General features: G+C 72.2%; 42 protein-coding genes and 1 rRNA gene (1 of these 43 running past the window's edge). 30 read left to right on the top strand and 13 right to left on the bottom strand.

Features of this window, described 5'->3' with window-relative positions:
- The first annotated feature begins 189 nt into the window (after nucleotides 1-189).
- The 8 genes from rrf to RM572_RS18440 all read left to right on the top strand — a co-directional run bounded on the left by rrf (nucleotide 190) and on the right by RM572_RS18440 (nucleotide 6,125).
- Nucleotides 190-306, top strand: a 5S ribosomal RNA gene (gene rrf / locus RM572_RS18475).
- Nucleotides 307-449: 143 nt separating this feature from the next.
- The gene (locus tag RM572_RS18470; RefSeq protein WP_311674453.1) at nucleotides 450-1,097 is read left to right on the top strand and encodes an HAD family hydrolase; all 648 of its coding nucleotides are present in this window, start codon (nucleotides 450-452) and stop codon (nucleotides 1,095-1,097) included.
- A gap of 23 nt (nucleotides 1,098-1,120) precedes the next feature.
- Nucleotides 1,121-2,302, top strand: a complete 1,182-nt coding sequence (locus RM572_RS18465) for an acetoin utilization protein AcuC (RefSeq protein WP_311674452.1) — start codon at nucleotides 1,121-1,123, stop codon at nucleotides 2,300-2,302.
- Between the two features lie 84 nt (nucleotides 2,303-2,386).
- Complete coding sequence (locus RM572_RS18460) at nucleotides 2,387-3,211, top strand: phosphatase (protein ID WP_311674451.1); 825 nt, start codon at nucleotides 2,387-2,389, stop codon at nucleotides 3,209-3,211.
- A 121-nt stretch (nucleotides 3,212-3,332) separates the two neighbouring features.
- Complete coding sequence (locus RM572_RS18455; RefSeq protein ID WP_027764613.1) at nucleotides 3,333-3,542, top strand: helix-turn-helix domain-containing protein; 210 nt, start codon at nucleotides 3,333-3,335, stop codon at nucleotides 3,540-3,542.
- A 152-nt stretch (nucleotides 3,543-3,694) separates the two neighbouring features.
- The gene (locus RM572_RS18450; protein ID WP_003948845.1) at nucleotides 3,695-3,793 is read left to right on the top strand and encodes a 30S ribosomal protein bS22; all 99 of its coding nucleotides are present in this window, start codon (nucleotides 3,695-3,697) and stop codon (nucleotides 3,791-3,793) included.
- A gap of 177 nt (nucleotides 3,794-3,970) precedes the next feature.
- A complete protein-coding gene (locus RM572_RS18445) occupies nucleotides 3,971-5,047 on the top strand; it encodes an NAD-dependent epimerase/dehydratase family protein (RefSeq protein WP_311674450.1) in 1,077 nt (358 codons plus the stop codon).
- Nucleotides 5,040-6,125 (top strand): lysophospholipid acyltransferase family protein, encoded by a 1,086-nt coding sequence (locus tag RM572_RS18440; protein WP_311674449.1) that lies wholly within the window; start codon nucleotides 5,040-5,042, stop codon nucleotides 6,123-6,125. The genes RM572_RS18445 and RM572_RS18440 overlap by 8 nt, the downstream gene beginning before the upstream one ends.
- Before the next feature lie 194 nt (nucleotides 6,126-6,319).
- Here RM572_RS18440 and RM572_RS18435 read toward each other — a convergent pair whose 3' ends face one another.
- The 3 genes from RM572_RS18435 to RM572_RS18425 all read right to left on the bottom strand — a co-directional run bounded on the left by RM572_RS18435 (nucleotide 6,320) and on the right by RM572_RS18425 (nucleotide 9,947).
- Nucleotides 6,320-7,525, bottom strand: coding sequence for a DUF5667 domain-containing protein (locus RM572_RS18435; RefSeq protein WP_311674448.1), 1,206 nt, complete (start codon nucleotides 7,523-7,525; stop codon nucleotides 6,320-6,322).
- A gap of 204 nt (nucleotides 7,526-7,729) precedes the next feature.
- On the bottom strand, nucleotides 7,730-8,587 hold the full coding sequence (locus tag RM572_RS18430; RefSeq protein ID WP_136182947.1) for an ECF subfamily RNA polymerase sigma factor, BldN family: 858 nt from the start codon (nucleotides 8,585-8,587) through the stop codon (nucleotides 7,730-7,732).
- 442 nt (nucleotides 8,588-9,029) lie between these two features.
- Entirely contained in the window at nucleotides 9,030-9,947 is a 918-nt protein-coding gene (locus tag RM572_RS18425; protein WP_027764608.1) for an HAD family hydrolase, read from the bottom strand.
- A 130-nt stretch (nucleotides 9,948-10,077) separates the two neighbouring features.
- On the opposite strand from RM572_RS18425, the gene RM572_RS18420 reads away from it, so the two are divergent.
- The 6 genes from RM572_RS18420 to hemB all read left to right on the top strand — a co-directional run bounded on the left by RM572_RS18420 (nucleotide 10,078) and on the right by hemB (nucleotide 16,785).
- The gene (locus tag RM572_RS18420) at nucleotides 10,078-10,314 is read left to right on the top strand and encodes a glutaredoxin family protein (RefSeq protein ID WP_037790714.1); all 237 of its coding nucleotides are present in this window, start codon (nucleotides 10,078-10,080) and stop codon (nucleotides 10,312-10,314) included.
- Between the two features lie 346 nt (nucleotides 10,315-10,660).
- The gene (locus tag RM572_RS18415) at nucleotides 10,661-11,437 is read left to right on the top strand and encodes a redox-sensing transcriptional repressor Rex (RefSeq protein ID WP_311674447.1); all 777 of its coding nucleotides are present in this window, start codon (nucleotides 10,661-10,663) and stop codon (nucleotides 11,435-11,437) included.
- Nucleotides 11,434-12,981, top strand: coding sequence for a glutamyl-tRNA reductase (gene hemA / locus RM572_RS18410; RefSeq protein WP_311674446.1), 1,548 nt, complete (start codon nucleotides 11,434-11,436; stop codon nucleotides 12,979-12,981). The genes RM572_RS18415 and hemA overlap by 4 nt, the downstream gene beginning before the upstream one ends.
- Nucleotides 12,982-13,076: 95 nt before the next feature.
- A complete protein-coding gene (gene hemC / locus RM572_RS18405; RefSeq protein ID WP_051308521.1) occupies nucleotides 13,077-14,018 on the top strand; it encodes a hydroxymethylbilane synthase in 942 nt (313 codons plus the stop codon).
- Between the two features lie 110 nt (nucleotides 14,019-14,128).
- Complete coding sequence (locus tag RM572_RS18400) at nucleotides 14,129-15,769, top strand: bifunctional uroporphyrinogen-III C-methyltransferase/uroporphyrinogen-III synthase (RefSeq protein WP_311674465.1); 1,641 nt, start codon at nucleotides 14,129-14,131, stop codon at nucleotides 15,767-15,769.
- Entirely contained in the window at nucleotides 15,766-16,785 is a 1,020-nt protein-coding gene (gene hemB / locus RM572_RS18395) for a porphobilinogen synthase (protein WP_311674444.1), read from the top strand. Before RM572_RS18400 ends, hemB begins: the two co-directional genes overlap by 4 nt.
- Before the next feature lie 72 nt (nucleotides 16,786-16,857).
- Here the strand turns inward: hemB and RM572_RS18390 are convergent, their stop codons facing one another.
- Nucleotides 16,858-17,280, bottom strand: a complete 423-nt coding sequence (locus tag RM572_RS18390) for a hypothetical protein (protein WP_311674443.1) — start codon at nucleotides 17,278-17,280, stop codon at nucleotides 16,858-16,860.
- Nucleotides 17,281-17,393: 113 nt separating this feature from the next.
- On the opposite strand from RM572_RS18390, the gene RM572_RS18385 reads away from it, so the two are divergent.
- Genes RM572_RS18385 through RM572_RS18370 form a run of 4 tightly spaced genes read left to right on the top strand, consistent with a single transcriptional unit; the run spans nucleotide 17,394 to nucleotide 20,629 of the window.
- A complete protein-coding gene (locus RM572_RS18385; RefSeq protein WP_311674442.1) occupies nucleotides 17,394-17,780 on the top strand; it encodes a GntR family transcriptional regulator in 387 nt (128 codons plus the stop codon).
- Nucleotides 17,777-18,679: an ABC transporter ATP-binding protein gene (locus RM572_RS18380; RefSeq protein WP_311674441.1), complete on the top strand. Its 903-nt coding sequence runs from the start codon at nucleotides 17,777-17,779 to the stop codon at nucleotides 18,677-18,679. The genes RM572_RS18385 and RM572_RS18380 overlap by 4 nt, the downstream gene beginning before the upstream one ends.
- The gene (locus tag RM572_RS18375; RefSeq protein WP_311674440.1) at nucleotides 18,676-19,626 is read left to right on the top strand and encodes a DUF2339 domain-containing protein; all 951 of its coding nucleotides are present in this window, start codon (nucleotides 18,676-18,678) and stop codon (nucleotides 19,624-19,626) included. Before RM572_RS18380 ends, RM572_RS18375 begins: the two co-directional genes overlap by 4 nt.
- 34 nt (nucleotides 19,627-19,660) lie before the next feature.
- Nucleotides 19,661-20,629: a hypothetical protein gene (locus RM572_RS18370; RefSeq protein WP_311674439.1), complete on the top strand. Its 969-nt coding sequence runs from the start codon at nucleotides 19,661-19,663 to the stop codon at nucleotides 20,627-20,629.
- Between the two features lie 85 nt (nucleotides 20,630-20,714).
- Here RM572_RS18370 and RM572_RS18365 read toward each other — a convergent pair whose 3' ends face one another.
- Together RM572_RS18365 and argS are read right to left on the bottom strand one after the other, a co-directional pair.
- The gene (locus RM572_RS18365) at nucleotides 20,715-22,175 is read right to left on the bottom strand and encodes an FAD-binding protein (protein ID WP_311674438.1); all 1,461 of its coding nucleotides are present in this window, start codon (nucleotides 22,173-22,175) and stop codon (nucleotides 20,715-20,717) included.
- 195 nt (nucleotides 22,176-22,370) lie between these two features.
- Nucleotides 22,371-24,161, bottom strand: a complete 1,791-nt coding sequence (gene argS / locus RM572_RS18360) for an arginine--tRNA ligase (protein WP_311674437.1) — start codon at nucleotides 24,159-24,161, stop codon at nucleotides 22,371-22,373.
- A gap of 143 nt (nucleotides 24,162-24,304) precedes the next feature.
- Here argS and lysS point away from each other — a divergent pair, with 143 nt between their 5' ends.
- A complete protein-coding gene (gene lysS / locus RM572_RS18355) occupies nucleotides 24,305-26,059 on the top strand; it encodes a lysine--tRNA ligase (protein WP_311674436.1) in 1,755 nt (584 codons plus the stop codon).
- 73 nt (nucleotides 26,060-26,132) lie between these two features.
- Here lysS and RM572_RS18350 read toward each other — a convergent pair whose 3' ends face one another.
- The 3 genes from RM572_RS18350 to RM572_RS18340 all read right to left on the bottom strand — a co-directional run bounded on the left by RM572_RS18350 (nucleotide 26,133) and on the right by RM572_RS18340 (nucleotide 29,570).
- A complete protein-coding gene (locus RM572_RS18350; RefSeq protein ID WP_311674435.1) occupies nucleotides 26,133-27,770 on the bottom strand; it encodes a DUF2637 domain-containing protein in 1,638 nt (545 codons plus the stop codon).
- Between the two features lie 49 nt (nucleotides 27,771-27,819).
- Entirely contained in the window at nucleotides 27,820-28,512 is a 693-nt protein-coding gene (locus RM572_RS18345) for a DUF3558 family protein (protein ID WP_311674434.1), read from the bottom strand.
- A gap of 74 nt (nucleotides 28,513-28,586) precedes the next feature.
- A complete protein-coding gene (locus tag RM572_RS18340; protein ID WP_311674433.1) occupies nucleotides 28,587-29,570 on the bottom strand; it encodes a hypothetical protein in 984 nt (327 codons plus the stop codon).
- A 195-nt stretch (nucleotides 29,571-29,765) separates the two neighbouring features.
- Between RM572_RS18340 and RM572_RS18335 the strand changes: the two genes are divergently transcribed.
- The 3 genes from RM572_RS18335 to RM572_RS18325 all read left to right on the top strand — a co-directional run bounded on the left by RM572_RS18335 (nucleotide 29,766) and on the right by RM572_RS18325 (nucleotide 34,846).
- Nucleotides 29,766-30,959: an RtcB family protein gene (locus RM572_RS18335; RefSeq protein ID WP_311674432.1), complete on the top strand. Its 1,194-nt coding sequence runs from the start codon at nucleotides 29,766-29,768 to the stop codon at nucleotides 30,957-30,959.
- 258 nt (nucleotides 30,960-31,217) lie between these two features.
- Nucleotides 31,218-32,972, top strand: coding sequence for a BCCT family transporter (locus RM572_RS18330; RefSeq protein WP_311674431.1), 1,755 nt, complete (start codon nucleotides 31,218-31,220; stop codon nucleotides 32,970-32,972).
- 158 nt (nucleotides 32,973-33,130) lie between these two features.
- Nucleotides 33,131-34,846, top strand: coding sequence for a BCCT family transporter (locus tag RM572_RS18325; protein ID WP_394813637.1), 1,716 nt, complete (start codon nucleotides 33,131-33,133; stop codon nucleotides 34,844-34,846).
- A 142-nt stretch (nucleotides 34,847-34,988) separates the two neighbouring features.
- Here RM572_RS18325 and RM572_RS18320 read toward each other — a convergent pair whose 3' ends face one another.
- The gene (locus RM572_RS18320) at nucleotides 34,989-35,537 is read right to left on the bottom strand and encodes a hypothetical protein (RefSeq protein ID WP_078529203.1); all 549 of its coding nucleotides are present in this window, start codon (nucleotides 35,535-35,537) and stop codon (nucleotides 34,989-34,991) included.
- Nucleotides 35,538-35,664: 127 nt separating this feature from the next.
- Between RM572_RS18320 and hemL the strand changes: the two genes are divergently transcribed.
- The 6 genes from hemL (at nucleotide 35,665) to ccsB (ending at nucleotide 42,079) form a co-directional block, all read left to right on the top strand.
- Nucleotides 35,665-36,984 carry a glutamate-1-semialdehyde 2,1-aminomutase gene (hemL, locus tag RM572_RS18315; RefSeq protein WP_311674430.1) on the top strand — a complete coding sequence of 440 codons (1,320 nt, stop codon included), beginning with the start codon at nucleotides 35,665-35,667 and terminating at the stop codon, nucleotides 36,982-36,984.
- Entirely contained in the window at nucleotides 36,981-37,652 is a 672-nt protein-coding gene (locus RM572_RS18310) for a histidine phosphatase family protein (RefSeq protein WP_311674429.1), read from the top strand. Before hemL ends, RM572_RS18310 begins: the two co-directional genes overlap by 4 nt.
- 103 nt (nucleotides 37,653-37,755) lie before the next feature.
- Nucleotides 37,756-38,364, top strand: coding sequence for a TlpA family protein disulfide reductase (locus RM572_RS18305; protein WP_311674428.1), 609 nt, complete (start codon nucleotides 37,756-37,758; stop codon nucleotides 38,362-38,364).
- Nucleotides 38,365-38,371: 7 nt separating this feature from the next.
- A complete protein-coding gene (locus RM572_RS18300; RefSeq protein ID WP_027764587.1) occupies nucleotides 38,372-39,169 on the top strand; it encodes a cytochrome c biogenesis CcdA family protein in 798 nt (265 codons plus the stop codon).
- A gap of 4 nt (nucleotides 39,170-39,173) precedes the next feature.
- Nucleotides 39,174-40,967, top strand: coding sequence for a cytochrome c biogenesis protein ResB (gene resB / locus RM572_RS18295; RefSeq protein ID WP_311674427.1), 1,794 nt, complete (start codon nucleotides 39,174-39,176; stop codon nucleotides 40,965-40,967).
- Nucleotides 40,968-40,972: 5 nt separating this feature from the next.
- Complete coding sequence (gene ccsB, locus RM572_RS18290) at nucleotides 40,973-42,079, top strand: c-type cytochrome biogenesis protein CcsB (RefSeq protein ID WP_311674464.1); 1,107 nt, start codon at nucleotides 40,973-40,975, stop codon at nucleotides 42,077-42,079.
- A gap of 109 nt (nucleotides 42,080-42,188) precedes the next feature.
- Here ccsB and RM572_RS18285 read toward each other — a convergent pair whose 3' ends face one another.
- Nucleotides 42,189-42,530: a PLD nuclease N-terminal domain-containing protein gene (locus RM572_RS18285; RefSeq protein ID WP_311674426.1), complete on the bottom strand. Its 342-nt coding sequence runs from the start codon at nucleotides 42,528-42,530 to the stop codon at nucleotides 42,189-42,191.
- 79 nt (nucleotides 42,531-42,609) lie between these two features.
- Between RM572_RS18285 and RM572_RS18280 the strand changes: the two genes are divergently transcribed.
- Together RM572_RS18280 and mqnP are read left to right on the top strand one after the other, a co-directional pair.
- Nucleotides 42,610-44,061: a menaquinone biosynthesis decarboxylase gene (locus RM572_RS18280; RefSeq protein WP_311674425.1), complete on the top strand. Its 1,452-nt coding sequence runs from the start codon at nucleotides 42,610-42,612 to the stop codon at nucleotides 44,059-44,061.
- Nucleotides 44,058-44,957 (top strand): menaquinone biosynthesis prenyltransferase MqnP, encoded by a 900-nt coding sequence (mqnP, locus tag RM572_RS18275; protein ID WP_311674424.1) that lies wholly within the window; start codon nucleotides 44,058-44,060, stop codon nucleotides 44,955-44,957. Before RM572_RS18280 ends, mqnP begins: the two co-directional genes overlap by 4 nt.
- A 67-nt stretch (nucleotides 44,958-45,024) precedes the next feature.
- Here the strand turns inward: mqnP and RM572_RS18270 are convergent, their stop codons facing one another.
- Entirely contained in the window at nucleotides 45,025-45,618 is a 594-nt protein-coding gene (locus tag RM572_RS18270; RefSeq protein WP_311674423.1) for a rhomboid family intramembrane serine protease, read from the bottom strand.
- Nucleotides 45,619-45,738: 120 nt separating this feature from the next.
- Nucleotides 45,739-46,687 carry the 3' portion of a hypothetical protein gene (locus RM572_RS18265; protein WP_311674422.1) on the bottom strand. The gene runs 128 nt beyond the window's last position, so only the last 949 of its 1,077 coding nucleotides appear in the window; its start codon lies beyond the right edge, outside the window — the gene reads right to left on this strand; the stop codon is at nucleotides 45,739-45,741.

Raw genomic sequence — 46,687 nt, 5'->3', positions numbered from 1 at the left:
CCGGATCTGGAAGCCCAGTAATGGGTGGAGGTGACCGGTACTAATAGGCCGAGGGCTTGTCCATAGAGGCTCGCGTCCACTGTGTGGGTTCTGAGACCACAACCAGGTCGAGAACCCCGCAACCCCCGCCCGTGAGGGTGGTGCAGGGGTTGCGGCTGGTTCTCCCGGTTTTTGTGTGTTTCATAGTGTTTCGGTGGTCATAGCGTGAGGGAAACGCCCGGTTACTTTCCGAACCCGGAAGCTAAGCCTTATTGCGCCGATGGTACTGCGAGGGGGACCTCGTGGGAGAGTAGGACGCCGCCGAACAATCATTGACGGGAGCCCCGTCGGCCTTCGGGCCGACGGGGCTTTCGCCGTTTCCAGACCCTGACCGGCTCCCCACCGCCCAAGGACCGTCGCTAGTGCTGTGGCCGGTGAACCCTCCCGGCCACAGCACTAGGCTGACGCGCATGCGCTACGACCTGGTGATCTTCGACAACGACGGTGTCCTGGTGGACAGCGAACGGATCGCCAACCGGGTGCTGGCCGGCTTTCTCACGGAGCTCGGCCACCCCACCACCCTCGAGGAGTCCGTACGCGACTTCATGGGTTCTTCCGTCACACGGGTGCGCGAGGTGGTCCGCGCACGTACCGGTGACAGCCTGCCCCTCACGTTCGAGGAGGTCCTCCACGAGCGGACCTTCGCCGCCTTCCGGCGGGAGCTGCTGCCCGTCGACGGCATCGACGGCGTCCTGGACAAGCTGGAGGCCGAAGGGGTGCCGTATTGCGTGGCCTCCTCGGGCACCCACGAGCGGATCCGCGTCTCACTGACGAAGGCCGGCCTGTACGAACGGTTCGGTGAGGGCCTGATCTTCAGTGCGCAGGACGTGGCCCGCGGAAAGCCCGACCCCGACCTCTTTCTGCACGCCGCGGGGACGATGGGCGTCCCGCCCGGGCGGTGCGCGGTCGTGGAGGACAGCCCCCTCGGCCTGCGGGCCGGTGTCGCGGCCGGTATGGACGTGTACGGCTACGCGGCGATGACTCCGCCGGACCGGCTGGCCGCCGCACGCGAGCGGTTCACCGACATGAACGCCCTGGTGGGTCTCCTCTCCTCCTGAACCGCACCGGTACGGTGGCGGGCATGAGCGGCGGCGCGGTGTTGATGTGGGACGAGGCGGTCACCGGCTACGACTTCGGTGACGAACACCCCATGGACCCCGTGCGGCTGGCGCTCACGATGCGTCTCGTCGAGGCGTTCGGTCTGCCCGGGACGCCGGGGCTGGACGTGAGGGCGGCCAAGTCCGCCGGGGACTCGACGCTGCGGCTGGTGCACCGGCAGGACTACATCGACACCGTGCGCCGCATCTCCGCCGACCCGCTGACCGCTGACGGATCCTACGGTCTGGGCACCATGGACGATCCGGCGTTCGCCGGGGTGCACGAAGCCTCCGCGCTCATCGCCGGCCAGTCCGTCGGCGCCGCCGAGGCGGTGTGGCGGGGCGAGGCGCGGCACGCCGTCAACTTCTCCGGCGGCCTGCACCACGCGATGCCCGGCTCCGCGGCCGGCTTCTGCGTCTACAACGACGCGGCCCTCGCCGTCGCGCGGCTCCTCGAACTCGGCGCGCGCAGGGTCGCCTACGTGGACGTGGACGTGCATCACGGAGACGGCGTCGAAGCCGCGTTCTGGGACGATCCCCGGGTTCTCACGATCTCCCTGCACGAGCACCCGCGCCTGCTCTTCCCCGGCACCGGATGGCCCGAGGAGACCGGCGGCCCTGCGGCGGCCGGCTCGTCCGCCAACGTCGCACTGCCCCCCGGTACCGGCGACGACGGCTGGCTACGGGCGCTGCACGCGGTGGTGCCCGAACTGCTCGCCGAGTTCCGCCCGGACGCGCTGGTGACGCAGCACGGGGCCGACACCCACGCGGAGGACCCCCTCGCGCACCTCGCGGTCAGCGTCGACGCGCAGCGTGCCGCGGCCGAGGCGTGCCATGCGTGGGCCCACGAGTACGCAGACGGCCGCTGGGTGGCTCTGGGGGGCGGTGGATACGCCGTCGTGGACGTCGTCCCGCGCAGCTGGACGCACCTGGTGGGGATCGCCGCGGGGGCCCCGGTGGCGCCGGACGCGGAGGTGCCGGAGGAGTGGCGCCGCGAGGTGTACGCGCGCACCGGCGTCTCCACGGCTCCGCGGCGGATGACCGACGGCCGGGCGGCGGCGTGGCGCCCGTGGGAGCAGACCGGTTACGACCCCGCGGATGCGCTGGACCAGGCCGTCCTCGCGACCCGTCGCGCGGCGTTCCCCGCCCACGGTTTGCTGCCGTAGGCCCTCCGGTGAGCACGAAGTCGCGTCGCACGCACGGGTGACGGTGCGCGGAGGTGAACGTTCCGCAGGCGCGGACCGTTCACCATGGGCGGCGTGCGGAGTGTTGCCGGGCTGCGGGCGCATCTGCTCGCCGCGGGTCTGGCCGGGACCGTGGCGACGACCCGCGAGCAGAGTCTGACCAGGTACCGGCTGTTCGCCGCGCGCGACCCGCGGGCGCTGCTCGGGCTGGTGCCCGAGCGGGACTGGACCGTCCCGGAGCTGCTGGCTCTCATGGCGCAGCGGTGCGGGGTGTCTCCGGATCCGGCGCGGGTCTCCGGCCGGGACCGGATCGACCCCGACCTCACCCTCGCCGCCCTCGACGTGTTCACCGAGCGGTTGGGCGCCGCCGTCCGCCGCCGTGAGCCGGTGCTCCTCGGCACCGGCCACCCGGACCGTCTGCTGGGCTTCTACACCGCGCTGGCGGCCGCGCTCGCCGCCGCGGGATGCCCGGTGCTGACGCCGGGGCGTGGCCGGCGCGTCGAGGTGGCGACGCGTTTCGGCGTCGTGCCGCACCGCCTGGCGTACGTGCGCGGGGTGGCTGTCCTGCACAGGGTGGGAGCGTGCACGGATCCGGATGCGCCGGGCGCGCACACCCACTCGCCGCTTCCGCTGCGCAGTGCGCTGGCGGCGGCCGCGGCCGAGGGCGGGCGGCTGCCGCAACTGGTCGTCGGGGACCACGGATGGGTCTGCGCGGCGGGCGCGCTCGGCGTCGAGGCGATGGGGCCCGCGGACACGGACGATCCGGCGCCGTTCGTCGGGGAGGCGGAGGGGCGGGTGGCCGTGGCGGTGCCGTTGAATGACGGGGCGTCAGCGGTGCACTACGGCCCGCTGACGCGCTATGTACTCAATCGCGCCCGTCTGTCACAGTAGGAGCCTGATCGCTCTCCTCTTCCCCACTTGCATCACCCGTCCCGTATCTGGGTAGCGCATGGGGTGGGAGCCGCCGGAGGGGAAGCCGGTGTCCGACGTGTGCGGAAGGTTCAGGTGAGACATGGCTGCCGACCAGAGGCCTCTGAACGAGGTCGTGTTCCTGACCGTGGCGGAAGTCGCCGCCGTGATGCGTGTGTCCAAGATGACCGTGTACCGCCTGGTGCACAGCGGTCATCTGCCCGCGATCCGTGTGGGCCGGTCGTTCCGGGTGCCGGAACAGGCCGTCCATGAGTACCTGCGGGAGAGTTACGTCGGGATGGAGAGCGCGTAGTTCCGTACGGGCGTGCGTGCCGCGTCCCCGGCCGGAGCCCCGGAGTGAACCTCGGATTACGTCCCTTCACCGGCGGCGGGTAGGCTGAGCCCATGTAGGTCGTGTGGGCTCGGACGCCCCGCACCGAGTCGGAGAAGTGAGCGAGGGTAGTCGTGGGCTCTGTTATCAAGAAGCGGCGCAAGCGGATGGCGAAGAAGAAGCACCGCAAGCTGCTCAAGCGCACGCGCGTGCAGCGCCGCAACAAGAAGTGAGCGGGCACGCAGCTCGTTGATCCGTCGCCTTCCGCCGCACACCGATGCGTGTGCGGCGGAAGGCGACGGCTTTTTTGTGGTCTGCTGTCCCCAGCGCGGGCCCGGGGCGTGTGCGCCCCCGCGCGTGCATGGTGGACGGTGTGTGCGGGTCGCGACGGTCGACGACAGGGAGATCACGTGGGCAGGGTGGTACTCGTCACCGGAGTCGCCCGGCAACTGGCGGGCCGGTTCGTGCGGCGCGTGCAGCGCGAGGCCGACGTCGACCGGGTGGTCGGTGTGGACGCGGTCCGGCCCGCCCACCACCTGGGCGGCGCCACCTTCGTGCAGGCCGACCTGCGCCAGCCGGTGATCGGTACGGTGCTGGCCGAGCACGGCGTGGACACCGTCGTGCACCTGGACGTCAACGCGACGCCGCTGCATCCGCGCGGGAGCGTGGGGGCGCTCAAGGAGACCAACGTCATCGGCACCATGCAGCTGCTCGGCGCGTGCCAGAAGGCTCCGTCGGTGCGACGGCTGGTGCTGAAGTCCAGTACCGGCGTGTACGGGTCGGCGCCGCGCGACCCCGCGGTGTTCGACGAGGCGACGCCGCCGAAGGCGCTGCCCAGCGGCGGCTTCGCCAAGGACGTGGTGGAGGTCGAGGGGTACGCGCGGGGCTTCGCCCGCCGCCGTCCGGACGTGTCCGTGACGGTGCTGCGCTTCGCGCACGTGCTCGGGCCGACCGTCGACTCGCCGATGAGCGGCTACTTCTCGCTGCCGGTGCTGCCGACGGTGCTCGGCTACGATCCGCGGCTGCAGTTCGTGCACGAGGACGACGCCGTCGAGGTGCTACGCAGGGCTGCGGGAGAGCCGGCCCGGGGCACGTACAACGCGGGCACGTTCAACATCGCCGGCGACGGGGTGCTGCTGCTGTCCCAGTGCGCCCGGCGGCTGGGTCGCCCCACGGTGCCGATACCGCTGCCCGCGCTCCGCTGGGGCGGCTCGCTGCTGAGGTCGGTGGGGGCCTCCGACCTCTCGCCGGAACAGGTCCGCATGCTCACCCACGGACGGGTGGTCCGTACGGCGCAGATGCGGGAACTGCTGGGCTTCGAGCCGCGGTACAGCACGGCGGACGCGCTGCACGCGTTCGCCCGCAGCCGCCCGCAGGGGCTGCTGCCGCCGGAGGGCGTCGGCCGCGCCGTCGACCGTGTCGCCGCACAGCTCGCCCCCGACCAGGCGCGGGCCCGGAACGAGGAGGAGCCGCACCACCATGGGTGACGCGAAAGTGATCCCGTTCGACGACGACCGCGACCGCGACCGTGAGCGTCGGCGCGGCAGCGGCGCGGGCCGGCAGAGCGGCCGCACCCGGTCCCGGCCGGCCCGGTCGGGCGGCGGCCGGGCGGAGTCCGACGGGGCGCCTCTGGTGCCGCTGCCCCACCAGGCCGAGGGGCACGACGGCGGCGCCGGGCACGACGGACCGGACCCGGCGGCGGAAACCCCGGGGCCGTCCGCCGACGGCGCGTGGGAGCAGCGGGCCGCCCGCGGGCTGGCGTTCCTGCGCCGCCGGCTGACCGGCGCGTACGAGGTCGACGAGTTCGGCTACGACGCGGAGCTCACCGACCAGGTGCTGATGTCGCTGCTCCGGCCGGTCTTCGAGAAGTACTTCCGGGTGGACGTCCGGGGCGTCGAGAACATCCCATCGGAGGGCGGGGCACTGGTCGTCGCCAATCACTCCGGGACGCTGCCGCTGGACGGCCTGATGCTCCAGGTCGCGGTCCACGACCACCATCCGGCCGACCGTGCCCTGCGGCTGCTCGCGGCCGATCTGGTGTTCCTGCTGCCGGTGGTCAGCCAGCTCGCGCGAAAGGCCGGGCACACGCTCGCGTGCGCGGAGGACGCGGCGACGCTGCTCGGGCGCGGGGAGGTGGTCGGCGTCATGCCGGAGGGCTTCAAGGGCATCGGCAAGCCGTTCGCCGAGCGGTACAAGCTGCAGCGGTTCGGACGGGGCGGGTTCGTGTCCACGGCGCTCAGGGCGGGCGCGCCGATCGTGCCGTGCTCGATCGTGGGGGCGGAGGAGATCTACCCGATGATCGGCAACTCCCGGACGCTCGCGCGCCTGTTCGGCTTCCCGTACTTTCCCCTCACACCGACGTTCCCGTGGCTGGGCCCGCTGGGGGCGGTGCCGCTGCCGACGAAGTGGACGATCCAGTTCGGCGAACCCATCCCGACCGACGGGTATGCGCCGGAGGCGGCGGACGACCCCATGCTCATGTTCAACCTGACCGATCAGGTCCGGGAGACCATCCAGCACACGTTGTACAAGCTGCTGGTGGGGCGGCGGTCGGTGTTCTTCTGACGGGGCCGGGGTGCCGCGGCGGCCGGTGTCATGTCGGGCCGGCGGGTCGTCGGGAGCGGGTCTTCCCCCGATCGTGACCGTCTTGCGTCGTCGGACGGTGTTCAGCTGACGGGGGTGTCGGTGATACCAAGGAGGCGGGGCGGCGGCCGGTGTGGGGATCGGCCGTCGCCCCGCCTCTTCTGCGGTGACGGGATTCAGTCGTCGCGGGCGTCCACGCCGAGGCCGGGCAGCACGTCCGGGACCAGCGGCGGGAGGGTGAAGTCCGGCCCGGGACGCTCTGCGCCGTCGCGGCCGGAGCCGGGACGGGAGCTGTCCTTGCTCGGACCGGACGACGGCTCGTCGAGCAGGCCGTCGTCGAGCAGGCCGTCGTCCTGCTGCGAGGACGATCCGGACGGCCGGGGGCGGTCGCCCCCGGAGTCGCGGTCCCGCCGCTCGCCCTGCGAGGACTCCGCGGAGGGACTCCCTGACCGGTCGGCTCCCTGCCGTTCCCCGCCGGGCGCGCTCCTCTGCGCCGGTCCGGACTCCGCCGGCGGGTCGGGGAAGAGCGCGCGCAGCGGCTCGACCTCGTGCTCTATGGCGGTGAAGACCTCGGTGACCTCTTCCTCGACGTCCGACAGCTGCACGGGAAGCCGCCCGCGCAGCTCCGCCCACCGGACGCGGTGGTCCTGGGTGAAGGTGGAGAGGGACTGCATGACGCCGATGCCGCCGTCTCGCTCGTACGCGGCGCTGAGCAGGCGGTGGCCCTCTCCCGCGTCGTGGCTCACGCCGGAGAGCGCGCGGCGGATGTCGGCGAGCGCCTCGTGGTCGAGGTTCCCGGTGCGGTCCTGTTCGACCAGGCGGCGTGCCTCGCGCATCCGGGTGGAGGCGTGGTCGAGGTAGAGGAGGCCACGGTCGGCGTCGTCGTCGGCGAGGTCGAGTCGCAGGTCCTCCATGCCGCGCTTGAGGCCGTACAGCGTGTCGCCGGGGAGGGCGTCGGTGCTGGCCGCGGCGACTCCGCCGAGGGCGGAGGCTGCGACGCCGACGCTGAGCCCGCCGGCGGCGAGGCCCTTGCCGAGTCGCGAGGTGGGCCGGAACAGGCCGAACGGTCCGGAGCCGGTGGCGCGGTGGGCTCCCTTGCCGCGCTGGGCGCCGCGCTGCCGGGGGACGAGGCCGTCGCCGGCGCCGAGGGTGCCCTCCGCGACGGCTGCCTCCATGGCCGCGACGAGCTGGGCCCTTTGGACGGTTTTCACCTCCGGGTCCATCTCGGGTCTCGGCAGCGAGCCGAGCCCGTCCGCCAGGGCGAGCAGCTGCGCCTGCTCGTGGTCGCCGTCAGCCGCTACCTCGCCGATCCCGCGGTCGTGCTCGTCCACGGCTTCGGCGAAGGCGTGTGCCCGCCGGCTCGCCGATACGGATCCGATCACGGGCGGCACCTCCTCTCATCAGCACGGTGGACTCCCCACGGCAGGGGGTGGGTTGCGCCGCCGGTGCGCGTACACCCGATCGAGTGAACGCGGGTCGGCGTGTCGCCGCTGCGGGGAGTCTGCATTCCCCCCAACGATCCGAGCGCCGGACGGGTTACGGAGTCACGATGATGTGACCGCGAGCGCATGGCGTGTCACCTGTGGTCATCGAACGTCTTCGGGCATCAGGCGGGCCAGGGTCCGGACCGCCCGGTACTGGAGGGTCTTGATGGCCCCCTCGTTCTTGCCCATGATGCGCGCGGTCTCGGCGACGGTGAGGCCGTGCAGGAACCGGAGCGTGACGCACTCCTGCTGCTGCGGGTTGAGCCGGCGCACCGCGTCGATCAGGGCGTCGTTGGACAGCCGCTCCAGCACGGAGTCCTCCGGGCTGCGCTCGACCTCGTTGGCGTCGAGCATCTCCCCGGTGGTCACCTCCAGCCGGAACCGGCTGGACTTGAAGTGGTCGGCGACCAGGTTCCGGGCGATGGTCACCAGCCAGGCGCCGAAGTCGCGCCCCTGCCAGGTGAAGGTGCCGATCCGGCGCAGCGCCCGCAGGAACGTCTCGCTGGTCAGGTCCTCGGCCGTGGCCCGGCCGCCGACGCGGTAGTAGATGTACCGGTAGACGGTGTCGCTGTACTGGTCGTAGAGCCGGCCGAAGGCGTCGGCCTCGCCGTTCTGGGCGCGCTCGACCAGGTCCATCATCCGGCGGGCCTCGGTGTCGCCGACGGCGGGCCGGCGGCGGGTCGCGGTGCCGGAGGCGCCGCGGGTCGCGGCGCCGGACGAACCCCGGGTGGCCGTTCCGGTGCCGGAGGCGCCGCGCCGTCTGCCGGCGACCCGGGGGCCGGCCGCAGCGCCGGTGGCGGTGCTGTCGGCCAGTGCGTAGCAGGGGCGTGCGGGGACAGGTGCGGCTGCGGCGAGGGCGGGCACGGCGTACGCGGTGGGGACGATCGTGCGCAGTCGGTCGACGACCGAGGTGCGCAGCGTAGCCAGGCCCGAGGCGTCAACCCCGACGTGTGGGTACACGGGACTCCCAGAGGCAGAGCTTCCATCACGTGCACTGCGGGACCGATTCGCCCGGCCAGGGGCGGAGAGGTTCCGCAGGCGTCTGAGGAGAATAACGCTTCGTACAGGCAGTGCTACGCCCAGTTGTTGAAATCGTCGATTCGGTCTGCTCTGTTACGGGTTGGGAGTCGAGAAGTATTCGAACGCGAGTGACATGGTGATCACTTGATAGGTGAAATCTGATGGCTCTATGACCGTTTCTGACCGAGTGTCAGAGTCATGTCTAGGGGAGCGCAGGTGGGGGTAAGACGGCGGGATGCGCCTGCGACGCGCGTCACGGTCTGCCGTTTTCGCGCGGTTGATCGGTGGCTGACCGTTCGGTCCGGTGTACGAGGGTCCGAACCGTCCGAGGGGCCCCTCGCCGGGACGGCCCGTGCCCGTGGCACGGCTCAGGGGGTCCGGTTCAGCGGCGCCGGCGGTGGATGGCCAGCGCGGCGGCGGTGCCGCCGGCCACGGCGCCCACGCCCGCGGCGGCCGGGATGCCGATCTTCGCGGCCTTCCGTCCGGTGCGGTAGTCGCGCAACCGCCAGCCCTCCCGGGCGGCGTGGGCGCGCAGCGAGCTGTCCGGGTTGATCGCGTACGGGTGGCCGACGAGCGACAGCATCGGGATGTCGTTCGCCGAGTCGCTGTACGCCGCACAGCGCTCCAGCTCCAGGTCCTCGGCGACGGCCAGCGCACGGACCGCCTCCGCCTTGGCCGGGCCGTGCAGCGGCTCGCCGACCAGACGGCCGGTGTAGACGCCGTCCACCGATTCGGCGACCGTGCCCAGCGCGCCGGTCAGGCCGAGGCGTCGGGCGATGATGGTCGCGGTCTCCACCGGGGCGGCGGTTACCAGCCACACCCGCTGGCCGGCGTCCAGGTGGGCCTGTGCCAGCGCGCGGGTGCCGGGCCAGATGCGGCCGGCCATGTACTCGTCGTAGATCTCCTCGCCGATCTCCATCAGTTCGCTGACCCGGTGGCCCTTGACGATGGAGAGTGCGCTGTCGCGGGCGTCCTGCATGTGTCCGGCGTTCTCCGCGCCGGCCAGCCGGAAATAGGCCTGCTGCCAGGCGAAGCGGGCGAGTTCGCGCTTCTCGAAGAAGCGCCGCTTGTACAGTCCGCGGCCGAAGTGGAAGAGGGCGGCGCCCTGCATGACCGTGTTGTCCAGGTCGAAGAACGCGGCGGCGCGGGTGTCCCCGGCGACCGGGAACTCCGGTGCTGCGGGCGGCTCGGGCGCTGCCGCCTCCTGCTTCCGTGCGGCCTCCGCGGCTGCCTCGCCCGCGAGGACGCTGCGCGCGGTCGCGGCCCGCTTGGGCCGGGTGAGCCAGGAGGGAAGAGGCATACGGCGAGCATAGCCAGTCCGGGGCAGCGGTCCGTTACGGACGGATGTCGGCTCGCCGTACGGCATCAGGACGGCCGTACGTCCCGCACGCGCGTGCGGGACGCGGGCCGGGTGGCTGGACAATGGGGGCATGAAGACCGTGACGCTGATCGGAAAGCCCGGCTGCCACCTGTGCGACGTCGCGCGGGACACGATCGACCGGGTCTGCGCCGAGACGGGTGCCGTCTGGGAGGAGAAGGACATCAACCAGGACCAGGAGCTGTACCGCGCGTACTGGGAGCAGATCCCGGTGGTGCTGGTCGACGGCGCGCAGCACGACTTCTGGCGCGTCGACCCGGAGCGCCTGCGGCGGGCGCTGGCGGGCTGATGTGCGGCCCGGCCGCCTCCGGAGGGGGTGGCCTCGCGCACGTGGTCGGCGGAGGTTCTACCGGCCGGTAGGCTGGTGGCTCGGGCGCCCGGAATCGGCTGGAATTCGACTATCATCGACGTCGTTTTGCCGTCGGGGGGCGTATACGTGAGGAGTGTGACGCGTGCCCCCCTTGATGCGTGTGGCACCGGTCACGTTGCCAGGGCAAAACGGACACCATCTTTGTGCACGCGTTCACAAAGGCATAGCCTGGGCGCGACGGAGCGGTCCGGGAACGTGCGCAGCGACGTACGCGACGCACCCGGCGTACGGCCGCTCACCGCTTCGCGCAACCGGCAGGAGCACCGTGGCAACCAGCCGAAACCACCGACCGGCGACGAGAGCGAGCCGAGGGATTCCCGAGGCCACCGTCGCCCGTCTGCCGCTGTATCTGCGCGCACTGACCGCGCTCTCGGAGCGTTCGGTGCCCACGGTCTCCTCCGAGGAGCTGGCCGCGGCGGCGGGGGTCAACTCGGCGAAGCTGCGCAAGGACTTCTCCTACCTCGGCTCCTACGGCACCCGTGGTGTCGGCTACGACGTCGAATACCTCGTCTACCAGATCTCCCGCGAACTGGGCCTCACGCAGGACTGGCCGGTCGTCATCGTCGGTATCGGCAACCTCGGCGCCGCGCTCGCGAACTACGGCGGCTTCGCCTCCAGGGGATTCCGCGTCGCCTCGCTCATCGACGCCGACTCCGCCCTGACCGGTCGTACGGTCGCCGGCATCCCGGTCGAGCACAGCGACGAACTCGAGAAGATCATCGCGGAGAACGGCGTCTCCATCGGCGTCATCGCCACCCCCGCGGGCGCGGCGCAGCAGGTGTGCGACCGGCTCGTCGCGGCCGGGGTGACCTCCATCCTCAACTTCGCGCCCACCGTGCTCTCGGTTCCCGAGGGCGTGGACGTGCGCAAGGTGGACCTGTCGATAGAGCTGCAGATCCTCGCCTTCCACGAGCAGCGCAAGGCCGGCGAGGAGGCTCCGCTGGAGGAGACGGCGCCGCCCGCGGCGCCGCCGGCCGCCGCGGTGACGAAGCGGCCCGACTCGGGACCTGACGGGGACGTGCCCGCCGTGATGCCGGCATGAGTCTCCTCGTCGTCGGGCTGAGTCACCGCAGCGCCCCGGTCAGCGTCCTCGAGCGTGTCGCGCTCGAGGCGTCTACGCGCGGCAAGTTGCTGCACGACACGGTCGGCACCGAGCCCGCCGCCGAGGCGGCGGTGCTCGCCACGTGCAACCGGCTGGAGCTGTACGCGGACGTCGACAAGTTCCACGCCGGTGTCGCCGAACTGTCCACCATGCTGGCGCGGCACAGCGGCGTCGCGCTGGACGAGCTGACGCCCTATCTGTACGTGCACTACGAGGACCGTGCCGTGCACCACCTGTTCTCGGTGGCGTGCGGGCTGGACTCGATGGTCGTCGGCGAGGGCCAGGTCCTCGGCCAGATCAAGGACGCCCTCGCCGTCGCGCAGGACGAGCACACCGCCGGGCGGCTGCTCAACGACCTCTTCCAGCAGGCGCTGCGGGTCGGCAAGCGCGCCCACACCGAGACCGGCATCGACCGGGCGGGACAGTCCCTGGTCACCTTCGGACTGGAGACGCTCGTCTCGCTGGCGGCACCCGGGGCGGAGGGCGACGTGGCCCGCTGGGTCGCCGGCCGGCGCGCGCTGGTGATCGGCGCGGGTTCGATGTCCTCGCTGGCCGCGACCACGCTCGCGCGCTGCGGTGTCACCGAACTGGTGATCGCCAACCGCACCGTGTCCCGCGCGGAGCGCCTCGCGGCGAGCCTCGCCGACGAGTACGGCTTCGCCGGGATCGCCGACGTGCAGCCCGGGTCCCTCGGCGCGGGCCCGTCGGTGGGAGCGGAGGCTTCCGGCTGCGGGCTGTGTCCCGACGCGGAGGCCGGTGGCACCGGAGACCACGCTGGCCCCGCCCCGCCCCGCCGCTTCGCCGCGCGGGCCGCGGCCGTGGAGGAGATCCACGCGGAGCTGCCGTACGCCGACATCGTGGTGTCCTGCACCGGTGCGACCGGGATCGTGCTGACGGCCGACGACGTCCGCGCCGCGCTCGCCGCGCGCGACGGGGCACGGGACGCCGCGCACGGTGCGGCGGCCGGAGACGCCGGCCCGGCCCCCGGCGGGCGGCGGATCGTCGGCGTGCTGGACCTCGCCATGCCGCGGGACGTGGACGCCGCCGTGCACCGGCTCGACGAGGTGCGGCTGGTCGACATCGAGTCGCTGGCCGAGGCCGCCGCCGACGCCCCCATGGCCTCCGACGTCGACGCCGCGCGCGGCATCGTCGCCGAGGAGGTCGCCGCCTTCGGCGCCGCCCAGCGGGCCGCCGTCATCACCCCCACGGTCGTCGCGCTGCGCGCCATGGCCTCCGACGTGGTCGCCGCCGAGATGGCGCGCCTCGACGGCAGGCTCCAGGGCCTCGACGACAAGCAGCGCGCAGAGATCACCCAGACCGTCCGGCGCGTCGTGGACAAGCTCCTGCACGCGCCGACCGTACGGGTCAAGCAGCTCGCCGGCGAGCCCGGCGGCGCCGGGTACGCCGACGCCCTTCGCGAGCTCTTCGACCTCGACCCGCAGGCCGTCGCCGCGGTCAGCAACCCGGAACAGGAGCGGCAATGAGCACCGGCCCCACCCACGGCGGCCCCGGCACCGGCCCGGACGCCGGCCTCGACGCCGGCGCCCTCCGGCTGGGCACCCGTCGCAGCAAGCTGGCGATGGCCCAGTCCGAGCAGGTCGCCGAGGCCGTGCGCCGGCTCACCGGCCGCCCGGTCGAACTGGTGCAGATCACCACCTACGGCGACACCAGCCGTGAACACCTGGCGCAGATCGGCGGCACCGGCGTCTTCGTCACCGCGCTGCGCGACGCACTGCTGCGCGGCGAGATCGACTTCGCCGTGCACTCGCTGAAGGACCTGCCCACCAGCCAGCCCGAGGAGCTGCACCTGGCGGCCATCCCGGTCCGCGAGGACCCGCGCGACGCGCTCATCGCCCGCGACGGCCTCGGCTTCGAGCAGCTCGCCCGCAGCGGCGAGCGCGCGGGCCGCCCGGCGCGCATCGGCACCGGATCGCCGCGCCGCATGGCGCAGCTGGAGGCCTGGGCGCGGGCGCTGGGCGTCGTGATCGAAACGGTGCCGATCCGGGGGAATATCGACACGCGGATCGGGTACGTGCGCTCGGGCGAGCTCGACGCGGTCGTGCTCGCCGCCGCGGGGCTGAACCGGGTCGGCCGGGCCGACGAGGTCACCGAACTGCTCTCCCCGGACACCGTACTTCCCGCCCCCGGCCAGGGGGCACTGGCCGTCGAGTGCGTCGCGACCGACGTACTCCTCGCCGCCCAGCTCGTCGAGCTCGACGACCCGCACACGCGGGCCGCCGTGACCGCCGAGCGCACCCTGCTCGCCGCCCTGGAGGCCGGCTGCAGCGCACCCGTCGGGGCGCTCGCGGACCTTCCGGGCGACGGGCGGACCGTCACCGAAATGCGCCTGCGTGGCGTCGTCGGCACCACCGACGGCAAGACGCTGGTGCAGCTGTCCACCACCGGTCCCGCACCGGCGTCCGCCGACGACAGGGCGACCCCGCAGAGGATGGGGCGCCGACTCGCCGACGAGATGCTGGCCAAGGGCGCGGCCGGTCTGATGGGGGAGCGAGCACTTTGAGCCCCACCACCGCCAAGACGCCGGCCGACCGCAGCACGGCGTCGCCGACCACCGCGGCGGCCGCCGCACCGGCGCCCGCCCAGGCCGTCGCTCCCGCAGCGGCCCCGCACCTGTACGGAGCCCACGGGCACGTCACCTTCCTCGGTGCCGGTCCCGGGGACCCGGGACTGCTCACGCTGCGCGCCGTCGAGGCGCTGTCGCACGCCGACGTGCTCGTCGCCGACCCGCAGGTGCACGACATCGTGCGCACCCATGCGCGGGCAGGCGTGGACACCCCGCTGCGCGCGGTGGACGACGGTTCCGGGACGCACGAGGGCCCCAACTCCCCCGACGCCGCAGGCGATTGGGCACATGTTGTCATGGCGGCCGCACGCAGCGGCAAGCGGGTCGTACGTGCCGTCGCGGGCGACCCGGGGCTGGACGCCGACGCCGCCCGGGAGATGCTCGCCTGCGCCGACGAGGGCATCACCTTCGAGGTGGTGCCGGGCATCGCCAACGCGGTCGGCGTGCCCGCCTACGCCGGTGTGCCGCTGCGCGACGAGCACGGCGCCGACGTGCGGTTCGTCGACGCGGCGACCGCCGACGCGAGATGCTGGACCGAGCTCGGCTCCAGCGATTCCACCGTGGTCGTCTCCAGCACTCTGGAGACGGTGACCGGCACCGCCGGCGAACTCGTCGCCGCCGGGCGCAAGCCGGACACCCCGGTCTCGGTGACCATCGCCGGCACCACCACCCGTCAGCGCACCTGGAGCGCCACCCTCGGCACCCTCCAGCAGACCCTGAAGTCCGCGAAGGTGCTGCCCGCGGCGGACGGCACCCAGCCGGTGATAGCCGTGGTCGGCGAGCGCAGCGCGCCCGCGCAGCGGGACCGGCTGGCCTGGTTCGAGTCCAAGCCGCTGTTCGGCTGGCAGGTCCTGGTGCCGCGCACCAAGGAGCAGGCCGCCTCGCTCTCCGACCAGCTCCGTTCGTACGGCGCGGTGCCCGCCGAGGTGCCGACCATCGCCGTGGAGCCGCCGCGGACCCCGCAGCAGATGGAGCGGGCCGTGAAGGGCCTGGTCACCGGCCGGTACGAGTGGATCGCGTTCACCTCCTTCAACGCCGTGAAGGCGGTGCGGGAGAAGTTCGAGGAGTACGGGCTGGACGCGCGGGCCTTCGCCGGGATCAAGGTCGCCGCCGTCGGCGAGCAGACCGCCAAGGCGCTGGTCGACTTCGGCGTGAAGCCGGACCTGGTGCCCAGCGGTGAGCAGTCCGCGGCCGGGCTGCTGGAGGACTGGCCGCCGTACGACCCGGTGTTCGACCCGATCGACCGTGTCTTCCTGCCGCGTGCCGACATCGCCACCGAGACGCTCGTCGCCGGGCTGATCGAACTCGGCTGGGAGGTCGACGACGTGACCGCGTACCGCACGGTGCGCGCCTCGCCGCCGCCGGCCACCACCCGTGAGGCGATCAAGGGCGGCGGGTTCGACGCGGTGCTCTTCACCTCGTCCTCCACCGTCCGGAACCTGGTCGGCATCGCGGGCAAGCCGCACAACGTCACCGTGATCGCCTGCATCGGCCCCGCCACGGCGAAGACCGCCGAGGAGCACGGGCTGCGCGTGGACGTCCTGTCGCCGGAGCCGTCCGTCCACAAGCTCGCCGAGGCGCTGGCGGACTTCGGCGCGCAGCGCCGGGCCGCGCAGATCGAGGCGGGCGACCCCGTGAAGCGGCCCAGCGAGAAGCGGCCGCAGCGAAGGAGGGCCCGCACCTCGTGAACGCACCGCACCGCGCGCCGTCCGGCCACGGCGCCTTCCCCGCCGCCCGGCCGCGGCGGCTCCGCACCACACCGGCCCTGCGCCGCATGGTCGCGGAGCACCGCACCCGGCCGTCCGACCTGGTCCTGCCCGCCTTCGTGCGGGAGGGGATCAGCGATCCGGTACCGGTCTCCTCGATGCCGGGCGTCGTCCAGCACACGCGGGACACGCTGCGGAAGGCCGCCGTGGAGGCCGTCGAGGCCGGCGTCGGCGGGCTGATGCTGTTCGGCGTCCCGCTGGTCAAGGACGCGGTCGGCTCGCAGGGCACCGACCCGGACGGCATCCTCCAGCAGGCGCTGCGGGACGTCCGGTCCGAGGTCGGCGACGACCTGGTCCTGATGTCCGACCTGTGCCTGGACGAGTTCACCGACCACGGGCACTGCGGCGTCCTCGACGCGCAGGGCCGGGTGGACAACGACGCGACGCTGGAGCGGTACGCCGAGATGGCCCGCGTGCAGGCCGACGCGGGCGCCCACATGCTCGGGCCGAGCGGCATGATGGACGGCCAGGTCGGCCACGCCCGGGCTGCGCTGGACGCGGCCGGGCACACCGACGTGGCGCTCTTCGCCTACACGGCGAAGTACTCCTCCGCGTTCTACGGGCCCTTCCGGGAGGCCGTCGCCTCCTCGCTGAAGGGCGACCGGAAGACCTACCAGCAGGATCCGGCGGGCAACGCCCGCGAGGCGCGGCGCGAGTTGTCCCTGGACCTCGCCGAGGGCGCCGACATGGTGATGGTCAAGCCGGGCCTGCCCTACCTGGACATCCTCCGCGACTTCGCCGGGAGCACGGACGTGCCGGTGGGCGTGTACCAGATCTCCGGTGAGTACGCGATGGTCGAGGCCGCCGCGGAGAAGGGCTGGATCGACCGCGACGCGGCGATCCTGGAGACGCTGACGTCCTTCACCCGCGCCGGCGCGAGCGTGATCCTCACCTACTGGGCCGTCGAGGCCGCGAAGCTGCTGCGCGCCCAGCGCTGAGCGCCGCCGCGCGCGCCGGGCCCCGCCCACGGCCCCGCCCGGCCCCGTGCGTGCGCCGCGGCGTGCGCACGTTCAGGCCGGCAGCCAGGCGGGCCACCAGTCCGGGACGTTGTCCGGCCCGCACCGGCCGCTGTTGCTCGGCGCTCCCGGGAACGGCACCGTCCCCCACCAGGCGAAATGGGCCCACGTCAGCAGGGCCAGGGCGACCGTGACCGCCAGGGCCGTGACCGTGACGGCCCGCCGTGCGCCGACGTCGCGCCCCCGCAGTGCCAGGAGAACGAGGACCTGCGCCGCGGCGGCCACCAGCGCCCCGGCGACCAGGGACGCGGGCAGCGCCGGCCCTCCGGGGTGCAGTCCCCACCAGCCGTGCTCCGGGTAGGAGCCGCAGTACCGGCGCGCGGCGTCGGACAGCTGCCACGCCGCCGCACCCGCAGCCGTACCGGCGAGCGTGCCGAGGCATCCGAGCACCGCCTGCCCCGAGCTGTGTCCTCTCACGGTGTCCGGGACGCGGGGCCCCGGTCGTGGGTTCCCTTCCACAACGGGAGTTGACAGCGGTGCGCCCGTGCACCACCCTTTCACTACTTGATTAGTGAAAGGGTGGTGCTGGCGTGGTCGAATTCCGGATCGACCGGCGCAGCGGCGTCGCCACGTACGTGCAGATCGTGCGGCAGGTGCAGCAGGCGCTACGGCTGGGCCTCCTGGAACCCGGCGACAAGCTGCCGACCGCGCGGGAGGTCGTCGAGGCGACGGCGGTGAACCCGAACACGGTGCTCAAGGCGTACCGCGAGCTGGAGCGCGAAGGGCTGGTCGAGGCCCGGCGCGGACTCGGCACGTTCGTACGGAGGTCGCTGGGCGGCGTCCCCGCCGACTCCCCGTACGCCGTGGAGCTGGCCGACTGGACGCGACGAGCCCGGCGCGCCGGGCTCGAACGAGAGGACGTGGCCGCGCTCTTCGCGGCCGCACTGGACCGGGAGTTTCCCGAGGGGGACGGATGAGTCAGGACGGGGCCGCCCTGGAGGCGGCCGGGCTGGGGATGCGGTACGGCCGCCGGAAGGGGACGGTGCTGGACGGGTGCGCGTTCCGGCTGCCGGCCGGGCGGATCTGCGCGCTGGTGGGGCCGAACGGCACCGGCAAGTCGACGTTGCTGAAGCTCGCCGCCGGGCTGCTGCGCCCGGCCGAGGGCACCGTACGGGTCCTCGGCGGCGCTCCGGCGGCCATGCGGGAGCGCGTGGCCTACGTCGCGCAGAACAAGCCGCTGCACCCGCAGTTGACGGTCGCTGAGACGCTGCGCTTCGGTGCGGAGCTGAACCCGCGCCGCTGGGACGCCGGGGCCGCCGAGCGGATCGCGTACGCGAGCGGACTCGAACCCGGCGCGAAGATCCGCCGCCTCTCCGGCGGACAACGCACCCGGGTCGCCCTCGCCCTGGCCGTGGGCAAACGCGCCGACCTGATGCTGCTGGACGAGCCGATGGCCGACCTCGACCCGCTCGCCCGCCACGAACTCGCCGGCGCCCTGCTCGCGGAGGCCACCGAACACGGCACGACGGTCGTCATGTCCTCCCACGTGGTCGCGGAACTGGAGAACTCCTGCGACCACCTGCTGCTGCTCGGCGGCGGCCGTGTCCGCCTCGCCGGCCGGGTCGACGACCTCCTCGCCGCCCACGTGCTGCTGACGGGTCGGGGGCCCGACTTCGGCCCGCATCTCGTCGTGGAGCAGCGGCCCACCGGCCGCGGCAGCACGGCCCTCGTACGGTCGCGCGGTGCCCTGGACGGCGACTGGCAGGTGGAGCAACCCACCCTGGAGGAGCTGATCCTCGCCCACCTGCGCAACCCGGCGGCGGAGCCGCTGCTCACCGACGGCACCGCCCCCGCGCAGCAGGGGGCCACCGCATGAGTCTGCTGCCTGCGGCTCTTCGCCCCGGTGGTCTGACCTGGACGGTCCTCACGACCCACCGTGCGGTCCTCCGGATCTGGCTGGGCTGCCTGGTGCTGGGCGCCGCCGCGCTGGTGGCCCTCCACTTCTACGGTGCCCATGTCGTCGAGGCCTCCGACGCGTGCTCCGCGGGCGACCTGGGGTGCGACTACGACGTGGGCAAGCAGATCGAGACCTACCGATTCACCCTGGCCCTCGTGCAGGGCTTGCTCGCCTTCCTGCCGCTCGCCGTCGCCGGGTTCGCCGGCGCCGCGCTGGTGGGGCGTGAGATGGACAACGGCACCGCGGCCCTGGCCTGGACACAGTCGGTGACGCCGGTCCGCTGGCTGGTCGGGAAACTGACGCTGCCGGCGCTGCTCCTGGTCGCCGGCACGATTCCGCTGACGCTGTTGGTGCGCTGGGCCGATGACCGGGACTTCGCCCCTGAGTGGCACGGCGTCAACCCTTACCTCGCCACGGGGCCGACCGGGACCGCCTACCTGCTCCTCGCCCTCGTGGTCGGCGCGGTGGCCGGGCTGCTCCTCCGCCGTACGCTGCCCGCGCTGGCTGCGGGCGTGGGCTTCACCGGCGCGGCGATGATCCTCGGCGCGGTCTTCCGCTTCGACCTCTGGCCGAAGGTCTTCGTGTCCGGAAACCACACCGGCCTCGCGAACAACGCCTACATCGCCGAGACGGGCGGAGTCACCGCCTCGGGCGAACGCTTCTCGTTCGACCGGTGCTTCCGGGTGCCGCAGCCGGAGTTCGACGTCCGCAGCTGCCTGGAGAAGTACGACGCCGACCACTACGTACTGTTCCACCCCTCCTCGCACTACTGGCCGCTGCAGCTCGTGGAGACCGGCATCGTGCTGGCACTCGCCGCCGCGCTGGTGACGGCCGCATTCTGGCTGCTGCGGCGGCGGTTGCCGTGACCCGCCACGACTGGCACCACTGGAAGGAAACCCCGTGACCGCCCTGCCCCTCGGGCTCCGCCCTCGTGGTCTGACCTGGTCCGTCCTGACCACGAACCGCACGGTCCTGCGGATCTACCTCGCCTGCCTCGCGCTCGGGGGCGTCACCCTGCTCGCGGCGTACACGTTCGGCGGGCGACTCGGCGACGCTCTCGCCGCGTGCGGGGTACCGGACCCGCCGTGCACCGTCGACGTGATCCGTGCCCGTGGCGCGTACGAGTTCCTGACGGTCTTCGCCGGCGGGGCCATCGCCTACTTCCCCGTCGCCGTGGCCGCGTTCGCCGGTGCAGCGCTGGTGGGGCGCGAGCTGGAGAACGGGACCGCCTCGCTGGCGTGGACACAATCGCTTTCGCCGGCCCGTTGGCTGGCCACCAGACTGGCGGTCCCCGCCGTCCTGCTCGTCGCCGGCATGGCGGTGCTGACGCCGCTGTACCGGTGGGTCTTCCTCTCGGGCCACTCGCCCAACCCGCCGAGCTGGTTCAAGGGGGAGGGGTTCCTCGTGGGGGGCCCCACCGGCACCGCCTATGTGCTGTTCGGTCTGGTGCTCGGGGCAACCGTGGGTCTGCTGGTGCGGCGCACGCTCGTAGCGCTGACCGTCGCGGCCGTCGTCACGGGGCTGACGCAGGCCCTGGGGCACGTGTACCGGCCCGACCTGTGGCCGGTGGTGACGCGGACGGGTCCGTGGAGGGAGACGCATCCTCCGATCGATGCCCAGATCGTCGAGCGAGGCGGGATCACGCCGTCCGGCGAGCGCTTCGACCTCGCCACGTGCTTCGAAGGGCCGGTGCCGCCCACCAACGGCATCTCGGAGTGCTTCGCCCAGCGTGATGCTCAGTCCTACGTGGACTTTCACCCCTCCTCCCACTACTGGCCGCTGCAACTCGTGGAGACCGGCATCGTGCTGGGGCTGGCGGCCGGGCTGACGGCGGCCGCGTTCTGGCTGCTGCGGAGGAGGTTGCCGTGAGGCGCCTGCCGTGAGGCGGCCGTGACCCGGTGCGGGGTGCCGTCCGGAGGGGGGACGGCACCCCGCACCGTCGTGTGGACCGGGGTCAGAAGATGCCCTGGCCGGGGACGAGGATGCCGTCCGGGTCGTAGCGGCGGCGGGCGGCGGCCAGGAACGGCCAGGCGCGGCCGAAGTGGTCGTGCCAGTCGTCGCGGCCGAAGGGGACGGAGCCGACGGGGTACTGCTTGCCGCCCCGGTCGCGCACCGTCTCGTACGCGTCGCGGTTGGCGGCGAGCAGCCGGTCGACCGTCGCGGTGTCCTCCGGCGGGCAGGTGCGGAGCACGGCGAGGAGGTACGGCACGCGGTCGCGCGGCATCTTCAGCAGCGGGGTGCGCAGCTCCTCGCGCTGCAGCGGGTAGAGCAGGACGACGCCCGCCGGGCCGACGTCCGCCGGGGTGAGGCCGGCGAGGATGCCCCCGGCGAGGCGTTCCGCCTCGTCGCCGGGGAGCAGCAGGTTGAGCCACGGGTGGGCGTCGTCCCAGAGCCCGGCTTCCTTGAGCTGTTCCACGACCGGGCCCAGCCGGTCGATGAAGGCGTAGTAGTCGAGCGTCTCCGCCGTGGCCCCGGCGGGGTCGTGGCGGAGGCCGCGCAGCAGCAGTTCGTCGTCCGGCTCGGGGCCGGCCGGCGGGCCGTACGCCGTGGCCTCCAGGACGTAGGTGCGGAAGGCGCCGGTGTCGTCGGCGGCGACCTGTCCCTCGACGTAGGCGAAGCGGCGTTCCTCGACCAGCCGGCGCTGGTCCGCCAGGAAGGTGTGCAGGTCGTCGTACGGCAGCAGGAAGTGCCGTACCGTCTCCGGCGCGGTGACCAGTTGCAGCGTCGCGCCGACGACGATCGCGCACTGGCCGAGGCCGGCGCGTACCGCGTCGAACAGGTCGCGCCGCCGGTCGGGGGAGCAGCGCACGTACTCCCCGGCGCCGGTGACGACCTCCAGTTCGGTGACGGTGTCGACCTGGGCGCCGTGTGCGTGCGTCTGGCCGCCGATGCCGCCGACGGAAAGTGTGCCGCCGACGGAGAGTTCGAGGTAGTCGGTGAAGACGGGCGGGGTGAGGCCGTGTTCGAGGGTGGCCTTGGCGAGCGTCGACCAGCGCACTCCGGCGCCGACGGTCACCCGGCCGTCCCGTACCGGGCCGATGCCGGCGAGCGGCGTGGTCTCGATGACGAGGCCGTTCTTCACCTGGGCCTGGCCGAAGGTGGTGTGGCCCTGGCCGCGGGGGGCGACGTCGATGCCGTGGCGGCGGCAGTAGCGGACCATGGCCACGATGTCGTCCACCGAGCCGGGGCGGAGGACGGCGGCGGGTGTGCGGTGCACGATGTGGCCGTAGTCGTCGGCCGCGGCGGCGCGGGACGCGTCGTCGGTGAGCAGCGTGCCGTCCAGCGGCGGCACTTCGTCGAAGGGGCCGCCGTCCCCCTCGACGGCCCAGGCGCGTCCGGCCGGGTCGAACCCGACGACGACGGCCGCGGCGGCCGCTCCTCTCAGCGCGGTACGGCGGGTCGGCTTCGACAGCATGCGCGATCCTCTCGGCGGCGGTGACGTGACGTCAGCGCGGAGGATGCTACCGGCGAGGGGCGCGGCGCGCGCCGGTTCGAAGCATCAGCGTCGCAGGAGTGTGTCTGTTTCCAGTTCGATCTTCGCGCCGACCATCCGTGGGGTGGTCGGTCTGAAGAGACGGACCACCCCATCGGAGGAGCGCGAAGGCGCGTACTACAGGCGCTCGGGTGTGCGGATGCCGAGCAGGGCCATGCCCTGGTGCAGCGTCCGCGCCGTGAGGTCGCAGAGGAACAGGCGGTTGGCGACCTGGTCCGGGCCGCCCTCGGCCTTCAGGACCGGGCACTGGTCGTAGAAGGTCGTGTAGAGCGACGCGAGCTGGTACAGGTACGCCGCCAGCTTGTGCGGCTCGTACAGGTCCGCCGCGCCCGCGACCGTGTCGGCGAAGTCGTCCAGATGCAGGGCGAGCGCCCGCTCCGCCGGCTCCAGGGACAGCTCCGCCTTCGCCACGGGCTCGGCGCCCTCCGGCGCCTTCCGCAGGATGGACCGGATCCGTGCGTAGGCGTACTGGAGGTACACGCTGGTGTCGCCGTTGAGCGAGACCATCCGGTCCAGGTCGAAGACGTAGTCGCGGGTCATGGAGTTGGACAGGTCGGCGTACTTGATGGCGCCGACGCCCACCTGGGAGGCCCGCTCGGTGATCTCGGCCTCCGACAGCCCCAGGTTCTCGCTCTTCTCCCGGACCACCTCGGCCGCCCGGCCGACCGCCTCGCCCAGCAGGTCGACCAGCCGTACGGTCTCGCCCTCCCGGGTCTTGAACGGCTTGCCGTCCTTGCCCAGCACGGTGCCGAACGGCAGCTGCCGGGCCGCGCCCTCCGGCAGCCAGCCGGCCCGCTGCGCGGTCTCGAACACCATCCGGAAGTGCAGCGCCTGCCGCGCGTCCACGACGTACAGCAGGGTGTCGGCCTTGAGGTCGCCGATCCGGTTCCGGATCGCGGCCAGGTCGGTCGCGGCGTAGCCGAAGCCGCCGTTGGACTTCTGCACGATCAGCGGCGTCGGGGTGCCGTCCGGGCCCTTCACGTCGTCGAAGAACACGCACAGCGCGCCCTCCGACCGCACCGCGACCCCCGATTCCTCGAGGTCCTTCACCACGGCGTGCAGGTCGTCGTTGTAGGCGCTCTCGCCGACGACGTCCTCGTCGGCGATCTCGACGTCGAGCCGTGCGTAGACGCCCTGGAAGTAGATCTTCGACTCGTCGACGATCTTGTGCCACAGGCCGAGGGTCTGCGCGTCGCCGCCCTGGAGCTTCACCAGCCGGTCCCGGGCCCGCTCCTTGAACTCCGGGTCGGTGTCGAACAGCACCCGGGAGGCCTTGTAGAGCCGGTTCAGCCGGGCCATCGCGGCGTTGCCCTCGACGTCTGCCCCACCGTCGCCGGCCGCGGTGTCCGACGCGTGGTCCAGCTCGTGCGGGTGCTCGATGAGGTACTGCGTGAGCATGCCGAACTGGGTGCCCCAGTCGCCGATGTGGTGCCGCCGGACCACCTTCTCGCCCCGGTGCTCCAGCAGGTTGACCACCGCGTCGCCGATCACCGTCGACCGCAGGTGGCCGACGTGCATCTCCTTGGCGACGTTCGGCTGCGCGTAGTCCACAACCGAGGTGCCGGGGTCGGTCTTGTACGGCACGCCGAGCCGGCCGTCCGCCGCCCGGGCCGCCAGGGTCCGCACCAGCGCCGCGTCGGAAACGGTGATGTTGAGGAAGCCGGGGCCGGAGACCTCGATCTGCTTGATCTCGTCGTTCGCCGGGATCGCCGCGACGACCTTGGACGCCAGCTCCCGCGGGTTGCCCTTGAGCTTCTTCGCGAGCGCCAGCATGCCGTTGGCCTGGAAGTCCGCCCGGTCGCTTCGGCGCAGCAGCGGGTCGGCGTCCGCCGACTCGGGCACCGCCGCCGAGAGGGCTTCCGCGAGGCGCTGGTGGACCGCAGCGGAGAGGGACTGGACCGAGGCCATGGAGTGGGTCACCGTTCTGTCGGCGTGGAAAGGGATTGCCGACCAGTATCCCACGGCGCCCACCGTGGCCCGCGACCCGATTTCCGGATGGGACAATGGGTGCGCACCCCTGTCGACGCACACACGAGAAGGAAGTACCGGACGTGGCACAGACCACCCCCGAGGCCGACTGGGTCTCCCGTATCGCCGATGACGTCATCGCCGAAGCGGAGCGCCGCGCCCCCGGGAAACCGGTGGTGTGCGCCTCCGGTCTCAGCCCCTCCGGGCCGATCCATCTGGGCAACCTGCGCGAGGTGATGGTCCCGCACCTGGTCGCGGACGAGATCAAGCGGCGCGGCGTGCCGTGCGAGCACATCATCTCGTGGGACGACTACGACCGGTTCCGCAAGGTGCCGGCCGGTGTCGAGGGCGTCGACACGTCGTGGAGCGAGCACATCGGCAAGCCGCTGACCTCGGTCCCCGCGCCGCAGGGCAGCCCGTACGGAAACTGGGCCGAGCACTTCCGCACGGCCATGTCCGACGCGCTGGGCGAGCTGGGCGTGGAGTTCCGCGGCATCAGCCAGACGGAGAGGTACACCTCCGGCGCCTACCGCGAGCAGATCCTCTTCGCCATGCGCGAGCGCGCCCGCATCGACGCCGTGCTCGACCGCTACCGCACGCTCGACAAGAACGCGCAGGGCGGCCAGGGCGGCGGCAAGAAGGGCAAGCAGCAGCAGAAGCCGAAGGACGCGGCCGAGATCGAGGCGGCCGAGGGCTCCGGCGCGGCCGCCGAGGACGACGGCTCCGGCTCCGGCTCCGGCTCCTACTACCCGTACAAGCCCTATTGCGGCGTCTGCGCGCGCGACCTGACCCGGGTCACCGCGTACGACGACGAGAGCACCGAGCTGACCTACGTCTGCGAGTGCGGCCACACCGAGACGGTGCTGCTGCGCGAGTACGACCGCGGCAAGCTGGTCTGGAAGGTCGACTGGCCGATGCGCTGGGCCTACGAGGGCGTGACCTTCGAGCCCAGCGGCGTCGACCACCAGTCGCCCGGCTCGTCCTTCGTGGTCGGCGGGCAGCTGGTGCGGGAGATCTTCGGCGGCGAGCAGCCGATCGGCCCGATGTACGCCTTCGTGGGCATCAGCGGCATGGCCAAGATGTCCAGCTCGCGCGGCGGGGTGCCGACCCCGTCCGAGGCGCTGGAGATCATGGAGGCGCCGCTGCTGCGCTGGCTCTACGCGCGGCGCAAGCCGAACCAGGCGTTCAAGATCGCGCTCGACCAGGAGATCCAGCGCACCTACGACGAGTGGGACGCGCTCGGCCGCAAGATCGCCGACGGCTCCGCGCAGCCCGCGGACCTCGCCGCGCACCTGCGCGCCTCGACCACGGCCGCGGGCCCGTTGCCCGCGACGCCGCGGCCGCTGCCGTTCCGCACGCTCGCCTCGGTGGCCGACGTCACCGCCGGGAATGCGGAGCAGACCCTCCGCATCCTGAGCGAGCTGGACCCGGAGCAGCCCGTACGCGACCTGGACGAGACCCGGCCGCGGCTGGACCGCGCCGAGCGCTGGATCACCACGCAGGTGCCGGCCGACCAGCGCACGCGGGTGCGGGACGAGCCCGACGGCGCCCTGCTCGGCTCGCTGGACGAGGAGCAGCGGGAGTCGCTGCGCCTGCTGCTCGACGGGCTGGACGAGCACTGGTCACTGGACGGGCTCACGTCGCTGGTCTACGGCGTGCCGAAGGTACGGGCCGGGCTGGCGCCCGACGCCAAGCCGACGCCCGAACTGAAGGTGGCCCAGCGGGCGTTCTTCGCCCTGCTGTACCGGCTGCTGGTGAGCCGTGAGACGGGGCCGAGGCTCCCGACGCTGCTTCTGGCGGTGGGCGCCGACCGCGTCCGCAAGCTGCTGGGGGCGTGAGCCCCTCCCGTTGACCGCCCTCGCGTGGGCGGTCAACGGGAGATGCGGGGCTGGGAAGCGAATGCTCCCGCCGTCAGATGGAGATGCCCATCTCGGAGCTGTAGCGCTCGCGGAACTCGCGCAGGTAGGCGCGCAGGTACGGCTCGCTCAGCAGGTTGCCGTCCACGTTCGTGACGCCGAAGCCGTCGTGCAGCGCCCGCGAGAGGTCGCGCGCCGAGGGCCGGCTGCCGTGCGCGGCGATGTACTGCCGGTACGCCTCGAAGTACATCTCTTCGCGCGGGACGCCGTCCGGGACACCGATCGGCTCGTCGCCCCCGTACGCGTCCGGCTCGGGTTCCGGAACGGGCGGCGCGGGGGCCGGCGCGGGCTCCGGCTCGGGGGCCGGGGGCGCCGGTTCCGGTTCGACGAACAGCTCCTGCTGGCTCGGTGCGTACGCGCCGCGGCCGCCGTCCGGGGCGCCGCTGCGGCCCAGCGGGCGCTGCCGCCCGCCCTGGACGACGGGCACGGTCACCTGCGGATGCCGGCGGCCGGTGTCCTCCGCGTAGGCGTACCCGGAGGCGGCCGGGGCGGCGGGTTCGTCGGGGATCTCGGGGAGCGGGTATTCGCCGGTGGGGGAGACGGCGACGGGCTCCTCCCACCGAGGATCGAGGTCCGGGTGACCGCCGGGGTGGGTGCCCTGGGGCGGCGGGGCGGGTATGTACTCGGGCGCGGGGCGGTACTCGGTGGCGTACTCCGCGGCCATGTCGTCGTCGTACGCGGAGCGTTCCCGCAGCGGCGGTCGTTCCTCCGGTGCGGTGGCGGCGTCCTCCTTGGTGAGGGAGGGAGCCGCCGCGCGTTCGTGCGCCCCCCGAGCCTCGGCCGCCGTGCCGCCGTGTGCCGCGTCGGCTCCGCCGCCCGCGTGCACCGCGCCGGGCGCGTCCGAGACGCCCGGCAGCAGGGCCCGTCCGGCCTGTCCGGGGGTGTCCGCGCCGGAGGCGCTCTCCGTGCCGGAGGTGAGCCGTGCGGGCACCGTGATGCCCGCCGCCGCCAGACCGGCCGGGCCCGTCTCCGTCAACGGCACGCCGTAGCGGGCGAGTCGGAGGGGCATCATCGCCTCGACGGGTGCCTTGCGGCGCCAGCCACGGCCGTAACGGGCGCGCAGCCGCGCCTCGTACACCAGCCGGTCCTGTTCCATTGCGATGACCTGCTCGTACGACCGCAGCTCCCACAGCTTCATCCGCCGCCACAGCCGGAACGTCGACGGGAACGCCAGCAGCCAGCGGGAGAGCCGTACGCCCTCCATGTGCTTGTCGGCGGTGATGTCGGCGATCCGGCCGATCGCGTGCCGGGCCGCCTCCACCGCGACCACGAACAGCACCGGGATGACGGCGTGCATGCCGACGCCCAGCGGATCGGGCCAGGCGGCGGCGCCGTTGAACGCGATGGTCGCCGCGGTCAGCAGCCACGCGGTCTGCCGCAGCAGCGGGAACGGGATGCGGATCCACGTCAGCAGCAGGTCGAGCGCGAGCAGCACCACGATGCCCGCGTCGATGCCGATGGGGAAGAAGGGCGCGAAGGCGCCGAACCCCTTCTTCTCGGCCAGGTCGCGCACGGCCGCGTACGACCCGGCGAAGCCGATGGCCGCGATGACGACCGCGCCGGTCACGACGACGCCGACGAGTATCCGGTGTGTGCGGTTGAGTTCGACGGACTGCACTGGTGTGGACCCCACCCTCGGGAAGCTGGCGGCGCTCAGCCTTGCACACCTGTGCGGTTTCGCGTCACCCGATGGCGCCGGAGGCCTCCTTCGCCACCTTTTCTGCGTTCTTGCGCACCTCGTCGCGGCTGGGCGGATCCGCGTCCTCGAATCCGGTGCCCTCGTAATCGACCGTCACGACGACGTTCTGGTCCCGGACCACGACGCGGGTGGCGCGGTAGGTGTTGTCCTTCTTCTCGGTCTCGTAGGTGACGGCCAGCGCTTCGTCGCCCACGCCGGAGACCTTGCTCTGCTCGGGCTTCTTGTGCGCCTCGTCGCCCTCGACCGCCTGGACCTCCTGCTGGACGAAGCGCTGCGCCTGCTCGTCGCCCGAGCCGAGCGAGGCGTCGGTGTCGTACCGCTTCAGGGACACCGTCAGGGCGCGGTAGTCGGCGTCGATGTCGCCGCTGCCGCCGCTCCACAGGCAGGCGCCGTAGCTGTCGGTGTCCGAAGAGGCCAGGTTCTTCCCGGACTTGTCCTCCGTGCCGGGCACCACGTCCTCGACGGTCTTCTCGGACACGGCCTTGCACGGGTCCGGCAGGCTCTTGTACGCGGCCGGGTCGGGCTTCTTCCCGCCGGTGCTCGCCGACGCCGAGGAGGAGGGGCCGGTCGGCTCCGGGTCGCCGGAGTCCGAGGAGCATCCGGCCACCAGCAGCACGGGAACGGCCACGGCTGCGCAGGCGGCCCGGCGGGCCAGTCGCGGGGTGATTCGGTGCATGGTTCCTTCGCTTCCGGTTTCTCTTCGGGGTCCGGCCGTCCGGGGTTCCGGCGAACCGGGGTTCGGGGCCGGCGTCAGCCGTCGGTGAACTGCTCGGCGAGCTGCTGGGCCAGGTCGCGCGCGTACTCCTGGAGTTCGGCACTCTCCGGCGTGCGGCGCCCGTCGGCGATGGACTGGCTGTACTCGACGGTGACCAGCACGTTGGAGGTGCGGAAGAGCAGGACGACGTCCCGGTGCGCGCTGCGGCCGTCGGCCGACGTCCTGAGCCGGTCGTCGAGGAAGGCGGCGTCGCCGATGTCGCCGAGCCTGCGGGGCGGCAGCGAGGGCTCCGGCGAGGGGGAGCCGAGCTCGGGCTCGCCGGCCTTGTCGTCGCCGGTGCCGCCGCCGTCCTCCGGGGTGTCCTCCCCGTCGGGTGACTCCGACCGTTCGCCGGGAGACGCCGCGTCGGGTCCGCCGTCCCGGGCAGCCCCTGCCATCGCGTCGGGTCCGCCGTCCGGGGCGTCGCCCTCGCCGTGGGCGTCGGTCTCGGTGCCCGCGTCCGGCTCCGGCGTCTGCGAGGCTTCCTCGCCGGGCCCCACCCCGGCCTTCTCGGCCCGTCGCTCGAACAGCAGCTCGGCCTGCTCGTCGTCGCTGACCTCGGAGTCGTAGGACACGATGCGCTCGAAGTCGACGTTGAGCCGTCGGCTGCCGAGGCTGGTCGTGCTCTGCCACGTGCAGCCCACGCGCCGGTCGGTGTCGTAGGTGAGGGCGGCCTCGCCCTCCAGCGGCGACGGGGTGGCGGAGGCGCCTCCCTCGTCGCCCTCCCCGCCGGTCTCCTGCTCGGCCTTCGCGGCCGCACCCGGCAGCATCTGCTCCAGCGTGTCGCGGCTCACCGCCCCGCACGGTTCGGGGAGGGTCCGGTAGCGGCCCGGCGGCGCGGGTTCCGCGGCGGCGGTGGCGTCGCCGGGCGTGCCGCCCGTCTCGTCGCCCCCGGAGCCGCCGGTGCAGGCCGTGAGGCCGCCGGCCACGGCGAACGCCAGCGCGGCGCCCGCCAGACGCGTCCTTGCCGTCCGCTGCACCGGTGCCTCCCGCGCTCGAAAACGTGTTGCCGCCCGTATGGGCCGACGCCACACAATGTCTACCGCACGCACCGCACGGCCGTCCGGTCGCGTGGCGCCTATGTGGCGCGAAGTCCGACTTGTTCTTTTTCTGCCTTCGGTGCCGTCCACGCTCGTGCGCTGCACCGCAGGGTCTTTCCGGGGGAGTTGAGTGAGATGTCGTACACCGAGCTGCCCGGTGCACGGGTGCCGATCCGCATGTGGGCCGATCCGGCCACGGTCGAGGACGGCGCGCTGCGCCAGCTGGAGAACGTGGCCACCCTGCCGTGGGTCCGTGGCCTCGCCGTGATGCCCGACGTGCATTACGGCAAGGGTGCGACGGTCGGCTCCGTCATCGCCATGGAGGGCGCCGTGTGCCCGGCGGCCGTCGGCGTCGACATCGGCTGCGGCATGTCCGCCGTCCGCACCTCGCTCACGCAGAACGACCTGCCCGGCGACCTGTCGCGGCTGCGGTCGCGGATCGAGCGGGCCATCCCGGTGGGCCGCGGCATGCACGACGATCCGGTGCGGCCGGAGCGTCTGCACGGCCTTCCGACCGCCGGCTGGAGCGACTTCTGGGGCCGGTTCGACGGCGTGGCGAGCGCGGTCCGCTTCCGCCGGGGGCGCGCGGAGAAGCAGATGGGCACCCTCGGTGGGGGCAACCACTTCGTCGAAGTGTGCCTCGACACCGAGGGCGCGGTGTGGCTGATGCTGCACTCCGGCTCGCGGAACATCGGCAAGGAGCTGGCCGACTTCCACATCGGCGAGGCCCAGAAGCTTCCGCACAACCAGGGCCTGGTCGACCGCGACCTGGCGGTCTTCGTCGCGGACACCCCGCAGATGGCCGCCTACCGGAACGACCTGTTCTGGGCGCAGGAGTACGCGCGCTTCAACCGCGCGCTGATGATGGGCCTGCTCCAGGACGTGGTGCGCCGTGAGTTCCGCAAGGCGAAGCCCACCTTCGAGCAGGTCATCTCCTGCCACCACAACTACGTGGCCGAGGAGCGGTACGAGGGCACGGACATGCTGGTCACCCGCAAGGGGGCCATCCGCGCGGGCAGCGGCGAGTACGGCATCATTCCCGGCTCGATGGGTACCGGGTCGTACATCGTGAAGGGCCTGGGCAACCGCGACTCGTTCCAGTCCGCCTCGCACGGCGCCGGGCGCCGGATGAGCCGCGGCGCGGCGAAGCGGCGGTTCTCCGAGCGCGACCTGGTGGAGCAGACCCGTGGCGTGGAGTGCCGCAAGGACTCCGGCGTGGTGGACGAGATCCCGGGGGCCTACAAGCCGATCGAGCAGGTGATCGAGCGGCAGCGGGACCTGGTGGAGGTCGTCGCGAAGCTCAAGCAGGTCGTCTGCGTGAAGGGCTGACCCTCCGGGGCTGCGCCACACCGGATCGTTGCCCAGGGCACCACTCCCGGTCGACAAGCTGCGATAATCAGGGCATACCGAGAGGATGGCGGAGGACTGCGACGCGTCTCGCGTTCCGGACTCCGCGTGTGGTGCGGTCGCATGTGTCACCGGGCAGCCGGGTACCGGCCCTGCCGACCCTGAGCACCGCAGAGGCTCGAGTGAAAGGCCGAGATCTTGCTGAATGATCGCAAGGACGAAGAGCCGAGGGGCGAGGTGATGGGCACCACACCTGCCGGTCATTCTCTGCACAGGCCGCGCACCGACAGAGTGGTGTTCGGCGTCAGCGCGGGGCTGACTCTGGCGTTCGTGCTGTGGGGCGGTCTCTCCACCGACTCGCTCGCGGACGTGTCGAGCAAGCTGCTCGAGGTGGTCATCCACAACGGCGGGTGGGCGTTCGTGCTCGCCGCCTCCGGGTTCGTCGTCTTCGCGTTGTGGCTGGCCTTCAGTCGCTACGGGAGGATCACCCTCGGTAAGGAGGGTGAGCGCCCGGAGTTCCGTACGGTGTCGTGGATCGCGATGATGTTCAGCGCCGGCATGGGCATCGGGCTGATGTTCTACGGTGTGAACGAGCCGCTGACGCACTTCGTGGACCCGCCTCCGGGCAACGAGCCGGTGGACGCGGGTGCCCGTATGGCCGACGCCATGGCCACCACGCTCTTCCACTGGACCCTGCACCCCTGGGCCATCTACGCCGTGGTGGGCCTGGCGATCGCCTACAGCGCGTTCCGCCGCAACCGCCGCCAGACCATCAGCGCCACCTTCACCCCGCTGATCGGGGAGAAGGCGGCCAACGGAGCCCCCGGGCGGGTCATCGACATCCTGGCGATCATCGCCACCCTGTTCGGTTCCGCCGCCTCGCTGGGCCTGGGCGCCCTCCAGATCGGCAGCGGCGTGCAGGAGCTGGACTGGATGTCCACCGTGGGGACGGGTCTCCTGGTCGCGATCATCGCGTTCCTCACCCTGTGCTTCGTCGTGTCGGCGGTCTCGGGCGTGGAGAAGGGCATCCAGTGGCTGTCCAACATCAACATGGTGCTGGCCGCGCTGCTGGTCGTGTTCCTCTTCGTCGCCGGACCGACCGTGCTCCAGCTGGACCTGATCCCGACCTCGATCGGTGCCTACTTCGCCGACCTGCCGGAGATGGCGGCGCGCACGGAGGCCAGCGCCGGCGACGACGTCGCCACCTGGCTCTCGGGGTGGACGGTCTTCTACTGGGCCTGGTGGATCTCCTGGACGCCGTTCGTCGGCATGTTCATCGCCCGCATCAGCCGTGGCCGGACGATCAGGCAGTTCATCGGCGGCGTGATCCTCGTGCCCAGCGTGGTCAGCCTGATCTGGTTCTCCGTCCTCGGCGGCACCGGCATGCGGCTGCAGGAGAACGGCGCCGGCATCGCCGGCGAGGCGACGCCGGAGGGACAGCTCTTCGCAGTGCTGAACGAGTTCCCGATCGCCGGCGTCACCAGCCTGGTCGTGATGATCCTCGTCGGCATCTTCTTCGTCTCCGGCGCGGACGCGGCGTCCATCGTGATGGGCACGCTCTCCCAGAAGGGCACCCTTGAGCCGCACCGGTTCGTGGTCATCTTCTGGGGTGCTCTCACGGGCGCGGTCGCCGCCATCATGCTGCTGATCGGTGAGGGCGGCACGACCGCACTGGACGGTCTGCAGAACCTGACCATCCTCGCCGCGGTGCCGTTCACCGTGGTGATGATCGGACTGTGCGTGGCGCTGATGAAGGACCTCCGCCAGGACGCCAGGATCCAGCGCAGCGAGCGGGGCGAGGAGGCCGTGGAGCTCGCGGTCATCACGGGCTCCGAGAAGTACGACGGCGACTTCGAACTGCGTATCGGCCCCGCCGAGGACGTCGACATGAACGAGGTGCGGCGTCGTGCGGACACTAGTGAGTTGACCAGGATCGAGGCGGAGCACCGGAGCGAGGAGGAGGAGCGGGAACACCTCCAGCCACGCAAGCAGTGAGGCAGTCTCGCTTTCCGTCGACCGGCGGCCCGGAACGGCCGCCGGTCGATACTTTTTCGTGACGTGTGTTTTCGGCCGTCGTGGGGAGGTGAACGGCTCGCGGGTCGACGTCGTCCCGGCCTGCGGCTTTTCTGCCCCGACAACCGAAGGATGAGTGCGTGTCTGCGCAGACGACGGCGAAAGTGCCGCCCCAGGGAGATCGACCAGGACCAAGAGAAGGCGAACGGACCTCCTCCATCGCGCCGAGGGTCTTCTGGCCTTCGGCGGTGGTGATTCTCGGGTTCGTGCTGTTCGCCGTCATCGGTCAGAAGACGGCCGCCGACGCGGTCGCCACCGTGCAGAGCGAGGTCATCGGCAACCTGAGCTGGTTCTACATGGCTCTGGTGTCGCTGTTCGTGATCTTCTGCCTGTGGGTGGGCATAGGCCGCTACGGCGACATCAGGCTCGGCAAGGACGGGGAACGGCCGGAGTTCTCCGTCGTGTCCTGGCTGGCGATGCTGTTCGCCGCCGGCATGGGCATCGGCCTGGTCTTCTGGGGTGTCGCCGAGCCGCTGAACTTCTTCGACGCCCCGCGTCCCGGCATCGGCTCCTCCGACGCCGCCAAGTCCGAGTTCGCCATGGTGCAGACGTTCCTGCACTGGGGCATCCACCCGTGGGCGATCTACGTGGTCGTCGGCCTCGCCGTCGCCTACTCCGTGCACCGCAAGGGCCGCCCGGTGTCCATCCGCTGGGCGCTGGAGCCGGTCTTCGGTGACCGGATCAAGGGCGTGTGGGGCGACGTGATCGACTCGGTGGCCGTCATCGGCACCCTGTTCGGCGTCGCGACCTCGCTCGGCTTCGGAGTGATGCAGGTCGCCAGCGGCATGGACTTCCTGGGCTGGGTCGACGACGGGGGCAGCAAGACCCTGCTGGTCGTGCTGATCGTGTGCATCACCGGTGTCGCGACGCTGTCCGTGGTGACGGGCATCGGCAAGGGCATCAAGTGGCTCTCGAACGCCAACATGGGCATCGCCGCCCTGATCATGCTCTTCGTGCTGATCGCCGGCCCGACGCTGTACATCGCCAACACCCTCGTCCAGGACACCGGCGGCTACCTCCAGAACCTCCTGTCGCTGAGCTTCGACACCGGGGCGGCGCACGGCGAGGACGGCACCAGCTGGGTCAACGCCTGGACCGTCTTCTACTGGGGCTGGTGGATCTCCTGGGCGCCGTTCGTCGGCATCTTCATCGCCCGGATCTCCCGGGGCCGCACCGTCCGCGAGTTCGTCTGCGGCGTGCTGCTGGTCCCGACCCTGCTGACGTTCGTCTGGTTCTCCATCTTCGGCGGCACCGCCGTCTTCCAGCAGGCGACCGGAAAGCACGACTACGTCGGCGAAGCGGGCGTCAGCACCAACAACGCCCTCTTCGAGATGCTGGACACGCTGCCGGGCGGCACCTTCGTCGCCGGTGTGGCGATCCTGCTGATCGTGCTCTTCTTCGTCACCTCGTCCGACTCCGGTTCGTACGTGGTGGACATGCTGGCGTCCGGCGGCGACCCGAACCCGCCGACCTGGAGCCGTGTCTTCTGGGCGCTGACCGAGGGCGCCGTGGCCATCGCGCTGCTGCTGGCCTCCGGCAGCGGCGGAACGGCCTCGCTGGACACGTTGAAGACGGTGGCGATCCTCGTCGCCCTCCCGTTCAGCTTCGTCATGATCGGCATGTGCGTCGCGACGCTGCGGTCGTTCCGTCAGGAGCGGGAGGCCTACCTGGCCGCCAAGGCCAAGCGGGAGCAGGACAGGATGGTCGACGAGGCGGTGGCCGCGCTCGAGGAGGGCCTCGAGAACGGCACGCTCGGTGCGGAGGGGACGTCGAAGACGTCCACCACGAAGCGCTGACGGCCGCCTGACCGCACGTCATCACGCGGGCTCCGCACCGGTTCTGGACGATGACCGGAGTGGGGCCCGCGTGCCGTGCGTGCGGGTGCGTGCCGTGCGTGCGGGGGCGCGCAGGTGGGCGCGTGCGTCGCGCCGGTGAGGCTCAGGGCCAGACGAGGCAGTACGGCTGGTGGCCGGCCATGTGGAGGCGTTCGGAGAAGTCCTGCCACTCGTGGAGCAGCCGGTAGACGTTGAAGGCGTCCTGCGGGCCGCTGCGGTCGGGGACCGTCGACCAGATGAACGCGGCCGCGCCGACCGACTCCTCGCCGATGCCGCGCAGCGGGTCGACGACCGTCATCGGGAGCTTCACCACGGCGTAGTCCGGGTGCAGGACGACGAGTTCGAGCGGCGGGACGCGGTGCAGGGGTATGCCCTCGATGCCCGTGAGCACCATCGCCGCCATGGTCTCCGGCTTGATCTTGGTGAACATGCCGTGGCCCAGCTCGTCGCCGCCGAGCTCTTCCGGGCGCATGGAGATCGGCACGCGAGCGGCGGTCGCACCGTCCGGCGCGCCGAAGTACTTGTAGGTCACCCCCACTCCGCCGCCACCCCTGCTGCTCTCTGTTCTCGCCGCTTCACGCCGGTGACGTCCCCGTGCCTGCTCAGGCTCGAGTCCCCCGGTACCCTCGCCCAGTCCGCCACCGCGCTGCATGTCACCACCCGACCACTCGCGGCCCCCGCCGCGCAACCAGATCATCGTGTCAAAGACCTCCCCGCGCAGGCGGGCGCGAAACGCCCCGAGGGCGTACCCGCTGGGGAAGGTCTGCCACCATGGCCCCGTGACTCACTCGTACGACACCCCAGTATCGCAGTCGCTCTTCGATCGTGCCGCAGCCGTGACTCCCGGAGGCGTGAACTCGCCGGTCCGCGCCTTCGGCGCGGTGGGCGGTACGCCCCGCTTCATGGTGTCCGGCACCGGTCCGTACCTCACGGACGCCGACGGCCGCGAGTACGTCGACCTGGTCTGCTCGTGGGGGCCGATGATCCTCGGCCACTCCCACCCCGAGGTGCTCTCCGCGGTGCAGGCGGCCGTCGCGCGCGGCACGTCGTTCGGCACGCCGGGCGAGGCGGAGGTCGAACTGGCCGAGGAGATCGTGGAGCGGGTGGCGCCGGTGGAGCGGGTGCGGCTGGTCTCCAGCGGCACCGAGGCGACCATGTCGGCGATCCGGCTCGCCCGCGGGTTCACCGGACGGCCCAAGGTGGTGAAGTTCGCCGGCTGCTACCACGGCCACGTGGACGCGCTGCTGGCCGCCGCCGGCTCGGGCGTCGCCACCTTCGCGCTGCCGGACACCCCGGGGGTCACCGGTGCGCAGGCCGGCGACACCATCGTGCTGCCCTACAACGACCTCGCCGCCGTGACCGAGGCGTTCGCCGCGCACCCCGGCCAGATCGCGTGTGTGATCACCGAGGCGTCGCCGGGCAACATGGGCGTCGTTCCGCCCCGGGACGGCTTCAACCAGGCGCTGCGCGACCTGTGCCGCACGCACGGCGCGCTGTACGTCTCCGACGAGGTCATGACCGGTTTCCGGGTGAGCCGGGCCGGCTGGTACGGCCTGGACGGCGTCGAACCGGACCTGATGACGTTCGGCAAGGTGATGGGCGGCGGCTTCCCCGCGGCGGCGTTCGGCGGCCGCAGGGACGTCATGGACCACCTCGCCCCGGCCGGCCCCGTCTACCAGGCGGGCACGCTGTCCGGGAACCCGGTCGCGACCGCCGCCGGCGTCGCGCAGCTGCGGCTGCTGGACGACGTGGCGTACGGGGCCGTCGACACGGTCTCCGAGCGGCTGCGCGGCCTGGTCACCGAGGCGCTGACCGCGGAGGGCGTCGCCCACCGGCTCCAGACCGCCGGGAACATGTTCTCCGTCTTCTTCACCGACACCCCGGTCACGGACTACGCGGGCGCCAAGGCCCAGGAGGCGTTCCGCTACACCGCGTTCTTCCACGCGATGCTGGAGCAGGGCGTCTACCTGCCGCCCTCCGCCTTCGAGTCGTGGTTCGTCTCCACCGCGCACGACGACCGCGCCGTCGAGCGGATCGCCGCCGCGCTGCCGTCCGCCGCGCGCGCCGCGGCCCAGGCGAAGCCGGAGGCCGCCGCATGACCCCCACGGTGACGGTGGTGCACGTCGTCAGACACGGCGAGGTGCACAACCCGGAGGGCATCCTGTACGGCCGGCTGCCCGGCTACCACCTGTCCGACCTCGGCCGCCGCATGGCCGACCGGGTGGCGGAGCACCTGGCCGACCGGGACATCGTGCACGCCGTGGCCTCGCCGCTGGAGCGCGCGCAGGAGACGGCCGCGCCGGCCGCCAAGGCCCTCGGTCTGGATCTCGCCACCGACGAGCGGTTGATCGAGGCGGGCAACCTCTTCCAGGGCAAGACCTTCGGCGTCGGCGACGGCGCCCTGCGCAGCCCCGCGAACTGGCGGCACCTGCGCAACCCCTTCCGCCCGTCCTGGGGCGAGCCGTACATCGACCAGGTGGTGCGCATGTCGGGCGCCGTGGAGGCGGCCAAGAACGCGGCGCGCGGCCACGAGGCGGTGTGCGTCAGCCACCAGCTGCCGATCTGGACGCTGCGCTCCTACGTCGAGCGGCGCCGCCTCTGGCACGACCCGCGCACCCGCCAGTGCACCCTCGCCTCGCTGACCTCGTTCACCTATCTGGACGACAAGATCGTCTCGGTGGCGTACAGCGAGCCGGCGCTGGACCTCGTACCGCCGCACCTGCGGGCCGGCGGCCCGCGCGGCGACCGGCCCGCCGCAGGCGCCTGAGAGCGGCTGCTCGTATGCGCCCCGAAACCTGCTCCGACCTGCTGATACGCGCCCTACCAGGGGGTGCGGAGATCGCCCTGCGACCTCATGGGAAACTTTTCACATGAGTCCGATCCGCGCCTTCCGTCGTCGTACGCCCCTGTCCGCCGCGGCCGTACTCGTCGTGGCCGGCGGGCTGCTGCTGACCGGATGCGGGGACGACCCGAAGGCCACCGGGGGCGGGGACAAGGGCTACGTCCAGGGCACCGGCCGGATCACGAAGGTGCCCGCCGCGGAACGCAAGGACGCCCCCGACATCGGCGGCGAGACGGTCGGCGACGGCCGGGCGCGCCTCTCCGACTTCCGCGGCGAGGTCGTGGTGGTCAACGTGTGGGGTTCCTGGTGCGCACCGTGCCGGGCGGAGGCCCCGCACTTCGCGAAGGTCGCCGAGGACATGACGGACGACGGCGTCCGGTTCCTCGGCATCAACACCCGCGACCAGTACAAGGAGCCGGCCCAGGCGTTCGAGCGCACCTACGGCATCCCCTACCCGAGCCTCTTCGACCCCAGCGGCCGGCAGATGCTGAAGTTCCCCAAGGGCACGCTCTCGCTCCAGACCATCCCCTCCACGCTGATCATCGACCGGGACGGGAAGATCGCCGTGCAGGCGCTCGACGAACTCGGCGGGAAGCAGCTGCGCTCGCTGATCGAGCCGGTGCTCGCGGAGAAGTGACGGTGCGATGAGCGACCCCACCGCGGCCCTGACCACCCTCGCCGTGGCGCCGGACGAGACCGTGGTCAGCGGCGCGCTGATCCTGGCGCTCCCGATCGCGCTGCTCGCCGGGCTGGTGTCGTTCTTCTCGCCCTGCGTGCTGCCGCTCGTCCCCGGCTATCTGAGCTACGTCACCGGCGTCAGCGGCACCGACCTCGCGGACGCCCGCAAGGGCCGGGTGCTCGCCGGCGCCGCGCTGTTCGTCCTCGGCTTCACCGCCGTGTTCGTCTCCGGCGGCGCGCTGTTCGGCTACTTCGGCAACACCCTCCAGGAACACCGCGAGATCATCTCCCGCGTGCTGGGCGGTCTCACGATCCTGCTGGGGCTGTCGTTCATGAGCTCCGGCTCCGGCCTGCTGAACCGTCTCACCAGCCGCGAGTTCCGCATCCACCGCCGTCCGGCCGTCGGCCTCGCGGGTGCGCCGATGCTGGGCGTGCTGTTCGGCATCGGCTGGACGCCGTGCATCGGCCCGACCCTGTCCGCGGTGACCGCGCTCGCGCTCAACGAGGCCAGCGCCGGGCGCGGAGCGGTGCTGACCGCCGCCTACTGCCTGGGCCTCGGCCTGCCGTTCCTTCTCGCCGCGGTGCTGTTCCGCCGCACCCTCGGGGCGTTCGGCTGGGTCAAGCGGCACTATGTCTGGGTGATGCGCATCGGCGGCGGCCTGCTGGTCGCCGTCGGCGTGCTGCTCGTCACGGGGGCCTGGGACCGAATCGTCTACGAACTGCAGGTGTGGTCCGGCGCGGCCGGATTCACCGTGGGGATCTGAGCGGATGACCGACGACACCACCACCCGGCCGGACACCGAGCGCCCGGACGCCGCCACGGAGGAGCCGGAGCTCGGTGCGGCCATGTCGCAGCTCTCCACCGCCCCCGTCGAGGAGAGCGGGCGGGCCGTGCAGGGCTCGTTCGGCGGCGTCCGGGCCCCCGGCGTCAAGGGCGGCGCCGCCTGGACCGGCCGCGAAGTCCTCGGCTGGGCCCGCTGGTTCTGGCGCCAGCTCACCTCGATGCGGGTCGCGCTGATCCTGCTCTTCCTGCTCTCCCTCGCCGCCATCCCCGGCTCGGTCATCCCGCAGTCCTCCGTCGATCCCACCCAGGTCGACGACTTCCGCGCCGAGAACCCGACCCTCGGGAACGTCTACGACGCGCTCCAGCTCTTCGACGTCTACAGCTCGGTGTGGTTCTCCGCGATCTACATCCTGCTGTTCGTCTCACTGATCGGCTGCATCCTGCCCCGCAGCTGGCAGTTCGCCGGACAGCTCCGCGCCCGTCCGCCGCGCGCTCCGCGCCGCCTGGACCGGATGCCCGCCTTCACCACCTGGCGCACCGACGCCTCCCCCGAGGACGTACGGGAGGCCGCGCGGGAGCTGCTGCGCGGCAAGCGCTACCGGGTGGCCGCCGAGGGCGACGCCGTCGCGTCGGAGAAGGGCTACCTGCGCGAGGCCGGCAACCTGCTGTTCCACATCGCGCTGATCGTGCTGCTGGTGGCGTTCGCCGCCGGCCAGCTCTTCCGCTCCGAGGGCGGCACGCTGGTCCCCGTCGGCAGCAGCTTCTCCAACACGCTCTCCCAGTACGACGACTTCTCCTCCGGTTCGCTGTTCGCCTCGGACGACCTCGACGGCTTCGGGTTCCGCCTGGACGACTTCGACGCGTCGTACGAGGAGAACGGCCCGAACCGCGGCAGCGTGCGTACGGCCCGCGCCGACGTCACGTACTGGACGTCCCCGGACGGCCCGGAGCGGAAGACCACCATCCAGGTCAACGAGCCGCTGGAGATCGGCGACACCAAGGTCTACCTGCTCGCCAACGGCTACGCCCCGGTCGTGTCCTTCACCGACGCGAGCGGCGAGGTCGCCTACCGCGGCCCGGTGCCGTTCCTGCCGCAGGACACCAACCTCACCTCCAGCGGAGTCATCAAGGTCACCGACGCGGTGAACGAGGAGGGCGAGCGGGAGCAGTTCGGCTTCCAGGGCTTCTTCGTGCCCACCTTCGGCGGTGCCGGCTCGGGCAGCATGTTCTCCCGCTGGCCGGAGCTGAAATACCCCGTGCTGTTCCTCACCGCCTACCGGGGCGACCTGGGTGTCGACTCCGGCATCCCGCAGAACGTGTACCAGCTGGACACGGACAGCATGAAGCAGTTCAAGGCCGGGGACGGCGGTCCGCTGGCGAAGAAGCTGCTGCCCGGCGAATCCATGAAGCTGCCCGACGGCAAGGGCACGCTGAAGTTCGAGGGCGTCAAGCAGTGGGCGAACTTCCAGGTCGCCCACCAGGTCGGCAACGTCTGGGCCCTCGCCGGCGCGCTCGTCGCCATCGCCGGACTCGCCGGCTCGCTGTTCATCCAGCGCCGCCGGATGTGGGTCCGGGCCGTCGCCGGCCCGGACGGCACCACCACCGTCGAGATGGCCGGACTGGGACGCAGCGAGTCGCCCCGCCTCCCCGAAGAACTGGGCGACCTCGCGTACGCCCTGCAGGACAAGGCACCGCCGGCCGCCGCCCCCGACGGGGACACGGCGGAGTCCGACGCCGACGCAGCACAAGAGGCACCCTCCCGAGGAGACCGCCCGTGAACCTGGTGAACATCGCCGCCGCGACCAACGAGCCGCTCGCCGAGATCAGCAACTACCTGATCTACTCCGCGATGGCCGTCTACGTCCTCGCGTTCGTCGCGCACATCGCCGAGTGGGTGCTCGGCAGCCGCAGCAAGGTGGCCCGTACGGCTGCCGCGCTCACCTCCGGCGCCGCGCAGGACGCCGCCGCGCAGGACGCCGCGCAGGCGGCTCCCGCGGTCACCGTCAGGAAGGGCGGCTCCACGAGCGTGCTGGAGCGCCCCAAGGTCGTCACCCGCTCCAGCGCCGGCCGGCGCGGCGACCTGCCCGACGGCCCGGGCGCCGCCGGCGGGGACGAGAGGGGCGACCTCTACGGGCGGATGGCGATCTCGCTGACCGTCCTGGCCTTCGCGCTGCACGCGGGCGGCGTGCTCACCCGCGCGCTGTCCGTCGGCCGCGCGCCGTGGGCGAACATGTACGAGTTCTCCACCGCGTTCTCCATGGTGATCGTCGGCGCCTACCTCGGTTTCCTGCTGGCGAAGAAGAACATCCGCTGGATCGGCCTGCCCCTCGTCACCACCGTGCTGCTCGACCTCGGTCTCGCCACGACCTGGCTCTACACCGAGTCCGACCAGCTGGTCCCCGCCCTCCACTCCTACTGGCTGTGGATCCACGTCTCGCTGGCCATCGTCTGCGGCGCGCTGTTCTACCTCGGCTTCGTCACCTCGGTGCTGTACCTCTTCCGCGACCGCTACGAGACCAAGCTCCTGGGCGGCGGCAGGCCGGGCGCGTTCGCCACCTCCGTGCTGGAGCGGCTGCCCTCGTCGTCCTCGCTGGACAAGTTCGCCTACCGGGTCAACGCGGCCGTCTTCCCCTTCTGGACCTTCACCATCGTCGCGGGCGCCATCTGGGCCGGCGACGCCTGGGGCCGCTACTGGGGATGGGACCCCAAGGAGGTCTGGTCCTTCATCACCTGGGTCGCGTACGCCTGCTACCTGCACGCCCGCGCCACCGCCGGATGGAAGGGCCGCAAGGCCGCCTACCTGGCGCTCTTCGCCTTCGCCTGCTTCCTCTTCAACTACTACGGCGTCAACGTCTTCTTCAACGGCAAGCACAGCTACGCCGGCATCTGACGTCCCGGCGCAGGCGCTACGGCCCGAGCGGGCTGACCTCGCCGGTCCGCCACCGCCCGCGTCGACGGCCGCCGGGCACGGGGACGCGTCGGCCGGCGGCCGTCGGGGGTTACGCGCCCGTCGGGGGCGGGGTCTCGTCGTCGCCGCCGCCCGTGTCGCGGCGCCGGCGCTCGTCCTCCTCGCCCAGCGACTTGAGGAAGTCCGGGTTGTCGTCCGGCGCCACCCAGCGCCGCTCCTGCGGCCGCTGCGCGCCGTACGGCGCGTTCCGCCGCGGCCTGCCGACCAGGAACCAGGCGATCGGGCCGATCAGCACCTGCCCGAAGAGCAGCACGATGAACACCCACGCCAGCTTCGGCAGCTTGCGCACCTCGTTCTCGGGCGTGTTCAGGCAGTCGATGAAGGCGAAGATCCAGATCGCCAGGACCAACAGGAACGGCAGATACCTGAGCATGCGGGGCGCCCCCTGGGGTGCGTCGGGTGTACGGACACCAGCGTAACGGCCGGAAATCCACATGCTCGATACTGAGGCCATGGCATACGACGATCTCCGCTCGCTGCTGCGGGCGCTCGAACGCGAAGGCGACCTCAAGCGCATCAAGGCGGAGGTCGATCCGTACCTCGAGGTCGGGGAGATCGTCGACCGGGTGCAGAAGTCCGGGGGACCGGCGCTGCTCTTCGAGAACGTCAAGGGTTCCTCGATGCCCCTGGCCATGAACGTCTACGGCACCGACCGGCGGCTGCTCAAGGCGCTCGGCCTGACGTCGTACGCCGAGATCAGCGAGAAGATCGGCGGGCTGCTCAAGCCGGAGCTGCCGCAGGGCTTCGTCGGTATGCGGGAGGCGTTCGGCAAGCTGGGCGCGATGGCGCACGTGCCGCCGAAGAAGGTGCGCAACGGCCCGGTCCGGGACGTGGTGCTGCGCGGCGACGACGTGGACCTGGACGCGCTGCCCGCGCTGTTCACCTGGCCGGAGGACGGCGGGTCGTTCTTCAACCTCGGCCTCACCCACACGAAGGACCCGGAGTCCGGCGTACGGAACCTCGGCCTCTACCGCCTCCAGCGGCACGACAAGCGCACGATCGGCATGCACTGGCAGATCCACAAGGACAGCCGGAACCACTACCAGGTCGCCGCCCGGCGCGGTGAGAAGCTGCCCGTCGCGATCGCCTTCGGCTGCCCGCCCGCCGTCACCTACGCCTCCACCGCGCCGCTGCCCGCCGACATCGACGAGTACCTCTTCGCGGGCTTCGTCCAGGGCAAGCGCGTCGAGATGGTCGACTGCGAGACGGTGCCGCTGCAGGTACCGGCCGATGCGGAGGTCGTGCTGGAGGGATGGCTGGAGCCCGGCGAGATGCTGCCGGAGGGCCCGTTCGGCGACCACACCGGCTTCTACACGCCGCAGGAGCCGTTCCCGGCGCTCACGATCGACTGCGTCACGATGCGGAAGAAGCCGGTCCTGCAGTCCATCGTCGTCGGCCGTCCGCCGACCGAGGACGGGCCGCTGGGGCGGGCGACGGAACGCTTCTTCCTGCCGCTGCTCAAGGTGATCGTCCCGGACATCGTCGACTACCACCTCCCCGAGGCCGGCGGCTTCCACAACTGCGCCATCGTCTCCATCGACAAGCGCTACCCGAAGCACGCGCAGAAGGTGATGTCCGCGATCTGGGGCGCGCACATGATGTCGCTCACCAAGCTGATCGTCGTCGTCGACGCCGACTGCGACGTGCACGACCTGCACGAGGTCGCCTGGCGTGCGCTGGGCAACACCGACTACGCCCGCGACCTCCAGGTGGTCGACGGGCCCGTCGACCACCTCGACCACGCCTCCTACCAGCAGTTCTGGGGCGGCAAGGCGGGCATCGACGCCACCGCCAAGTGGCCCGAGGAGGGCTACACCCGCGACGGCGGCTGGCCGCACATGGTGCTCTCCGACCCCGACACGGCGGCGACGGTCGACCGCCGCTGGAAGGAGTACGGCCTGTGACCTCGGACGCGCAGGCGACGTCGAACCCCGTGCGCGCGTTCCTGCGGCTGGTGATGATCGAGCACTCGGTGTTCGCGCTGCCCTTCGCCTACATCGCGGCCCTGACCGCGATGTTCCTGGACGACGGGCGCGTGCACTGGTGGGAGCTGCTGCTGATCACCGTCGCCATGGTGAGCCTGCGGACGTTCGCGATGGCCGCGAACCGGATCATCGACCGCGAGATCGACGCCCGCAACCCCCGCACGGCCGGGCGGGAGCTCGTCACCGGCGCGGTGTCGGTACGCACCGCGCAGATCGGCGCGGCGGTCTCGCTGGCCGTCTTCCTCGGCGCGGCGGCCCTGCTCAACCCGCTGTGCCTGGCGCTGGCGCCGGCCGCCGTGGTGCCCATGGTCGTCTACCCGTACGGCAAGCGCTTCACGGACTTCCCGCACGCGATCCTCGGACTCGCGCAGGCCATCGGGCCGATCGGCGCGTGGATCGCGGTGACCGGCACCTGGTCGTGGGAGGCCGTGCTGCTGGGTCTGGCGGTCGGCATCTGGATCGGCGGCTTCGACCTGATCTTCGGCTGCCAGGACGTCGCCGCCGACCGCGCGGAGGGCGTGCGGTCCGTGCCCGCGCGCTTCGGCATCGCGGCCGCGCTGTACGGCGCACGCGTCGCGCACGGGGTCACGGTGCTGCTGCTCGCGTGGTTCGGCGTCGCGACGGGCGCGGGCCTGCCGTGGTGGGCCGGGCTCGCGCTCGTGACGGCCGCGTTCGCGTACGAGCATGCGATCGTACGGCCGGGCGACCTGAGCCGCCTGAACCGTGCCTTCTTCACGGTGAACGGCTTCATCGGCATGGCGCTCTTCGCCTGCGCGCTGGCCGACCTCGCCCTGCGGGGCCTCTCCGCGGGCTGAGCCGTTCCGGCACGCGGGGGGTGAGGCACCGCGGCGGCCGCCCGCCTGCCGCCAGGCCGGTGCCGGGTCAGTGCCAGGCCGGTTTCTGCTCGCCCGCCACGCGGCTCCGCGAGGTCATGAACGCCGCCATCACGCCGCCGATCAGCCCGAAGAGGTGGCCCTGCCACGACACCCCCGGCGTCGTCGGCAGCACGCCCCACAGGATCGACCCGTACAGCACGACCACCACGCCGCCCAGCGCGACGTCCGCGATGCGCCGGTCCACGAAGCCGCGCACCACCAGGTAGCCGAACAGGCCGAACACGAGCCCGGACGCGCCCGCCGTGTTGCTCGGCACCGGCGCCGTGACCCACACGCCCAGCCCGCTGACCAGGATGGTGATCAGCGAGACGGCCAGGAACGTGCCGATGCCGCGCAGCGCGGCCATGAAGCCCAGCACCAGCAGCGGCACGGTGTTCGCCATCAGGTGGTCCCAGCCGAAGTGCAGGAACGCGGCCGGGACGATGTCCAGCAGCTCGTCCGTCTGCCGGGGCGAGATGCCGTACGGGTCCAGCGCGTGACCGGTGGCGTAGTCGACCGCCTCCAGCACCCACATCAGGCCCACCCAGACCAGGATGAGCTTCAGCGCGGACGCGGTCCGGTACGTCGTCTCGCTCGTCATCGTGTGCCTCCCCTCCCCCTGGAGAGCCCAGTGCCTCTCACCGTGCAACGCTACCCGGATCGCCCCGGTTCCCCACGTGCCCGGGCGTACGCCGCGAACGGGGGCTACGACGTGGTGCCGCTACGACCGGGCCGCCCGGTACAGCGCGGCGGCCAGCAGGTCCTGCGGTGCCAGCTCGGGCGCGTTACGGGGCGGGTTCGGGGAGTACACGTCGCCCGGCGAGAACCGCAGCCGCAGCGGCACGTCCGCCGCTCCGTCGCCGACCAGTCCGCCCAGGTCGAAGCGCACCTCGGCCAGCGAGCCGCGGCGCAGCACCACCTCCGCCGGCACCCGGCGGTCCCCCGCCTCGGCGGGGTCGAAGCCGGTGCCGAGCGGCTGCAGCAGCGGGGCGAGCGCCCGTGCCGTACGCCGGGCGGGCAGCTCGGCGTGCAGCCGCTGCACGCCGTCCTTCTCCCCGGTCACCCGGTAGGTGGTGTGCCGGGTGAGCACGTCCTCCAGTCCGGCCATCGTGCCGCGCAGCTCGTCGCCGTCCAGCACGTTGCTCGCGCCGCGCACGCCGCCGCGGTCCACGGACAGGCCGGTGAACTCCTCCAGCGCCCAGGCGTAGTCGGCGAACGCCTCGGGCTTCATGCTGACCCAGCCGCCGCCCAGCAGCCGGTCGACGGAGTGCAGCGAGCCGGGCAGGTCGTCGGCGAGCCGCAGAACCCTCCGCACCCGGTCGCGCTCCTGCCGGGTGAGCCCGCCGTGACGCAGCAGTTCCTTCGGCTGGATCCGCAGGTAGACCCGGTCGCCGATCGACTTGTACGACACCACGTCGCGGTCGCCGAGGCACAGGGCCATCACCAGCCGGGTCTCCGGGCCGTAGTCCTCCAGCTCGTTCAGGGCCCTCTCCGCCTCCAGAGCGAGCGCGACCTCGGCCTGCGCCAGCCGCCGCGCCCGTTCCGGGCCGGTGTCCCGGCCGAAGGCCGACAGCAGCTCCCGCACCTCGCCGACCGGGGCGTCGAGGTCGGCGACGACCGTCGCCGACTCCTCGGCGGTCATCCGGTCGACGGCGCCGCGCACGGTGTCG

Source organism: Streptomyces hazeniae (assembly GCF_031845485.1).
GTDB classification, from domain to species: domain Bacteria; phylum Actinomycetota; class Actinomycetes; order Streptomycetales; family Streptomycetaceae; genus Streptomyces; species Streptomyces hazeniae.
Note: the sequence above shows the minus strand (reverse complement) of the source record. Positions and strands in the feature narration are given on the sequence as shown.

Coding starts and splice junctions, on each gene's coding strand:
- resB (WP_311674427.1), top strand. CDS start 39,174: ATGACCGACGACACCACCACCCGGCCGGACACCGAGCGCCCGGACGCC.
- RM572_RS18380 (WP_311674441.1), top strand. CDS start 17,777: ATGAGTCAGGACGGGGCCGCCCTGGAGGCGGCCGGGCTGGGGATGCGG.
- RM572_RS18345 (WP_311674434.1), bottom strand. CDS start 28,512: ATGCACCGAATCACCCCGCGACTGGCCCGCCGGGCCGCCTGCGCAGCC.
- RM572_RS18305 (WP_311674428.1), top strand. CDS start 37,756: ATGAGTCCGATCCGCGCCTTCCGTCGTCGTACGCCCCTGTCCGCCGCG.
- RM572_RS18365 (WP_311674438.1), bottom strand. CDS start 22,175: ATGCTGTCGAAGCCGACCCGCCGTACCGCGCTGAGAGGAGCGGCCGCC.
- RM572_RS18300 (WP_027764587.1), top strand. CDS start 38,372: ATGAGCGACCCCACCGCGGCCCTGACCACCCTCGCCGTGGCGCCGGAC.
- RM572_RS18330 (WP_311674431.1), top strand. CDS start 31,218: ATGGGCACCACACCTGCCGGTCATTCTCTGCACAGGCCGCGCACCGAC.
- RM572_RS18440 (WP_311674449.1), top strand. CDS start 5,040: ATGGGTGACGCGAAAGTGATCCCGTTCGACGACGACCGCGACCGCGAC.
- hemC (WP_051308521.1), top strand. CDS start 13,077: ATGGCCCAGTCCGAGCAGGTCGCCGAGGCCGTGCGCCGGCTCACCGGC.
- RM572_RS18270 (WP_311674423.1), bottom strand. CDS start 45,618: ATGACGAGCGAGACGACGTACCGGACCGCGTCCGCGCTGAAGCTCATC.
- RM572_RS18320 (WP_078529203.1), bottom strand. CDS start 35,537: ATGCAGCGCGGTGGCGGACTGGGCGAGGGTACCGGGGGACTCGAGCCT.
- RM572_RS18285 (WP_311674426.1), bottom strand. CDS start 42,530: ATGCTCAGGTATCTGCCGTTCCTGTTGGTCCTGGCGATCTGGATCTTC.
- RM572_RS18460 (WP_311674451.1), top strand. CDS start 2,387: ATGGGCGGCGTGCGGAGTGTTGCCGGGCTGCGGGCGCATCTGCTCGCC.
- RM572_RS18470 (WP_311674453.1), top strand. CDS start 450: ATGCGCTACGACCTGGTGATCTTCGACAACGACGGTGTCCTGGTGGAC.
- RM572_RS18335 (WP_311674432.1), top strand. CDS start 29,766: ATGTCGTACACCGAGCTGCCCGGTGCACGGGTGCCGATCCGCATGTGG.
- RM572_RS18375 (WP_311674440.1), top strand. CDS start 18,676: ATGAGTCTGCTGCCTGCGGCTCTTCGCCCCGGTGGTCTGACCTGGACG.
- argS (WP_311674437.1), bottom strand. CDS start 24,161: ATGGCCTCGGTCCAGTCCCTCTCCGCTGCGGTCCACCAGCGCCTCGCG.
- RM572_RS18310 (WP_311674429.1), top strand. CDS start 36,981: ATGACCCCCACGGTGACGGTGGTGCACGTCGTCAGACACGGCGAGGTG.
- RM572_RS18420 (WP_037790714.1), top strand. CDS start 10,078: ATGAAGACCGTGACGCTGATCGGAAAGCCCGGCTGCCACCTGTGCGAC.
- RM572_RS18280 (WP_311674425.1), top strand. CDS start 42,610: ATGGCATACGACGATCTCCGCTCGCTGCTGCGGGCGCTCGAACGCGAA.
- hemA (WP_311674446.1), top strand. CDS start 11,434: ATGAGTCTCCTCGTCGTCGGGCTGAGTCACCGCAGCGCCCCGGTCAGC.
- RM572_RS18425 (WP_027764608.1), bottom strand. CDS start 9,947: ATGCCTCTTCCCTCCTGGCTCACCCGGCCCAAGCGGGCCGCGACCGCG.
- RM572_RS18455 (WP_027764613.1), top strand. CDS start 3,333: ATGGCTGCCGACCAGAGGCCTCTGAACGAGGTCGTGTTCCTGACCGTG.
- RM572_RS18465 (WP_311674452.1), top strand. CDS start 1,121: ATGAGCGGCGGCGCGGTGTTGATGTGGGACGAGGCGGTCACCGGCTAC.